This window comes from Phocaeicola intestinalis (genome assembly GCF_014837065.1).
GTDB lineage: Bacteria > Bacteroidota > Bacteroidia > Bacteroidales > Bacteroidaceae > Phocaeicola > Phocaeicola intestinalis.
The window spans coordinates 1-57671 of sequence record NZ_JACSPP010000011.1; the positions used below are offsets into that span (position 1 = coordinate 1).

48 protein-coding genes and 1 pseudogene (1 of these 49 running past the window's edge) are annotated in these 57671 nt (G+C 48.8%); 37 read left to right on the forward strand and 12 right to left on the reverse strand.

Translation table 11 applies throughout. From position 1 onward, the window contains the following. Positions 1 to 464: 464 nt before the first annotated feature. Positions 465 to 2180, forward strand: coding sequence for a GH35 family beta-galactosidase (locus tag H9625_RS05305; RefSeq protein ID WP_191763309.1), 1716 nt, complete (start codon positions 465 to 467; stop codon positions 2178 to 2180). 246 nt (positions 2181 to 2426) lie between these two features. Here the strand turns inward: H9625_RS05305 and rd are convergent, their stop codons facing one another. Then, the gene (gene rd / locus H9625_RS05310; protein WP_022038835.1) at positions 2427 to 2591 is read right to left on the reverse strand and encodes a rubredoxin; all 165 of its coding nucleotides are present in this window, start codon (positions 2589 to 2591) and stop codon (positions 2427 to 2429) included. 71 nt (positions 2592 to 2662) lie between these two features. Continuing rightward, positions 2663 to 3367 (reverse strand): SIR2 family NAD-dependent protein deacylase, encoded by a 705-nt coding sequence (locus tag H9625_RS05315; protein WP_022038836.1) that lies wholly within the window; start codon positions 3365 to 3367, stop codon positions 2663 to 2665. Between the two features lie 135 nt (positions 3368 to 3502). On the opposite strand from H9625_RS05315, the gene H9625_RS05320 reads away from it, so the two are divergent. Both H9625_RS05320 and H9625_RS05325 read left to right on the forward strand, forming a co-directional pair. Next, complete coding sequence (locus H9625_RS05320; protein ID WP_022038837.1) at positions 3503 to 4087, forward strand: FKBP-type peptidyl-prolyl cis-trans isomerase; 585 nt, start codon at positions 3503 to 3505, stop codon at positions 4085 to 4087. Positions 4088 to 4243: 156 nt separating this feature from the next. Beyond that, the gene (locus H9625_RS05325; protein WP_022038838.1) at positions 4244 to 5122 is read left to right on the forward strand and encodes an FKBP-type peptidyl-prolyl cis-trans isomerase; all 879 of its coding nucleotides are present in this window, start codon (positions 4244 to 4246) and stop codon (positions 5120 to 5122) included. Positions 5123 to 5206: 84 nt separating this feature from the next. On the opposite strand, the gene H9625_RS05330 is transcribed toward H9625_RS05325, so the two are convergent. After that, the gene (locus H9625_RS05330; RefSeq protein WP_022038839.1) at positions 5207 to 6112 is read right to left on the reverse strand and encodes a helix-turn-helix transcriptional regulator; all 906 of its coding nucleotides are present in this window, start codon (positions 6110 to 6112) and stop codon (positions 5207 to 5209) included. Between the two features lie 182 nt (positions 6113 to 6294). On the opposite strand from H9625_RS05330, the gene H9625_RS05335 reads away from it, so the two are divergent. The 5 genes from H9625_RS05335 to H9625_RS05355 all read left to right on the forward strand — a co-directional run bounded on the left by H9625_RS05335 (position 6295) and on the right by H9625_RS05355 (position 12185). Beyond that, positions 6295 to 7569: a TolC family protein gene (locus H9625_RS05335; RefSeq protein WP_022038840.1), complete on the forward strand. Its 1275-nt coding sequence runs from the start codon at positions 6295 to 6297 to the stop codon at positions 7567 to 7569. Positions 7570 to 7579: 10 nt separating this feature from the next. Beyond that, on the forward strand, positions 7580 to 8491 hold the full coding sequence (locus H9625_RS05340) for an HlyD family secretion protein (protein WP_022038841.1): 912 nt from the start codon (positions 7580 to 7582) through the stop codon (positions 8489 to 8491). Further along, positions 8478 to 9935, forward strand: coding sequence for an ATP-binding cassette domain-containing protein (locus tag H9625_RS05345; protein ID WP_191763310.1), 1458 nt, complete (start codon positions 8478 to 8480; stop codon positions 9933 to 9935). The genes H9625_RS05340 and H9625_RS05345 overlap by 14 nt, the downstream gene beginning before the upstream one ends. Before the next feature lie 75 nt (positions 9936 to 10010). Further along, positions 10011 to 11120: an ABC transporter permease gene (locus H9625_RS05350; protein ID WP_087406757.1), complete on the forward strand. Its 1110-nt coding sequence runs from the start codon at positions 10011 to 10013 to the stop codon at positions 11118 to 11120. A gap of 6 nt (positions 11121 to 11126) precedes the next feature. After that, positions 11127 to 12185, forward strand: a complete 1059-nt coding sequence (locus H9625_RS05355; protein ID WP_022038844.1) for an ABC transporter permease — start codon at positions 11127 to 11129, stop codon at positions 12183 to 12185. 134 nt (positions 12186 to 12319) lie between these two features. On the opposite strand, the gene H9625_RS05360 is transcribed toward H9625_RS05355, so the two are convergent. Next, positions 12320 to 12502, reverse strand: coding sequence for a hypothetical protein (locus H9625_RS05360; protein ID WP_191763312.1), 183 nt, complete (start codon positions 12500 to 12502; stop codon positions 12320 to 12322). Between the two features lie 113 nt (positions 12503 to 12615). On the opposite strand from H9625_RS05360, the gene H9625_RS05365 reads away from it, so the two are divergent. From H9625_RS05365 to H9625_RS05435, 15 genes are all read left to right on the forward strand, one after another. Beyond that, entirely contained in the window at positions 12616 to 13788 is a 1173-nt protein-coding gene (locus H9625_RS05365) for an iron-containing alcohol dehydrogenase (protein WP_022038845.1), read from the forward strand. A 152-nt stretch (positions 13789 to 13940) separates the two neighbouring features. Next, positions 13941 to 14483, forward strand: coding sequence for a DUF1599 domain-containing protein (locus H9625_RS05370; RefSeq protein ID WP_191763314.1), 543 nt, complete (start codon positions 13941 to 13943; stop codon positions 14481 to 14483). Then, positions 14473 to 15777: a BT_3928 family protein gene (locus H9625_RS05375; RefSeq protein WP_022038847.1), complete on the forward strand. Its 1305-nt coding sequence runs from the start codon at positions 14473 to 14475 to the stop codon at positions 15775 to 15777. Before H9625_RS05370 ends, H9625_RS05375 begins: the two co-directional genes overlap by 11 nt. Positions 15778 to 15874: 97 nt before the next feature. Further along, positions 15875 to 16630 carry a triose-phosphate isomerase gene (gene tpiA / locus H9625_RS05380; protein WP_191763316.1) on the forward strand — a complete coding sequence of 252 codons (756 nt, stop codon included), beginning with the start codon at positions 15875 to 15877 and terminating at the stop codon, positions 16628 to 16630. A gap of 119 nt (positions 16631 to 16749) precedes the next feature. Continuing rightward, a complete protein-coding gene (locus H9625_RS05385) occupies positions 16750 to 17196 on the forward strand; it encodes an SPOR domain-containing protein (protein ID WP_022038849.1) in 447 nt (148 codons plus the stop codon). After that, a complete protein-coding gene (gene folE, locus H9625_RS05390) occupies positions 17196 to 17789 on the forward strand; it encodes a GTP cyclohydrolase I FolE (RefSeq protein WP_022038850.1) in 594 nt (197 codons plus the stop codon). Before H9625_RS05385 ends, folE begins: the two co-directional genes overlap by 1 nt. A 108-nt stretch (positions 17790 to 17897) precedes the next feature. Continuing rightward, the gene (locus H9625_RS05395; protein WP_022038851.1) at positions 17898 to 19235 is read left to right on the forward strand and encodes an MATE family efflux transporter; all 1338 of its coding nucleotides are present in this window, start codon (positions 17898 to 17900) and stop codon (positions 19233 to 19235) included. A 542-nt stretch (positions 19236 to 19777) separates the two neighbouring features. Then, positions 19778 to 21520, forward strand: a complete 1743-nt coding sequence (locus H9625_RS05400; protein ID WP_191763318.1) for a tetratricopeptide repeat protein — start codon at positions 19778 to 19780, stop codon at positions 21518 to 21520. A 317-nt stretch (positions 21521 to 21837) separates the two neighbouring features. Next, a complete protein-coding gene (locus tag H9625_RS05405) occupies positions 21838 to 22728 on the forward strand; it encodes a GLPGLI family protein (RefSeq protein ID WP_191763320.1) in 891 nt (296 codons plus the stop codon). 10 nt (positions 22729 to 22738) lie between these two features. Continuing rightward, positions 22739 to 23011, forward strand: a complete 273-nt coding sequence (locus H9625_RS05410; RefSeq protein ID WP_087207647.1) for a hypothetical protein — start codon at positions 22739 to 22741, stop codon at positions 23009 to 23011. Between the two features lie 811 nt (positions 23012 to 23822). After that, positions 23823 to 24641 carry a GLPGLI family protein gene (locus tag H9625_RS05415; protein WP_191763322.1) on the forward strand — a complete coding sequence of 273 codons (819 nt, stop codon included), beginning with the start codon at positions 23823 to 23825 and terminating at the stop codon, positions 24639 to 24641. Positions 24642 to 24654: 13 nt separating this feature from the next. Next, positions 24655 to 25428, forward strand: coding sequence for a GLPGLI family protein (locus tag H9625_RS05420; protein ID WP_191763324.1), 774 nt, complete (start codon positions 24655 to 24657; stop codon positions 25426 to 25428). A gap of 13 nt (positions 25429 to 25441) precedes the next feature. Beyond that, positions 25442 to 26260 carry a GLPGLI family protein gene (locus H9625_RS05425; RefSeq protein ID WP_191763326.1) on the forward strand — a complete coding sequence of 273 codons (819 nt, stop codon included), beginning with the start codon at positions 25442 to 25444 and terminating at the stop codon, positions 26258 to 26260. Positions 26261 to 26415: 155 nt separating this feature from the next. Beyond that, the gene (locus H9625_RS05430; protein ID WP_158098027.1) at positions 26416 to 27201 is read left to right on the forward strand and encodes a GLPGLI family protein; all 786 of its coding nucleotides are present in this window, start codon (positions 26416 to 26418) and stop codon (positions 27199 to 27201) included. A gap of 37 nt (positions 27202 to 27238) precedes the next feature. Continuing rightward, entirely contained in the window at positions 27239 to 29851 is a 2613-nt protein-coding gene (locus tag H9625_RS05435) for a carboxypeptidase-like regulatory domain-containing protein (protein ID WP_191763328.1), read from the forward strand. Between the two features lie 9 nt (positions 29852 to 29860). On the opposite strand, the gene H9625_RS05440 is transcribed toward H9625_RS05435, so the two are convergent. From H9625_RS05440 to H9625_RS05455, 4 genes are all read right to left on the reverse strand, one after another. After that, on the reverse strand, positions 29861 to 30781 hold the full coding sequence (locus tag H9625_RS05440; protein ID WP_191763330.1) for a GIN domain-containing protein: 921 nt from the start codon (positions 30779 to 30781) through the stop codon (positions 29861 to 29863). A 156-nt stretch (positions 30782 to 30937) separates the two neighbouring features. Then, positions 30938 to 31912, reverse strand: a complete 975-nt coding sequence (locus H9625_RS05445) for a phosphatase PAP2 family protein (RefSeq protein ID WP_022038622.1) — start codon at positions 31910 to 31912, stop codon at positions 30938 to 30940. Beyond that, positions 31903 to 32925 carry an NAD-dependent epimerase/dehydratase family protein gene (locus H9625_RS05450; protein WP_022038623.1) on the reverse strand — a complete coding sequence of 341 codons (1023 nt, stop codon included), beginning with the start codon at positions 32923 to 32925 and terminating at the stop codon, positions 31903 to 31905. The genes H9625_RS05445 and H9625_RS05450 overlap by 10 nt, the downstream gene beginning before the upstream one ends. A gap of 10 nt (positions 32926 to 32935) precedes the next feature. Continuing rightward, positions 32936 to 33838: a cation diffusion facilitator family transporter gene (locus H9625_RS05455; protein ID WP_022038624.1), complete on the reverse strand. Its 903-nt coding sequence runs from the start codon at positions 33836 to 33838 to the stop codon at positions 32936 to 32938. A 207-nt stretch (positions 33839 to 34045) separates the two neighbouring features. Here H9625_RS05455 and pafA point away from each other — a divergent pair, with 207 nt between their 5' ends. After that, positions 34046 to 35686 (forward strand): alkaline phosphatase PafA, encoded by a 1641-nt coding sequence (gene pafA, locus H9625_RS05460; protein WP_158100013.1) that lies wholly within the window; start codon positions 34046 to 34048, stop codon positions 35684 to 35686. A gap of 161 nt (positions 35687 to 35847) precedes the next feature. Here the strand turns inward: pafA and H9625_RS05465 are convergent, their stop codons facing one another. The 4 genes from H9625_RS05465 to H9625_RS05480 form a co-directional block, all read right to left on the reverse strand. Continuing rightward, positions 35848 to 37428 carry a hypothetical protein gene (locus tag H9625_RS05465; RefSeq protein WP_087207663.1) on the reverse strand — a complete coding sequence of 527 codons (1581 nt, stop codon included), beginning with the start codon at positions 37426 to 37428 and terminating at the stop codon, positions 35848 to 35850. 1 nt (position 37429) lies between these two features. Beyond that, positions 37430 to 38461 carry an HlyD family secretion protein gene (locus H9625_RS05470; RefSeq protein ID WP_191763332.1) on the reverse strand — a complete coding sequence of 344 codons (1032 nt, stop codon included), beginning with the start codon at positions 38459 to 38461 and terminating at the stop codon, positions 37430 to 37432. A 174-nt stretch (positions 38462 to 38635) separates the two neighbouring features. After that, positions 38636 to 39946 carry a TolC family protein gene (locus H9625_RS05475; protein ID WP_191763334.1) on the reverse strand — a complete coding sequence of 437 codons (1311 nt, stop codon included), beginning with the start codon at positions 39944 to 39946 and terminating at the stop codon, positions 38636 to 38638. 802 nt (positions 39947 to 40748) lie between these two features. Continuing rightward, positions 40749 to 41267, reverse strand: coding sequence for an energy transducer TonB (locus H9625_RS05480; RefSeq protein ID WP_191763335.1), 519 nt, complete (start codon positions 41265 to 41267; stop codon positions 40749 to 40751). A gap of 148 nt (positions 41268 to 41415) precedes the next feature. On the opposite strand from H9625_RS05480, the gene metG reads away from it, so the two are divergent. From metG to H9625_RS05540, 13 genes and pseudogenes are all read left to right on the forward strand, one after another. Further along, the gene (gene metG, locus H9625_RS05485; RefSeq protein WP_022039227.1) at positions 41416 to 43458 is read left to right on the forward strand and encodes a methionine--tRNA ligase; all 2043 of its coding nucleotides are present in this window, start codon (positions 41416 to 41418) and stop codon (positions 43456 to 43458) included. A 109-nt stretch (positions 43459 to 43567) separates the two neighbouring features. Then, a complete protein-coding gene (locus tag H9625_RS05490; protein WP_191763337.1) occupies positions 43568 to 45022 on the forward strand; it encodes a lipopolysaccharide biosynthesis protein in 1455 nt (484 codons plus the stop codon). A gap of 62 nt (positions 45023 to 45084) precedes the next feature. After that, on the forward strand, positions 45085 to 45315 hold the full coding sequence (locus tag H9625_RS05495) for a DUF3791 domain-containing protein (RefSeq protein ID WP_022039229.1): 231 nt from the start codon (positions 45085 to 45087) through the stop codon (positions 45313 to 45315). Between the two features lie 31 nt (positions 45316 to 45346). Beyond that, positions 45347 to 45496 (forward strand): annotated as a pseudogene (locus H9625_RS17600) (DUF3990 domain-containing protein); the annotation flags it as partial. Further along, entirely contained in the window at positions 45493 to 45711 is a 219-nt protein-coding gene (locus H9625_RS05500) for a hypothetical protein (RefSeq protein WP_022039230.1), read from the forward strand. The pseudogene H9625_RS17600 and the gene H9625_RS05500, both read left to right, overlap by 4 nt. A 26-nt stretch (positions 45712 to 45737) precedes the next feature. Further along, on the forward strand, positions 45738 to 46652 hold the full coding sequence (locus H9625_RS05505; protein ID WP_191763338.1) for a hypothetical protein: 915 nt from the start codon (positions 45738 to 45740) through the stop codon (positions 46650 to 46652). Positions 46653 to 46848: 196 nt separating this feature from the next. Continuing rightward, on the forward strand, positions 46849 to 47844 hold the full coding sequence (locus H9625_RS05510; RefSeq protein ID WP_191763340.1) for a hypothetical protein: 996 nt from the start codon (positions 46849 to 46851) through the stop codon (positions 47842 to 47844). Positions 47845 to 48104: 260 nt separating this feature from the next. Next, positions 48105 to 49001: a glycosyltransferase family 2 protein gene (locus tag H9625_RS05515; protein WP_191763342.1), complete on the forward strand. Its 897-nt coding sequence runs from the start codon at positions 48105 to 48107 to the stop codon at positions 48999 to 49001. Between the two features lie 45 nt (positions 49002 to 49046). Continuing rightward, entirely contained in the window at positions 49047 to 49955 is a 909-nt protein-coding gene (locus H9625_RS05520) for a glycosyltransferase family protein (protein WP_191763344.1), read from the forward strand. Positions 49956 to 50319: 364 nt separating this feature from the next. Continuing rightward, complete coding sequence (gene rnr, locus H9625_RS05525) at positions 50320 to 52467, forward strand: ribonuclease R (protein WP_191763346.1); 2148 nt, start codon at positions 50320 to 50322, stop codon at positions 52465 to 52467. Between the two features lie 183 nt (positions 52468 to 52650). Further along, a complete protein-coding gene (locus H9625_RS05530; protein ID WP_022040771.1) occupies positions 52651 to 54114 on the forward strand; it encodes a DUF3375 domain-containing protein in 1464 nt (487 codons plus the stop codon). 93 nt (positions 54115 to 54207) lie between these two features. After that, positions 54208 to 54783, forward strand: a complete 576-nt coding sequence (locus H9625_RS05535) for a DUF4194 domain-containing protein (protein WP_022040772.1) — start codon at positions 54208 to 54210, stop codon at positions 54781 to 54783. Continuing rightward, positions 54767 to 57671, forward strand: partial view of an ATP-binding protein gene (locus H9625_RS05540; protein ID WP_087207687.1) — the 5' portion only. 500 nt of this gene lie beyond the right edge of the window; only the first 2905 of its 3405 coding nucleotides appear in the window; the start codon lies at positions 54767 to 54769; the stop codon falls past the right edge of the window. The genes H9625_RS05535 and H9625_RS05540 overlap by 17 nt, the downstream gene beginning before the upstream one ends.

Consider the following 57671-nt stretch of genomic DNA (forward strand, 5'->3'; position numbering starts at 1 on the left):
AAGGGAGAAGCGCACAAAACTGTTCATGGCTAACTCCCGTCAAGGCACGGAAACTTTTGCTGTTGTCTTTATGGTCGCGGTAATTCATGTTGCAAAGGTACGCGTATGCGCGATATATAACAAATCTAAATTACATAAACTCTAATCTTCAGGCTGCAAGATTATTAATCTTACAAGCGGAAGATTATTAATCTTACACCAGACGAAGATAATAACACATACAGTTTAGTAATGCACGGCGAACGGAACGGATACAGCAGACAGGAACGATGACATCAGCTAAATGCACAAATCCATACCGCTCCATAATATGTATCGCCCCTGTTACATCTACTATGTTAAATGTTACATAAACTATCAGAAACCATACATCTTATGTTGTACGACATAATTCGTGCTAATCGGCATTTGGGATTTTTTGATAATACTATTATATTTGCGACATCATCTAAACAAATCTACTTATGAAAAAACGTTCCATCCTTTCCCTACTTGCCGGAGTCCTTTTATCTACAGCTCTGGCACAACCTACTCCACACTGGCAGCAACAAGGTTCTGCCAAACAACTGATTGTCGATAATTGTCCCTACCTTATTTTAGGAGGGGAACTGGGAAACTCGTCCGCATCTTCACCGTATGACATCGACCGCATCTTTCCCAAGCTGAAACGCACCGGGCTGAATACGGTACTGGTGCCTGCTTACTGGGATCTGATAGAGGCCGAAGAGGGGACATTCGATTTCTCTTTGGTAGACCACGCCATTACACAGGCACGGGCAAACGACTTGAGAATCGTCTTTCTCTGGTTCGGCGCATGGAAAAACTCTATGAGCTGCTATGCCCCGCTATGGTTCAAGCAAGACTACAAGAAGTATCCGCGCGTACGGACCCAGACGGGTAAGCCGCTGGAGATAGCCAGTCCTTTCTCGGACAATGTATTCCAGGCGGATAGCAAAGCTTTTAAAGCGTTCATGCGGCATCTTTCCGAAACCGACGGGGACAAACATACCGTCATCATGGTACAGGTAGAAAACGAAATCGGTATGCTGGAAAGCGCACGCGACTATTCGGAAGAAGCCAACCGCCTGTTCCAATCAGCCATCCCTGAAGAGTTGGCCGATTACCTGGTAAAGAACAAAAAGACGCTCCACCCGTGGCTGGCAGAAAAATGGCAAAAAGCGGGAGGAAAGACCGAAGGAAACTGGCAGAAGGTGTTCGGCACCGACCTGTATACCGATGAAATCTTTATGGCATGGCACTATGCCACGTATGTGGAACGTATGATTCAGTGCGGACGGGAAGCGTACAACTTGCCTATGTATGTCAATGCCGCCATGAATAGTCGCGGGCGCAAACCCGGTGAATATCCGTCGGCAGGACCGCTGGCTCATCTCATCGATATCTGGCATTGTGCCGCTCCGGGCATTGACCTGCTGGCTCCCGACCTCTACGACAAAGGGTTTACCGGCTGGACCGCACAATATAAGCTGCACAACAACCCGCTTTTTATACCTGAAATCCGTCTGGAGCCTAATGATGGTGTGCGTGCCTTTTATGTATTCGGCGAGCACGACGGCATCGGTTTCAGCCCGTTCTCCATAGAAGACGCGCCCGACCGTCCCAGTTACCAGTTGACCCAAAGCTACCTCAAGCTGAAAGAACTGATGCCTCTCATCACCCGTTACCAGGGGCAGGGAGCCATGAAAGGCTTACTTTTCGACCAAACCGAGAAAGAACGCACCCTTGCATGGGATAACACATTATTAATATGTAAGCACTTCTTTACCTTGCCGTGGGATTCACGTGCCACCGATGGAAGTGTATGGCCGGAAGGAGGAGGACTGGTCATCCGGATGGCTGAAGACGAATACCTGATAGCCGGAAGCGGCATCGTGGTCGAATTTAAAAGCAAAGAAGAAGCCGCTTTGAGCACGGCGCAAGCCAAGTTAGGCGAAGACGGATTCGTATTGGAAGGCGAGGGCCGTCAAGCGTCTGCCGTCCGGTGGAAGAATGAAAAACGCATCGGCATTGGTTCGGTAGACGAAGTCAGCGTAAACGAAGACGGGAGCCTGAACTTCATCCGGCGCTATAATGGCGATCAAGATCACCAGGGACGGCACGCACGCATCGGAGTGGACAACTTCCAAATCCTGCATGTGAAGCTATACGAATACCGGTAAAAAAAAACAGGGAATGATAAGGAATGACAACACAAGGCAGTTTCTTCAGAAGTATAATAGCACTAAAACTGTAGTTTCAGTGCATTAAAACTAAAGTTTCAGTATATTAAAACTGCCTGAGACTATTATTGGCTCCGGTTGGGCATCCGGTTGCATCGGTTTCCGTAGCCCCGAAACCAGGAAAGCCGGCCTGCAAGCATTACGCTACGCAGACCGGCTTTCGGCTTTTCTAACCTCTAAAGGAATTTACTCCTCTACCGGTTGGAAATCTTCTTTTCCTACTCCACAAACCGGGCAAACCCAATCTTCGGGCAGGTCTTCGAATGCTGTGCCCGGAGCGATGCCGTTATCGGGATCACCTTTAGCGGGATCGTATTCCCAATCACATACGGTGCAAATGTACTTTTTCATACGTCCAATTGTTTTAAGTTAGCTATAATGTTCTTTTATATGATGGAACAAATATAGGGAAGATTTGTTTATCACCGTTCTTTTAATAACATATTTTTTAATTCTTCCATTCCTTCCGAAGCTCCCTTGCGGATAACATGCACCTTCCTGCCCGAAACAATGGTGACTTCTTTCGGGTCGATAAGGTACACCGGTACACGAGACGGCACATAATTGAGCAGTCCGGCCGCAGGATACACATTGAGCGAAGTGCCGATAATGACGAATATATCGGCTTGCTCGGCGTATCCGATGGCGGTTTCTATCATCGGCACCGCCTCGCCGAACCACACGATGAACGGACGGAGCTGGGAGCCGTCGGCGGCCAGGTCGCCCATCTTCACTTCCCATTCTTCGGGCTTCAACTCTTTGATGTATGCCGGATTGTTCGGGTCCCGGCTCGATGTAACCTTGGTCAGTTCCCCATGCAGATGAATGACATGGTGGCTTCCTGCCCGTTCGTGCAAGTTGTCGACGTTCTGTGTAATGACCGTCACGTCGAAGTCCTTTTCCAATTCGGCTATCAGCTCATGCCCGCGGTTGGGCTTCACGCGTTGTAGTTCCTTACGCCGCGCGTTATAGAAATCTATTACCAACTTCGGGTTCGCCCGATAGCCTTCGGGTGTAGCCACTTGTTCTACGGGATACTGCTCCCACAACCCTCCAGAGTCGCGGAAAGTACTGATTCCGCTCTCGGCACTCATGCCTGCTCCTGTCAATATAACCAACTTTTTCATACGCAAGTTCCTCCTTCATACGATTAACCATACAAAAATAAGAAAATTTAATCGCTTACAGAAGCTCTTATTCAAATAAAAAAGATACCTTTGCGCCGACTAAAGAAAAACAATATCTTTTAACTCAAAGACTTTATGGATAAATTCAGTTACGCCATTGGCTTAGGCATAGGTCAGAACTTGTGGAGTATGGGCGCCCGCAGCATCGACGTAAACGATTTTGCACAAGCAGTAAAAGACGTATTAGAAGGCAACAAGACTGCCATTACGCATAACGAAGCACGCGAAATCGTCAATAAGTTCTTTACCGAACTGGAAGAAAAAGCCAATGCGGAAAACATAGCCAAGGGAAAAACTTTCTTGGAAGAAAACAAGAAGAAACCGAACATCGTGACCCTTCCCAGCGGCCTGCAATACGAAGTAATCAAGGAAGGCAATGGCAAAAAGCCAAAAGCCACCGACCGCGTACGGTGCCACTATGAAGGCACTTTGATAGACGGAACATTATTCGACAGTTCCATCAAGCGGGGCGAACCTGCCGTATTCGGCGTGAACCAAGTAATAAAAGGTTGGGTGGAAGCACTGCAACTGATGTCGGAAGGTGCAAAATGGAAACTCTACATCCCGTCCGACCTTGCTTACGGCGCACAAGGTGCAGGCGAGATGATTCCTCCGCACAGCACGCTCATCTTCGAAGTGGAGCTGATTGAAGTATTATAATTAACGGCACACAGGCGACAAAAGCAGACGTGCACAGTTTTAATTATTTATCTGTGTCCATCAGAAGAATGGAATATACGTTACCTGTGTGTGTTACGACAGTGCTTAAACTGCTGAACAAGAATTATCAACAACAAATATAAAAACATCAAGCAAATGAAAAAGACTCCTTTTTTAATGGCATTGGCTATCGCTGGAGGCATGGCATCGTGCGCACAAGGACCGAAAGCCAACATGAAAACCGAAGTGGACACCCTCTCATACATGATGGGTGTAAGCAACACACAAGGACTGCAAGACTATGCACTTGGCCGCATGGGGATTGATTCGGCCTATTATGATGATTTCATCCGCGGTATCGAACAAGGCATAAAGACAACGGAAGATAAAGAAAGAGCTTACCTGATGGGTATGCAAATCGGACAACAAGTCAGCGGTCAGATGTTCGATGCCATCAACGGCCAAATTTTTGAAGGTGACTCTGCACAAAGCCTGACGAAAGAAAACTTCCTTGCCGGATTCATCGCTGCAGTGAAAGAACAATCTCTCTTCTCTGCCGACTCTGCCAGCCTGTACGTACGTACTCGCGTAGATGCCATCAAAGAAAAGGCACTTGCCGAGAAATATGCCGACTACAAGAAACAGAACGAAGACTTCCTTGCCACCAACAAGACCAAGGAAGGTGTGAAAGTTACTCCGAGCGGCTTACAATATAAGGTTGTGAAAGAAGGTAACGGCAAAGTACCCGAAAAGACATCGAGAGTGAAAGTACACTACAAAGGCACGTTAATCGACGGTACAGAATTCGATTCGTCTTACAAACGCAAAGAACCGACCAGCTTCCGTGCAGACCAAGTCATCAAAGGATGGACCGAAGCGCTGACCATGATGCCGGTAGGTTCGAAGTGGATTCTCTACATCCCGCAAGAATTGGGCTATGGCTCACGCAACACGGGTAAAATCAAACCCTTCTCTACACTGATTTTTGAAGTAGAACTGGTTGACATTGAAGAGCCTGCTGCCAAGAAGAAATAAAGCAGCCCTCTGTTTTTCACCACAGATTACACCGATTTTTTCATTCATTATATAATCGGTGTAATCTGTGGCATTTTATTTCACTCAGTCTTCATCCCGATAAGCATGTGGTGTCTTTCCAGTCATCCGTCGGAAAAACTTGCAGAAGAACGAAGCATTGGGAAAATTCAAGTCATCAGCTATTTGATATACCAGTTTGTCGGTATGGCGCAGTTGTAATTTGGCTTCCTGTACCACCGCAGCATTGACCCAGTCCATCACCGTCCGCCCACTGACCTGCTTGATAAGCGTACTCAGGTAACGTGGACTCAAATACAGTTCATCGGCGTAAAAAGTGATGTTCCGCTCATGTACGGCATATCTGTTAACAAGTTTCAAGAACCGGTTGAATATTTCTTCCTGCCGGGTATGCTCCTGACGCGCCACCGCAGCATCGCGATGATAAAATACTTCTATCTGACGAAACAAAGCAGAAATGAGGCTTCGGACAGTGTCACGCGGAAAAGGTTCGTCGTGCAACACTTCCCAAATCAGGTCCAAAAACACTTCCAGCCGCTTTCGTTCCTTCTCATCCAAATCGACAGCAAAAAAAAGTCCACCTTGCAGATAAGCATGCAACAAAGGCTCTTTTTGCCAACCTTCCATAAAGTCATCAGTAAAGGCCAGCATGGTCACATCCATATTCGCAGGCATTTCCTCAAACTCAAGCACAGCTCCTGGCGAAGACACAATCAGCTGCCCGCCTGAAACCGTCACTTCACGTAAATTAATACGAGCCCGGATATATCCCGACTGGATATAAACAATCCGTCCTTCTGTCAGGCGATAGGGTCTTCCCGGTATCAGAATTGACTCCGCAATCTCGTCCATCCCCTCTACCGAACGCACAAAACCCAGTTCGGGAGTGATGAAACGACTCGCATTACACCGTGTAAAAGGAAAATCGTGTATCTGTTGCAAAGCAAGCAAAAAAAAGTCTTTCTGTTCCATATCCTAAATTTTAAGATAAACCAATGTTCTCTACCTCCTGCAAAGATAATAATTCACAGCAAAAACAGGAGATAGCCAGTACAAAATCAAACAAATAGAACATTTGAAACAAGTAATGGAACTTCTGAATCTGAACAGAACAATCTATATTTGCAAAAAGAACCTTAAAAAACGACATGCTTATGATACGAACCTGTTTATTGATGCTGGTGGGATGCTTCTGCCTTTCCTCTTTCGGACAGGTGACCCTGGACGAGTGCCGGGCTGCCGCGCAACAAAACTATCCGCTGGCAAGGCAATACGACCTGCTCCGCCTGTCAGAACAATACACACTTGACAATGCAACCCGCGGCAACCTGCCCCAAGTCAGCCTCAGTGGAAAAGTATCCTACCAAAGCGAAGCCACCACTTTCCCGTTCGACATCCCCGGCATCGGCATGAAGGGATTGCCCAAAGACCAATATCAAATACAGTTGGAAGTAACACAAAACATCTGGGACGGAGGCAACATCCGAGCCAGAAAGGAACAAGTCAAAACCGAAACCGAAGAAAGCAGGAGGCAATTGAACGTCACGATGTACGCCCTGAATGAACAGGTAAACCAAGTATTCTTCGGCATCCTGCTGATAGACGAACAACTGGAACAGAACCGCCTGCTTGAAGAAGACCTGCAACGCAACCTGAAAAACATACGTGCTTATCGTGACAACGGCATAGCCAACGATGCCGATGTAGATGCCGTGCAGGTGGAAATCCTCAACACCCGTCAGCAACGGACACAGCTCACCGCCAACCGCACCGCCTACCTGCGCATGCTTTCGCTGCTCACCGGCAAGCCTTTGGACGAACAAACCCAGCTGATACGCCCTGTCTCCCCCGATGACAAGACTGCTTTCCGTATCGCCCGGCCGGAGCTGGACCTGTATAATGCACAAGTACAAAGCCTCGAAGTGGAACGTCACAACCTGCAAGCAGGCTATATGCCCCGCATCGGACTCTTCGCACAAGGCGCATACGGCAATCCTGGACTGGACTTTCTGAAAGACCAATTCCGGGCATATTACATCGTAGGAGCACGTCTCACGTGGAACTTCGGTAACTTGTATACCCTGAAAAACGACAAACGGAAGCTGGATACCCGCCGCTTGCAGATAGAAAGCAACCGCGACCTGTTCCTCTTCAATACCCGACTGCAACTGGCTGAACAAGACGGCATCCTGCTTGCACTCCAGAAACAGATGAAAGACGATGACGAAATCATCCGCTTGCGCAGCAACATCCGGCAATCTGCTGAAGCCAAAGTAGCCAACGGCACGCTAAGCGTGACTGAAATGTTACGCGAAGTAACCGCTGAAAGCCTTGCCCGACAAGCCAAAGCGTTACACGAAATCCAACTGCTGATGCACCAATACCAGCAACAGCACCTTACCAACAACCAACCGACCATAAACCCATAACCTCAAACGTATGAAAACTTATTCTTTATTTTTTGCCTCACTGACAAGCATACTGCTGGCATCCTGCCATCCGGACATCGACTTCGATGCGACAGGCACCTTTGAAGCCACTGAGATTATCGTGTCTGCCGAAAGCAACGGCAAACTGTTCCGTCTGGATGCAGAAGAAGGTGTCCGGCTGAAACAAGGAGAAGAAGTAGGGCTGACCGATACTGTCCAGCTCTATCTGAAAAAACTGCAACTTCAGGCAAATATGAAGTCGGTAGACAACCAGCGGCCCGACATCCGCAAACAGATAGCTGCCCTGCAAGAACAACTTGCCACAGCACAACGCGAACGGGCACGCGTAGAGAACCTGTTAAAAGCAAATGCAGCCAACCGCAAGCAACTGGACGACTGGGAATCGCAGATAGCCGTATTGGAAAGCCAACTCGAAGCCCAACGCTCTACCTTATATAATAGTACAGCCAGTTTGAACGAACAGAGTTCTTCAGTCGCCATCCAAATGGCGCAGATAGAAGACCAACTGCAGAAATGTCACATTGTGGCTCCTATCAACGGTACCGTCCTTGCCAAATATGCCGAACCAGGCGAACTGGCATCGGTAGGAAAGCCACTGTTCAAAATTGCCGATACCGAACACATCTTCCTGCGCGCTTACATCACATCTACACAACTTGCATCGGTCCGTATTGGAATGGAAGCAAAAGTATATGCCGATTTCGGCGACGACAACCTGAAAACTTATGCCGGTATCGTGAGCTGGATAGCCGACGAGGCAGAGTTCACCCCCAAAACTATCCTGACCGATGATGAACGTGCCAATCAGGTATATGCCGTAAAGATAGCTGTCCGCAATGACGGTATCATCAAACTGGGCATGTATGGCAAAGTAAAATTCCAAACCGATGAAAGTGATTGAAGTCAAAGGCATCAGCAAATACTACGGAAAGACAAAAGCCCTCCACGAAGTGTCTTTTGAGATAGGACAAGGTGAACTGTTCGGACTGATTGGTCCCGACGGTTCAGGGAAAAGCACGTTATTCCGCATTCTGACTACCCTTCTGAATGCGGATACAGGCACAGCATCGGTGATGGGTTACGATGTACGAAAAGAATATAAAGAGATACGGAAACGTATAGGATATATGCCTGGACGTTTCTCCTTGTATCAAGACCTGACGGTAGAAGAAAACCTGAATTTCTTCGCCACCGTTTTCCAGACTACCGTAAAAGCCCATTACGGACAAATAAAAGACATTTACGAACAAATAGCCCCCTTCGCCAACCGACGGGCAGGAGCCCTTTCGGGAGGAATGAAACAAAAACTCGCTCTCTGCTGTGCATTGGTGCATTCACCGGAAATACTTTTCCTGGACGAACCGACAACAGGAGTCGACCCCGTATCACGTAAAGAATTCTGGCAGATACTGGCTAAGCTCCGTACGCAAGGGATGACCATCGTGGTCTCGACTCCCTTTATGGACGAAGCCAGACGTTGTAACCGGATTGCCTTTTTACAAGAAGGAAATGTACGGGGCATCGATACCCCAGCAGTCATTCTCGACCGTTTCCGCAACATCTTATGCCCGCCCGGCCTGCAACGCGATATAGATAATACCGAAACCAGAACCATCATCCGCGTCAACGGACTGGTAAAACAGTTCGGCAATTTTACGGCAGTCGACCACATCTCGTTCGAAGTGAAAAGCGGAGAGATATTCGGCTTCCTAGGAGCCAACGGAGCCGGCAAGACCACTGCCATGCGCATCCTTTGCGGACTGAGCCTGCCTACCGGAGGAAATGCTGAAGTTATGGGCTTCGACGTATACACGCAGAGCGAAGAAATCAAACGGCGCATCGGATATATGAGCCAGAAATTCTCACTCTACGAAGACTTGAACGTATGGGAAAACGTGCGTCTCTTTGCCGGAATCTACGGTGTACCCGACAAGGAAATACCGCCTCGCGCCGAGGAGATGCTTCACCGCATTGGACTGTATGAAAGTCGCCACACCTTGGTACGCGAGCTTCCCTTGGGTTGGAAACAACGACTGGCATTCTCTGTAGCTATTTTCCATCGCCCCCAGCTGGTATTCCTTGACGAACCTACCGGAGGCGTAGACCCTGCCACTCGCCGCCAGTTCTGGGAACTAATTTACCAGGCTGCACACCAAGGCATCACGGTATTCGTCACCACACACTATATGGACGAAGCAGAATATTGCGACCGCATCTCGATGATGGTAGACGGACGCATCCGAGCACTCGACACACCGGCAAAATTAAAAGAGATGTTCAATGCCAAGGATATGGATGAAGTGTTCCGACTCCTGGCACGCGAAGCGAAACGAAACGGGAACTGACAGCTCATCATAGAGGAACCGAAGCACACAGAGACTTTAATTTTTCCTCTATGGTAAAAAAAGAAACATACGACTATGAAACAATTTATCGCCTTTATCCGGAAAGAGTTCTGTCACATCCTGCGCGACCGGCGCACGATGCTGATACTGATAGGAATGCCCATCGTACAGATTATCCTTTTCGGCTTTGCTATCTCTACCGAAGTACGCAATGTAGAGACCGCCGTACTGATGCCTTCTAGCGATGCAGAAGTGCAACGTATAGTCGAGCGGCTGGATGCCAGCGAATACTTCCATGTAAAATACATCGTACATTCGCCCGATGAAATAGACCGGTTGTTTAAACGGAACCGGATAGAACTGGCAGTAGTTTTCCCTTCCGACCTGAATCGCTTGCGTATGGATGCAGAAGATATCCAGCTAATAGCCGATGCCACGGATCCCAACCTTGCCGTCACACGGAGCACGTATGCCAATGGAATCCTGCATACCGCCCTAAATGCCATCAAACGGACCGGAACAAAAGCAGATGCTTCCCCCAGCCTCATCGTATCGGGCAAGCTGCTCTATAATCCACAAATGAAAAGTGCCTACAACTTCGTACCAGGCGTAATGGGGCTTATCCTGATGCTGATATGTGCGATGATGACCTCCATTTCCATTGTACGCGAAAAAGAAACCGGAACGATGGAAGTCTTGCTTGTCTCTCCCGTCAATCCGTTGTTTGTCATCCTCTCGAAAGCAGTACCCTATTTCGTCTTGTCCCTTATCAACCTGACCACCATTCTGCTGCTCTCGGTATTTGTACTCCAGGTTCCCATTGCAGGCAATCTGTTCAGCCTGCTGAGTGTATCCCTGCTGTTCATCTTCGTCTCGCTGGCATTAGGATTGCTCGTGTCGTGCCTTGTCCGGACACAGGTAGCAGCCATGCTTGTATCAGGCATGGTGATGCTGATTCCCACCATCATCCTGTCGGGCATCATCTTTCCCATCGAAAGTATGCCGGGTATTCTGCAAGCCCTCTCCTGTCTCATTCCGGCACGCTGGTACGTCGACCTGGTACGAAAACTCATGATAGAAGGTGTACCACTTGCCTACGTCTGGCACGAAGTAACCGTCCTGCTGGTAATGGCCATCGCCCTGATAGGCATCACTGCCCGCAAATTCAAGAACCGTTTAGAATGAAAGCCTATGACACTACGCTACCTGATAGAAAAAGAGTTCAAGCAACTGGCACGCAACAGTTTCCTGCCACGTCTCATTCTGCTTTTCCCATGCATGATGATGCTGATTATACCATGGGCTGCCACCCTGGAAATAGAAGACCTGCGCATTGTGATTATCGACAACGACCATAGCCCTTCTTCCGAACGTCTGGTACACCGAATCGAAGCATCGCCTTATTTTAAGCTGACCGGACTGCCCGACACGTATCGTGACGGACTGGAAGCCATCGAGAAAGACCGTGCCGACATGCTGTTGGAAATACCTCGTGGTTTTGAAAAAGAACAAGTGAACGGCAGACCTGCCTCAGCACTGGTTGCCGTCAATGCCGTCAACGGGACTAAAGGTGGATTGGGCAGTTCGTATTTAAACCAGATTCTTGCACCTGCCGGAAACACTTCCATACGCTACCTGTTCAATCCACACCTTGAATACAAGAATTACATGGTTCCGGCACTGATGACCATGTTGCTCGTACTGCTCTGCGGATTTCTTCCGGCACTGAACGTTGTAGGCGAAAAAGAAGCCGGTACCATCGAGCAAATCAATGTCACTCCCGTAAGCCGATTCACTTTCATACTCAGTAAGTTATTACCCTATTGGCTTATCGGATTCATCGTTCTCAACCTTTGTATGCTGTTGGCATGGCTGGTATACGGACTTACTCCTTCGGGGAATATCTTTTGCATCTACATTGCCACCATCGTATTTACCTTCGTGGTGTCTGGTTTAGGACTGGTCATTTCCAATTATTCAGCCACCATGCAACAAGCCATGTTTGTCATGTGGTTCTGTATGCTGATATTCATTCTGATGAGCGGATTGTTTACCCCCATCAGCAGCATGCCCCAGTGGGCACAATGCATCACCTACGCCAATCCATTGCGTTATTTTATGGAAATCATGCGCATGGTGTACCTGAAAGGAAGCAGTCTCACCGATATTCTGCCGCAGCTGGGTACACTTGCCATTTTTGCCACTGTGCTTTATCTGTGGGCCATTGTAAGTTATAAAAAGCAACAATAACCCCGAAATCAGAAACACAGAGCGGAAACAAACGCAAAAGAATCCTGATAGAATATTAATATGAATGTCCTTTAGCCGACAAGGAGTCCTCATTTTATTGGAAGATTTAAGACAGGCTCTTAACCTGAACAAAATTAAACAAGCCCTAAGAAGCTGTTTTTGAATTTCTCCAAAAAGTTTTTCTTGGCTTGATGTATCCGTTTTCGTGTGTGCTTTGGGCGATTTTTTGGTCCTTTTCGCCCCTGTTCTTCGTCAGATAGCCCGCTATCTTCCTCATCACACAAGCGAAAATGCCTCAAAAACTCATCCCAAATCATCGCACGATAAATTCAAAACAGCTTCTAAATTGAAAAAATTAACACTCTGCCGGCAACAAGCAATGGTTTTATTCGTATCTTTGAAAATGATGAACCTTTAAAAGCAAACAGATATGAACTCAAATCCAGTTTTTAGTTTGTACGTACCCACCAAGATATTGTTCGGGTGCGGTGAAATAAAGAAATTAGCTACCGAAACACTTCCCGGCAGAAAAGCCATGATAGTCATATCCGGCGGAACGTCCATGAAAAAATATGGATACCTGGATAAAGTATTGGGATACCTTACTGAAAACGATGTCAGTGCCATTGTATACGATAAGATTCTTCCTAATCCCATCAAGACACATGTTATGGAAGCCGCAGCCATCTGCCGCGAGCAGAAATGCGACTTTATCATCGGGTTGGGAGGAGGAAGCAGCATCGACTCTGCAAAAGCCATCGCCGTCATGGCATGCAATGATGGTGATTACTGGAACTACGTAAACGGAGGTACGGGCAAAGGGCGTCCGGTCACAAAAGCACTTCCCATTGTAGCCATACCGACCACAGCCGGAACCGGTACGGAAGCCGATCCATGGACAGTGATTACCAACGAAGAGAAACAGGAAAAAATCGGATTCGGATGCCCACTTACCTTTCCTGTACTCTCCATTGTCGACCCGACGCTGATGGTTACCATACCTCCCCATCTCACGGCATATCAGGGCTTCGATGCCTTCTTCCATGCAGCAGAAGGCTTCCTTGCCAATTGTGCTACTCCTATAAGCGACCTGTACGCACTGGAAGCTATCCGCCTGCTCTATAAATACCTGCCGGTAGCCGTCAATGACGGACGCGACATCAAAGCACGCGCCAAAGTAGCATGGGCCAGCACACTGGCCGGGCTGGTAGAAGCTACATCTTGTTGCATTTCCGAACATTCTATGGAACATGCCATGAGTGCCTATTATCCCGAACTGCCTCATGGAGCCGGACTGATTGCCATCAGTACAGCCTACTTCGAAACTTTCCGCAACGACTGCATGAAACGTTTTATGAAAATGGCAGATGTCATGACCCAACAAAAGAGCAACCGTCCGAGCGATTTCATTGATGCACTGGTACGCATGCAACGCGAATGTCACGTAGACAACATCAAATTGAGCGACTGGGGTATCAAAGAAGAAGACTTTCCCAAGATGGTACAAAATGCACGAGATACCATGGGCAGCCTCTTTACCCTCGATCCTCGTCCGCTGACCGACGATGAAGTACTGAATATCTATAAACAATCGTACAAATAAGTGGTTTAAGGAGTTAAGAGCCTGATAGGATATTGCTTCTTAACTCCTTCACTTTTTTAACTTCCTACATAAATCCGACAAATCTTACCGATTTATTACGCGCTTTACCAGGAAAATCGTAACTTTGCGACATAAATTCATGATACAAGCGTATGAAAGATACGAAAGAACAATTTGAGCACGTCATCACCACCTGTCGGGATTTGTTCGCCAAAAAGCTGCACGATTACGGAGCCGCATGGCGCATTATGCGTTCTTCTTCAGTAACCGACCAGCTGTTTATCAAGGCGAACCGTATCCGAAGCATCGAAATCAAAGGTGTCAATCTGGTAAACGAGGGCATACGCCCCGAATTTATGGCAATAGTCAACTATGGTATCATCGGACTGATCCAACTGGAACTGGGCTATGCAGAAAAGGAAGATATCACCGAAGCACAAGCCTTGGAACTATACGACAAATATGCCAAAGATGCCATGGAACTGATGCTGAGAAAGAATCACGATTATGACGAAGCGTGGCGCAGCATGCGCATTACGTCGTACACCGACTTGATTTTGATGAAGCTGTACCGCACCAAGCAGATTGAAGCATTGAGTGGGAACACATTGGTTTCGGAAGGCGTAGACGCCAACTACATGGATATGATTAATTATGCAGTATTCGCTTTAATCAAACTGGAATTTGGAGAATAAATGCTTACATAGAGCCCTTGTCGTCGGAGTAAACGTTTGCCGTTTCCTGCTGGCAGCCGTATTCATCTTCTCCGGATTCGTGAAAGCGAACGACCCTTTCGGCACCGCCTATAAGATACAAGATTATCTGGAAGCGTGGGGCCTGCTTCAGGTTGTTCCACAGTTCGTCCCATACGTAGGTTCCATGGCAATGGGGGCATTCGAGTTTACATTGGGTGTCTATCTGCTGTTTGGCATCCACCGCAAAGCGACCTCCACATTGCTCCTGCTGGTCATGGCATTCATGACTCCACTCACCCTATGGCTTGCCATTGACAATCCGATAGCAGATTGCGGCTGTTTCGGCGATGCTATTATCCTGACCAACTGGGAAACCTTTGGCAAGAACATCGTGCTGTTACTTGCCGCCATCACTGTATTCCGTTATCGGAAAACCTACATCAGGAAACTGGTCACCGAAAAGGTAGACTGGCTGATAGCCCTCTACACCGTGGTGTTCATCATCGTATTCTCCATCTACTGTGTCCGCGAACTGCCCGTATTCGATTTCCGTCCTTATCACATCGGCATGAACATCCGCCAAGGAATGGAAATCCCCGAAGGGGTGAAACTCACAACTTACGAGACAACATTCATCTATGCTAAAGACGGGAAAGAGCAAGAATTTACCATCGACAATTTTCCCTCCGACTCGACATGGACATTCGTCGAAGCCCAAACGCGGGTAAAAGAGAAAGGCTACGAACCGCCTACTCACGATTTTCACCTCACCTCACAAGAGGACGGCACCGACCTGACCGAAGAAATCCTGAACGATGACAATTACACGTTCTTACTTATCTCGCCCAACCTGCGGCACGCCGATGAGAGCGGGATGGATTTATTCAACGAAGTGTACGACTACTGTTCAGAATATGGATACAGCTTCTTGTGTGTCACCGCTTCATCCGACGAAGACATCGCGATGTGGCAAGACAATACCGGTGCTGAATATCCTTTTGCCATCATGGACGAAATTACCCTGAAAACCATTATCCGCTCCAATCCGGGCCTGTTGCTTCTGAAGGACGGAACCATTCTGAACAAGTGGAGCGTAAACAACATCCCCGACGAATATCAGTTGAATGCACCTTTAGACCAACTTCCCATCGGCCGGTTGGAACCTCCCAACACATGGCATAAAATCATATTGGTGTTCGGCTGGTTCTTCGGTCCACTCATCTTCCTGACCCTATGCGATTTAGGCTGGCTGGAATGGAGCAAGAAGAAAAAGAAGAAAGAGTCAAGAAGTTAAGAAGTTAAGTCAATACATACGAATCAGGCCACTGGCTTAACTTCTTAACCCCTTAACGACAAAATAGTATATTAACCCTTTTAAAACTTAAAACAAAATGAGAAAAAACATTGTAGCAGGAAACTGGAAAATGAACAAGAACCTGCAAGAAGGTATTGCTTTGGCAAAAGAACTGAATGAAGTGTTGACCGCAGACAAACCGAACTGCGACGTTATCATCTGTACTCCGTTTATCCACCTGGCTTCTGTTACTCCGATTGTCGATAAAAACATCATCGGCGTAGGTGCAGAAAACTGCGCAGACAAAGTTTCAGGTGCCTATACTGGCGAAGTTTCGGCAGAAATGGTAGCTTCTACAGGTGCCCAATACGTTATCCTGGGTCACTCTGAACGTCGTGCTTATTATCACGAAACCGTTGAAATCCTGACAGAAAAGGTGAAATTGGCACTTGCCAACAACCTGAAACCTATTTTCTGCATCGGTGAAGTGTTGGAAGAACGCGAAGCAAACAAGCAAAACGAAGTGGTAGAAGCTCAATTGGCTTCTGTATTCTCACTCTCAGCAGAAGACTTCGGCAAGGTTATCCTGGCATACGAACCGGTTTGGGCTATCGGTACCGGTAAAACCGCTACTCCCGAACAAGCAGAAGAAATCCATGCACACATCCGTTCGCTGGTAGCTGCCAAGTACGGTCAGAAAGTAGCAGAAAACACTTCTATCCTGTACGGAGGAAGCTGCAAGCCGTCGAATGCCAAAGAACTGTTCGCTAAACCCGATGTAGACGGCGGATTGATTGGTGGTGCTGCTTTGAAAGCTGCCGACTTCAAAGGCATCATCGATGCGTTCAAATAATTCTTTATAGTTGACTAGGAACCAGGTACTGGTTGACTAGGTTTTAGATAGATTTAGTAAAACTATTTAGAACGTAGTTCCCCCGTACCTGATTGTCTAGTCCCTAAAACACACACATCATGAAATACTTACTATCCCTCTTTTTACTCTTGTGGGTTTCGGCAATGCATGCCCAGCGCACCATTGTGGAAAGCCTGGAGACACACCGTGCAGGCGAAGGAGTAGTAACGGTACATGCAGAATCCTACATCACTTCGCTAATAGGTACACGTTATGCCGCTTCAGCCCCGAAAACATTGAAGGCAAGAGGTTTCCGCGTACAGGTATATGCCGGAAACAATTCGCGCGTAGCACGCAACGAAGCAAATCGGATAGCCGGGAAGATAAAAGAAACATTTCCGGAAATGCCGGTATATACGTATTTCCAACCTCCACGCTGGCTGTGCCGTGTAGGAGATTTCAAGAGCATAGAAGAGGCACACGTAGCCATGCGCCAACTAAGAGCAAGCGGCGAATTCAAAGAAGTAGCGATTGTACGTGAACAAATTAACATTCCCATTGAATAATGATTGATACAAACTTGTTGAAGTTCCCGGAAGAGAAAGTACAGAAACTGATGGCACACTACAAAGAAATACTTTCCCTGCTGGGTGAAGACCCTGAACGGGAAGGACTGGTGAAAACCCCTGAAAGAGTAGCCAAAGCCATGCTGACGCTTACACGGGGATATGAGGTAGACCCGAAAGAAATTTTGTTAGGTGCCAAGTTCAAGGAGGCATACAGCCAGATGGTAGTGGTGAAAGACATCGATTTCTTCTCCATGTGTGAACATCACATGCTTCCCTTCTACGGGAAAGCCCACGTAGCTTATATCCCCAACGGATACATCACGGGACTGAGCAAGATAGCCCGCGTAGTAGATGTATTCTCGCACCGCCTCCAGGTACAGGAGCGCATGACCCTGCAAATCAAAGAATGCATTCAGGAAACGCTGCACCCATTAGGCGTAATGGTAGTAATAGAAGCCAAACACATGTGCATGCAAATGAGAGGAGTAGAAAAACAAAACGCCATCACAACCACCTCCGATTTCACTGGAGCGTTCAACCAGGCAAAGACACGCGAGGAATTCATGAATCTTATCCGAAGAGAAAGATAGTTGACAAGGTACCAGTTGACAAGGTGACAAGGCTTTAGATAGTCTTGAGTATGCTGGACCTCGCCCCTTGTCAACGGGTCGCCTCGTTCCCTAAAATAAAAACAGACTATGACTCAACAAACAGGCATCCGCAAAGGACTGGTCAAACTCGTTATACCCATTTTTATCGAAACTTTGCTCATCATGATGCTGGGAGCAGTAGATACCATCATGCTGAGCCAATACTCCGATGAGAGCGTGGCTGCCGTAGGCGTGGTCAACCAGATTGTGACCTTTGCCTTTCTGGTATTCGAGGTCATCAACATCGGCACATCGGTACTCTGCTCGCAGTACTTGGGAGCTAAATTAGAAAAAAACATGATACAGGTAGTGGGGGTAGCCTTATTGCTCAATTTGGTAGTAGGACTGGCAGTCAGTGCCATCCTGCATTTTGGTGCCACTACACTGTTGGGCTGGATGGGACTACGCCCCGAGTTGTTACAATATGGTATCGGCTATATGGAGATTGTGGGAGCATTCGCTTTCTTCCAGGCCATCTCGCTCACCATTTCCGCCTCGTTACGCAGTGCCAACAAAGCCATTTACCCGATGCTGGTTACCGTACTGGTCAACATCATGAACATCATCGGCAATTATTCGCTGATTTTCGGCAAGTGGGGCATGCCGGCACTGGGAGCCGAAGGTGCTGCCATCTCTACCGCTTTCGCCCGTGGCGTAAGCATGGTTGTATTGTTTGTCATCCTCTTCCGCAAACACATCCCCAAGTTCCCCCTTGCCTATTTCCGCCCTTTCCCATGGATAGAGCTGAAAAACCTGTTGAAAATCGGGCTTCCTTCTGCCGGCGAAAACATCTCGTACAGTTTCTCGCAAGTGGTCATCACCTACCTTATTAATATATTAGGCAACAATGCCCTTGCCACCCGTACCTATACGGTCAACATCGTGATGTTTGTCTACCTCTTTGCCATCGCCATGGCGCAAGGAGGTGCCATCACCATCGGACACCTGGTAGGACAGAAAAAGGTCCGTGCCGCCTACCTTTTGGGCAAGTACGTAATGCGGCTTTCCATTCTGGTGTCGCTCATACTCTCGTGCATCTGGGCAGCTTCGGGGCACTTCATCTTCAGCCTCCTGACCGACAACCAGGAAATCATCCGGCTGGGTGTCACCGTGATGATTATCGATGTGATTGTGGAAATCGGACGTGCCGTGAACATCTATGCCACCAATGCCCTCCGTTCTGCGGGCGATGTCAACTTCCCCTTCTATGTAGGGCTGGTGGTGCAGTGGAGCGTGTCGGTAGGCGTCAGCTACCTGCTCGGCATCCATTGGGGCTGGGGACTGATAGGCATGTGGTGCGCCTTCCTGCTCGACGAGAATATCCGTGCCATTATCTTCGTCCGCCGCTGGAACAGCATGAAATGGGCAAAGAAAGGATTCGTTTAGTGAGTTTTTGAGTTCTTAAGTTTTTGAGTTCTTAAGTTTTTGAGTTCTTAAGTTTTTGAGTTCTTAAGTTTTTGAGTTTGTATGTTTCAACTTAAAAGTTTCAACTCAAAAACACTCATAAACTTAAAAACTTACAAACTTAAAAACTTACAAACTCAAAAACTTACAAACTCAAAAACTTACAAACTTAAAAACTTACAAACTTACAAACTTAAAAACTTACAAACTCAAAAACTTACAAACTCAAAAACTTACAAACTCAAAAACTTACAAACTCAAAAACTTACAAACTGTTTTGAATTTATCGTGCGATGATTGGGGATGTTTTTTTGCAGAGAAGGTGTATCAAAATGAAAGTTGATTCCAATTTCGGCACACCCTCCTATAGGCAATTAAGAAAAATGCAGATATAATCTGTGTAATCTGTGGTGAAAAATAGAATAATCATCCTTCAGATAGGGAAGGCATTCTTATCGTTGTAAAATTATGAGCCGATTCCATCATTTTTATTACTTTTGCACCGTTAAAAGACAGAACCGCCTATGTTAAGAAGAATCATCCTGCCGTTGCTTTGCCTGATGTTGCTTCTCCCTGCCTGTAAGGAAGAACCGAAAATCCCAGCCGAATTGAAAGCAATCAACGAAGCTATCGAAAGCGACAAACCGGGAATATACTATATGTTGCAAGACTACAAGCCTAAGGTACAAAGGCAACCCGAAGCTGTGCGGATGTATTACGACTTCCTTACTATTAAATATGAAGACCAGATTAGTTTCCGCCATCCTTCCGATAGCTTGATAAAAGGCATCGTGCACTACTACGAGGAGAAGAACGAGCGCCGGATGTTGCCCGAAGTGTATTACCTTGCCGGGCGGGTATATGCCAGTTTTGGCGATGCCCTCCGGGGACTGGACTATTACCAGCAGGCTTTGGACGCATCTGCTGCGCAAGGCAATGAAAAGCTGATGCAACGCATCTATTTCCAGATGGGGCACATCTTCTTGCATCAAGACGTGTACGATGAGGCACTGAATGCCCAGCGGAAAGCCCTTGGCCACAAACACCTGGCGGTGGACAGCGTGTCGGAAGTGTTTATCCTGAAAGACTTAGGAGCCACTTATGCGGCGCAAGGAAAAACCGACAGTGCCTTCCTTTACTACCAGGAAGCCTTGCGGAAAGCCGAAACCGCCTGCAATGCCTCCGTCCGCTTCTATGTGAAAGAAGACATGGCTGCACTCCATCTCCGCCTGGGCGAATACGACAAGGCATGGCACCTGCTCGATGCACCTCCTGCCGATATGGATGCCAGCGTGCAGGCAACGCTCTACCGCTTGAAAGCTCAGCTTTTTCACCGGACCGGACAACCTGACTCTGCCCTCTACTATTGCCGTCTTTTGACCCGTGAGGGCAGCTCGGTGTACGACTGGCAGGCAGCAAGTCTGGAAATGGCAGGCATCTTTACCGGACAAGGACGTTTTCAGGATGCCGTCAACCAATACCGCCAATACGTCATCTATACCGACTCGGTGCAAAAACTTATCCGTACCGCTGCCATCAGCAAGGCACAATCGACCTACAACTATCGGTTACGCGAGCGGGAGAACAACCAGCTGAAACTGAAAAACGCCGAGCAGCACACCCTGATACTGGTCTACCTGCTTGCTGGTGTGCTCATCGTAGGAGGTGGTACTATTTACCTGCTCTACCTGCGCACCAGCCGGCAGAAGCAAAACGAACGTATCAAAGAACTGGAGCGCCAACAGGAAGAACAATACACCCGAAGCCGTGCCTACATTGAACAGAACAATGCCATCATCCGCCAACTGGAGACCCGACTGGCTTCTACCTCGGCAGATAACACGCAGATGCGCGAACGCCTGCAGACCCAACAAGAACAGTTGCGCCAACGCAACATCCGTGCCGAAGCCGAAATGCGCCAACAGGAACTGGCACTGCATACGTTCCGCCAATCGGATATTTACATCCGTTTCCATCAGGCAGCAGACTTCAGCGAGCTATCGGAAACCGACTGGCAGGAACTGCAACGCACCATCGATGAAACCTTCAACCGTTTCACCGCACGCCTCTACGCACTCTCTCCCCTCAGCGAACGCGAACTTCGCATTTGCCTGCTGGTAAAGGCCGAAATCCAGCCTACCGGCATCGCCCAACTAACTGGTCGTGTAAAGTCCACCATCACATCCGCCCGCAAGAACCTATTCGAAAAGCTATGCGGCAAGAAAGGCTCGGCAGAAGACTTCGACCGCTTTATCCGGGCTTTCTGAAAGCATCCGCCAACTGCCCGGTTTTTCCACTACAGATAACACGGATTATACCATGCGCGGTATGAAATTGTGCCTTTTGTGGATGGGGCAATAAAAAATGTGATAATGTGACAATGTGATAATGTGACAATGTGAAAATAAATTAGCACATTGTTCTATTATTTATTGGCACATTAAAAGCCCGTCTGTGTCTTTCCGTGTTTTCTGTGTCCCATCAGAATTCGCAAATGCTTTTTCGAACAAAAACCGAACCCGTTTACAGCACCCTATTCAGCAGGTTTCCCTACTTTTGCTTCAAACCAAAAACGAAAAATGCCATGAAACCAATGTTCTATTCACTCTTCGCACTGTGCTTCCTGATGCCCACATATGCACAGACCGTCGATTTTATCAAAGAACTGGAACCTGCCATCATGCAATGCACGTACCGGTGCACCATGAAACTGGATACATTAGGGACCGATACGAAAACAGACCGGATGATACTCCGCATCGGGAAAAACATCAGCCAATTCTACTCGTACACGGCTTACCGCACCGATTCGATATGGAAAACATCCAACGGAAAACGGATTTGGGGCAATGCCATGGTACGTGCCATCCGTTCGAAAAACCATGCCCAAATGCCCAATGCCAACATGGTAACCAACGATTATATCTATAAAAACTATCCCGAAGGCAAACTCAGCACGTATGCCCAACTGGGAGTAACAAGCGTACGGATAGAAGAAGACTACACCGGACAGAATTGGACTTTGCAGGACAGCAACAAGACCCTGCTGGGCTATCCCTGTCAACTTGCCACGTGCAGTTTCCGCGGACGAGACTACCAGGCATGGTTTACCTCGGATATACCGATTGCCAACGGGCCTTGGAAGTTCAAAGAATTGCCCGGACTGATACTGGAAGTGTACGACACGCAATGCCATTATCAATTCCAGATAGAAGGAATAGAACGGACAAACATCGCTCCCGTATGTTTCTATTATACCACTCCCGACCCACGGAATGCCGAACGCATCGACCGTATCCGCTACCTGCAACTAGCCACCGAAGGAAATGCCGGCATACCTACTTTCCTGCGCGAGACAAGCTTGGGCAGCAAAAAAACGGAAGACGGCCAAAGGCAACACATCACCCACGATTACTTGGAGAGAGATTATCACAAGAATGCCTGTACATCCAGCAGCACCGGGCAACACAAATAAATACCCAGCCATGAAAAACTATATACAATATACCTTGCTTCTGCTGGCAAGTATGACAAGCTGTTTCCACATGAAAGCGCAAGGCAATGCCACACTCCCGACAAGCCTCTCGCGCCAAGCTACGGAATGTTACCTGCAAGGAGAATATGCCGAAAGGGCATTCAACCTTTACGACGCTCTCGAAACTATCAGGCATTCATCGATTCACTCGGTTGTGCCAGTGATGCCACCGAGGCACTCTACAAGCTGGCAGACCTTGCCAAGTCACGCCTGCATGAACTGAAAGAAAAAGCATTTATCAAAAACACGCTGGCACAATAAAATATGAATATCCTCAAAATGCCAGTAGATAAAAGGAGCGTGAGGAAATACATTCCAGTCCTCCCCCAATCCCATATTGCCAGGACTGCAGTCCTAGATAGTATAGGACTGCAGTACCAGTAAGGTAAAACTGCAGTCCCAGCCTATCAGGACAGGGAAAGATTATAGCTTTGTAGAAAAGGTCGTGCAGCTTTGTGGAAAAGGTTGACTACTTTAAGTCTTATTCGTAGTATGGTATTATTACTATTCATGCCTGTCATTTACCGGTGTGAGGCAATACCATATTTGCCTTGCAGAAGAATGGAGCCTTTCTGGAATAAAATACTGGCAGTGAGGAAGCTCCCATCACTTCCAGCTCTTTTCGCAAACATTCAGTAATCATCATATTTTCAGCAGTTTCATAGATATTTTCTTAATGGCGGTCATTCATCGCACGATAAATTCAAAATAGTTTCTTATACTATGCGGTATAGATTTGTGCATTTTAATGAAACATAACTATTCACCACAGAGGCCACAAAGAACCACAGAGGAAAAATTTAAAAGACTCTGTGTACCTGTGCCCTGTGGTAAGAAAATGCACACTTTCATACCGCGCAAAGTATAAAAATTTTCATCGAACAAAAACCGAATCCTAAAACCGTAGCATCGAACAAAAACCGAACTGTTTTATAGCTTTTGGTTCAAGTGGTTTCCCTACTTTTGTCGATATCGAACTTAAAACACAAATATGATTTAATGGAAACAGACCATCACCAATAATACTGTCAATTATGAAAACATTTATTTTTATCCTTATTTTCTTCTTCGGCTGCTATGTACAAGCTTCGGCTCAGAAAGAAAAAGCCATCGAACCTGCCATCATGGAATGCCAGTACGACCATACCGCTGTACGAGACACACTCGACCGCAGCCATGTGATGAAAGACCGGATGATTTTGCGGATAGGAAAAAATGTCAGCCAGTTCTATAGCTGGTACACCCTGCAAGGAGACTCCATGTGGACAGACCCGAGGGGAAGAAAGATTGCCGCAGAAAGAATTTTTGAAGCCTTACGTACACAGAATCATGAAAATATTATAGGTGAACGTACAGACGGATATATCTATCATTCATATCCTCAAAAAGGAATCACCACAACTTACACTTCCCAAGGAGGGGAAGATATGAGAACCCCTGTTACATTTCTGTATTTTTCGGAAGAAACACCCCGTCAGGAATGGAAAATTCAGGATTCCGTTAAGCAAGTGTTGAGATATACTTGCCAGCTTGCTACCGCCCAGTTCAGAGGCAGATTGTGGTACGCTTGGTTTACGCCTGATATCCCTATTGATAACGGACCGTGGAAACTCAGCGGACTGCCCGGCTTGATAGTGGAAGCTTACGACAGCCAAAACTATTACTATTATACATTAACCGGCATTCAGACAAAAAAACTGCAACCCGTTACTTTCTACAATTATTGGGAAAAAGTATTCGAAAAAACCACTCGACTTGATTACCTTAAAAAAGCGCATAAATCACAAATTAAATATGCTGACAAGTTTAGATATACAAACTACGATTTTTTAGAATTAGATTATCACCAGTAAAAAACTTATCAATATGAAACGAACAACTATTTTCTTCACCTTGCTGCTCTTCCTGCAAGCTGCACAAGCACAAATCGAAAGCATGATGCAAACCATCGAGCCAGCTCTGCTGGAATGCCGGTACCAATGGATACAGAAAACAGATACTTTAGGAACGGAAATTGCCGTGGACACCATGGTCTTACGTATCGGCAAGAAGGTAAGCCAATGCTATCCACAATCTACGTTTTCTATGGATTCATTGGTCAACACACCCAATGGAGGCGAAATATTCATGCAACAGATGATGGACTTTATGAGCAAAAAAAGACCACGACCGGGAACCAAAATCATCAACCGGTATTATTATAAGAATTATCCCGATGGGAAGTTCAACACCTTTGCACCCACACCGATACGAATAGAAGAAAACTACCAGAAACAAGCATGGACTATCGTGGCGGACAGCACGAAAACTATCTTGGGCTATTCCTGCCAGCTTGCCACCTGCCACTTCCAAGGAAGGGAATACAAGGCATGGTACACTACCGAAATCCCTTATCAGGAGGGACCGTGGAAATTCAACGGACTGCCCGGACTGATTACCGAAGTGTATGACACCAAGAACCATTATCACTTTACTTTGGTCAGCGTAAAAAAAGACCATCTCCCTCCGGTATGTTTCTATAAGCTGAAAGCCGAATCCTTACAGGAAGTGCCTAAGAAAGACCGAATTGCGTTTTTGAAGGAATCGGCAAAAAAGAACAAACATAACTTTGATTTCATGGAAACTGATTACCACGAATAACAGCATATCTTTTATGAACACACTTTATCTAATTGGAGGGTTACTCTTCACCTTCGCTTCACAAGCATTCGCAGAGAAGCGGACGGTGATAGAGCCAGCCATCATGGAATGCCAGTACGACCATACTGCTGTACGAGACACACTCGACCGCAGCCAGGTGATGAAAGACCAGATGATTTTGCGGATAGGAAAGAATGTCAGCCAGTTCTATAGCTGGTACACCCTGCAAGGAGACTCCATGTGGACAGACCCGACAGGAAGAAAGATTGCCATAGACAAAACACTCGAATCCATTCGTACACGCAACAATGATAACTTGATATGCAAACGGACAAACGGATACATTTATAAATCATATCCACAAAAAGGAATTATCACAACTTACATCACTCAAGGAGGAGAAGACATGAAAACTCCTATCGTATATCTTTATTTCTCGGAAGAAACACCCCGGCAGGCATGGGAAATGCAAGATTCCACCAAACAAGTACTGGGATATACTTGCCAGCTTGCCACCACCCGGTTCAGAGGCAGGTTATGGTACGCTTGGTTTACCCCCGATATCCCTATTGATAACGGACCGTGGAAACTCGGAGGACTTCCCGGCTTGATAGTGGAAGCATACGACAGCCAAGACTATTACCACTATACTCTGACCGGCATCCAAACCCAGAATCTGCAACCCGTTACTTTCTACAATTATTGGGAAAAGGTATTCGAAAAGACAACCCGTTTGGACTACCTAAGAAAAGACCGCCAGTCAAAAGACAAAGCAGCCGACAAACTGAAATATACACGATACGATTTTTTAGAACTGGATTACCACCAATAAAAACCTTAAATGAATGTCCGCATTTTACCCAATTTCCCATGTAGGGGCGTATCGTATACGCCCTGAAAACATCTACGTGGATTAGTTGGCGCATTCGGGCGTATGCGATACGCCCCTACATGGGATGTTTGCGGATATTCAAAAAACTTATCAGTATGAAACGAATAACTATTCCCTTCACCTTGCTGCTTGCCTTGCAAGCCGCACAAGCGCAAATCGAAACCATCACCCAAGTAATCGAACCCGCTCTGTTGGAATGCCGATACAAATGGGTACAAAAGAAAGACACATTAGGTACGGATATAGTGGTAGATACGATGGTCTTGCGCATCGGAAAAAACGTAAGCCAATGCTATCCGCAATCGACTTTCTTTGTCGATTCGTTAGTCAATACTCCTGATGGAAGGGAATTGTTCGGCAAGCTATTCGATGCAGCGATGGAAGATACCACCGGTACAATAGTTATACCTACATCGAAAATTGTAAATGAATTCTATTATAAAAATTACCCGAAAGGCAAACTCACCACATGGGCGCCCAGAGCCACGGTTTACCAGATAGAAGAAGATTACGAAAAACAAGCATGGGCATTAGTGGATGATAGCGTAAAGACCGTATGCGGATACAAATGCCATTTAGCCACCTGTTCATTCCGAGGCAGAGATTACAAGGCATGGTACACTACCCAGCTTCCTTACTCGGATGGACCGTGGAAGTTCAATGGCTTGCCTGGGCTGATTACTGAAGTGTATGATACGAAGAACCATTATCATTTTACATTGGTAAACATAAAAAAGAACAACCTTACCCCTGTATGCTTTTACAATATCAGAAGCGAACTTCAGCCTGAAGTAGAAAAGATAAGCCGTATAGATTTCCTGAAACAACTACCACGAATTGACAAATACGATTTTATGGAAACTGATTATCACCAATACTAAGAAACTGTTTTAACCCCATAACATTCCTCCTTCACTCATGCGAAACCTTATCTTCTGCCTCTTAGCGACATGCCTTGCTTCTTCCCTCTGCGCCCAGCAACGGACATTAACGGGCAAAGTGACCGATGCCGCCAAGCAAGTCTCCTTACAAGGAGTAAGTGTAACAGTCTGCCGGGCAGACGGAAAAAGCATCCTTGCCTTTGCCATTACGGACGAGGACGGGACATTCAGCCTGAACGTGGACAGCACAAAGGCAAGCCGTGCGGTGATACGCTTCTCTTGCCTGGGCTATGCAGCCGTGACCCGCCCTATCCAGCCGCAAGACCAAACCTACCGCATCGGCTTGCAACCCGAAGAAATCAGCATCCGGGAGGTCATCGTGAAAGCACCGAAGATACGGGCGCAAGGAGATACGATCATCTATAATGTAGCACGCTTCTCGAAAGAGGGCGACCGCACCATCGGGGACATCCTGAAAAAGCTGCCCGGCATACAGGTGGCAGATGACGGGAAGATTTCGTACCTAGGCACACCCATCAACAAGTTCTACATCGAAGGCAAAGACCTGCTGGGAGGAAAGTACGGCATCGCCACCAACAGCATCTCCAACCAAGACGTGAACAGCGTGGAGGTGATGGAGAACCACCAGCCCATCAAGGCACTGAACGGACTGAGCCTTTCGGACCAGGCAGCCATCAACCTGCGTCTGAAAGAGAACGTGAAGCAACGGTGGATAGGAAGCGTGAAAGGAGGAATCGGGCTTGCCGCGCCTGCATCGGCACTATGGGACGAGGAACTGATAGCCATGCAGTTCAACAAGAAATTCCAGTCGCTCAACACCTACAAGACCAACAACACGGGCAGGGACGTGACCCGCGAGTTCAAATCGTTCGACATCAACGCCACACGCTACCGGCGCGAAAAGCTGACCGACTACATCCGCATCGTGCCTCCGGCAGTACAGGCACTGAACAAAGAGCGCGAGCTGTTCAACCGCACCCATCAGGCGACTTCGAACAACCTGTTCCAACTGAAGAACGGAATGAACGTGACCGTAGGCATCGGCTACATGAACCACCGGACCGAATCGGACAAGCAGACCGTGACGCAATATTTCCAAGCGAACGCCGATACCACCATCATCCGCGAAAAAGAGAGTTCGCTCTTCGAGCAACAGCAGCTTTCCGCCGAGATACGGCTGGAAGCGAACGAAGACACCTACAACCTGACCGAACGCCTGATGGCAGACTTCGCGTGGCTGGACAAGAATGACGGCGTGAGCGGAACCATCCCCAACACCCAAGATGCCTGGTCGCCCGACAAACAGCTGACCAACGACCTCTACCTGCTGAAGCGGTTCGGCAACAAGTTCATCATCTTCACCTCGTATACCTTCGTGCAAGACCATCCGCAACGGATGGACGTGACGTACGGAGACGAAACACGCAGCCAGCGGATAGAGCAGCGAAAACTGTTCTCGGACAACAAAGTGGATTATGGATTCACCATAGGGCAAGTCACGGTAAGCCTAGGAGCCGGAGCCAAAGTGATGTGGCGCGACATGGCATCGGAACTGGAGGGCGTAACGCTGACCGATAATGACGAGGAAGGTTCGGGCATGAACTACACGCAGCTCTACCTCACCCCCAAACTGGAATATACGTGGCGCAGGCTGAAGACCCGACTTGCGCTGCCCATCAACTTCTACCATTATCTATATAAGGAAAAGGCAAACGGGCTGAAAAGCCCCTCGACCCGTGTGTTGTTCAATCCAGACCTGTACCTGTCGTATACCCTAAGCGCACGCTGGGACATCGACCTTTCGGGCGGAATTACCAGCCGTCCGCTCGGTGATGCCTCTTTCTATCCGGGTTACCTGATGGATTCTTACCGCACGCTGATGAAAGGTTATCCCGTATACGGGCTGAGCACCAGCAAATACATCGAAGGTGGCATCTACTACAAGCGTCCCTTGGACGAACTGTTTGCCGATGTGTCGGTGTCGCACAACTGGATGAGCCTGCCCTACCTGACCCATCAGCAATTCGAAGGAGATTTCATCGTCACTTCATACCAGCAGGGAGAAAACACGGCACGCCAGCTGGACGTGAACGGCAATGTATCAAAAGGATTCGATTTCCTGAACTGCTACATCTACCTGAAAGGGATGTACACCAACCGCCATGCGGTGCTGGTGCGCAACGAAGAACGGATACCGAACGTGCGCACAATGTGGAGCATCGGGCCGCGCATCGAAGCGGACCTGACGGAAAAAATTACCCTGCACTATGAGTTAAACTATGGGAAAAGCAAGTTAAGGCTGGAAGAAGAAGGAAGCGAGACGAATACCGCCTCATTAGAGCAAAGCCTCAGCCTGCGGATAACACCCGCCGCAAAGCTCAGCATCTTGCTGAAAGGCGGGCATTACCGCAACCGGGAAACAGATAGCCGCAAGCGGGATTTCTTCCTTGCCGATGCCGTGGTGTCATACAAACTCTCCAAACGGATGGACATGGAGCTTGCCGCCACCAACTTGCTGGACGAAAGAGAATACACCTATACCTCTTTCACCAATGAAGCCAGCACCGTATCACGCAGCTACCGCATCCGCCCCCGCAATCTGCTGTTCACCCTGCGGATGACGTACTGATGCCACACTTTAATCCTTCATTTTAGAAACCCCTTTTATCTTGCCTTCTACACGAGTGGGGGTACCTTTATAACGGATATCGCCGGCACTTGACACCGAAGTGGAAAGCACGCCGCTGGCGTTACACTCGATATCGCCTGCCGAAGAGGCGGTCGCCTTTACATCTTTCGCCAGCAGGTCCTTGGCATAGATGCCGCCTGCCGAACTGGCACTGAACGTAGCGTTACGGCATGTGCCGGCAAGCTTGATGTCGCTCGATGAGCTGGTAGATGCTTTCACATCACCTTCACAGGTCAGGTTCTTTACCGTGCAGTCGCCTGCCGAACTGGATTCGATAACGGCTCCACTGCATTGGGCGGTATTCACCTTGATATCGCCGCTGCTCTGCGTATCCAGACTCAGCTGCCCGCACCGGACAGCATCTACCACGATGTCGCCGCTGCTCTGCGTAATCATTTCCACATCGGCACAAGCTACAGCCCCTGCCTTGATGTCGCCGCTACTCGATGCACGGAACGATACAGCCTTTTGGGTCTTCAAGCCGTTTGCCAAGATAATGTCGGACGAACTGGATGTGGAGAACGAAGTCACTTCGGGAGCATACACACGCACTTCGCATTTATATCTTCCAGTAATGGATGTACCGCTCTTGAAACCTACCTGCAACTTACTTCCTTCCTGTTCTACTTTTATCAAAGGCACAATGTTATCAGGTGCATAGATTTCGGCATAGGGTGTACCCGAAGCCTGCGTATAGACTACATCTACCGATGAAGACGAACGAATAGCATCAATGCCGGTAAGCGATACTTTCTGGGTCACATAATTCTTGCTGGGTTTTACCACGTTTCTGCTTCCGGCGTAGCATCCGGAAACGGTAAGCATCATTGCCAAGACACATGATGCCACAATCATTGAAAAATGTTTCATAGTTTCTGTTCGTTTAATTGTTTATGTTCTACTTGTTAGACGCAAAGTCGCGAAAAAAGTTACGGAAAAATAAAGAATCTTTTTGAATGAAAAATTAAGAATGAAGAATGAAGAATTTCCATGCGGGCGAAGCAATTCTTCATTCTTCATTCTTAATTACTTAAAGTACTTGAACGCCGGCGAGATGAACCAGCGCTTATACATCAGGGTAGCAAGCTGGTAAACGAAAAAGGCGGTAAAGAAACCGGCTATGGAATCGACCAGATAATGCGCCTGAATATAAACCGTTGCACAACACAACAACACATAAAAAGGTGCCAGGAAATATGCCAGCCTCCGATTGACCCGCCACGCCATAATCATCACAATGGTAGATATACCTACGTGCGAACTGGGGAAAGCCGCCGTAGGCCGTTCGCCCACTTCTTGTGAAGCCTCCACTAAATTAAAGAAAAAGCCATGGTCGAACCCCGGTCCCGGTATCAAGTAATCATTCGTATTGAAATAATCGCCAATAGGAGGAAAATCGCACGCATTCACCCTGTCCATCCCAATAGCCGGGAAATAGAACTGCGGTCCTGCCACAGGTAACATAATATAAACCAAATAATAAATGAAGAACGAAGTGACCAGCACAAAGCAAATCTTCTCGAACCACTCGAAACGCTTCACGAAGTAATAAAGTACCACAATGAGCATCATCGGATAATAAAAAAAATAGCCCATATTAAACGGCTCGCTGAACCAGATGGATGGACAATGCTCGCTGAACTCTACCGAAGGCTGGCACCCGAACAATGCCTGCTCATTGCGTGCAAACAAATAATCAAGGTTCGGGAACAAACGATTGAATTCAAACGTATCGGGATACCAATAAGCAAGCAGACTCATCTGCACCACCATACGGACAAATGCCGTCAGCCTGCACGGAAACGCCTGATACAGGAATATCAGCACAAATGTCAGAATCACAATACCCAAACGTTCCAGTAACATTGTTCCCGGATGGTCCATACGCTGATACAGCAACAAAACCAAAAAACTGGTCAGTGCATTATAAATCAAGCTGATTGTCTCTACGGCAAACAGTTCCTTACCGCTTTCTACCCGTTCGAATAATTTTATAGCCATCCCTCTTTCTTATACCATCTGATTGTTTCTTTTACTCCTCTCTCCAGCGGATATGCAGGCTGGTAACCCAGTTCGTTTTCCAACGGAGCTATGTCGCACCGCCAATTACGCTGTTTCATAATCTTATATTTGTCGGGATTAAGCGTACTGGGTTTATGCATCAGTTTCGCCACGTTTCCTGCCACAGACGAAATAATCTTCAACAACCCAAGCGGACACGTAAAACGTACCAGCCAAGGATGTCCCAATTCGGTCCGTATCAAGTCGGAGAACGTGCGGCTACTATACACTTCGCCATCGCTTACGAAATAAGCGCGTCCCGTCACCTGCTTTTCCACAGCCAAATAAATGGCCTGCACCAAATCGGTCACATACACAAACGTAAGATCTTGCCGGCGGAAACCAGCAACGATGTCCAAATGGCGCGATATGGATTGAGCCATCAGGAAATAATCACGCTCACGAGGACCGTATACTCCCGTAGGGCGGAATATCACCCACGGCAAGTTTTCCAGTGAACGTATGTATGCTTCGGTATGAAGCTTGCTCACCCCGTATGCCGTATTGGGTTGTGGCGTGTCGCACTCACCTATGGGCAGATAGTCACGTTCGTGTATGGGACCGAACACACTCAGCGAACTAAGGTAAACGAACTGACGTGGCACCATGTCCAATCTTATCAACACTTCGATAAAATGACGCGTAGCCCAATAATTGCCTATTTCAAAGTCTGCCTGATGCAGGCATTTTGTCACACCCGCACAGTGGATAATGCAATCCCACCCGTCATGCTCTTTTTTATGTCGCTTCAGCTGTTCTTCCAAATGATCGGAATCTGTAAAATCGAGTTCGGCAAAACGGATACGCTCATCCTGCAGATATTTCCGGCTGCTACTCTGCCTTACACCTGCCCATACCTGCATGCCACGTTCCAATCCTCCTTCGACCAAAAAACTGCCGATGAATCCGCTTGCGCCTGTCACTAATATCTTCATGTTTCCTATATTCTTCATTCTTAATTCTTCATTTCATCGGCTCTACATGGATGTTGATGTATGTATCCTTCCCATATGTGTCACGCAATTTCTGCTCTACTTGCGTGGCACGGTCGTGCGCCTCACTCAAAGGCATATTGCCATCCATCCGGATATGCACATCTATCGCATAACGGTTGCCTATACGCCTCGTGCGCAAATGGTGCGGCTGTGATACACCAGGTACCGAAAGCACCAAGTCGGTGATATGACGTTCCACATCATCGGGCAACGAACGTTCCAACAGTTCGTCCAGACAAGGTCCCAATTGCTTTATCGCCACATGAATAATAAAAAAACTTACGATAACTGCCGCCAAAGGGTCGAGTACCCGCCAGTCTTCGCCCAACAAAATGGCGCCGCCGATACCTACTGCTGTCCCTATAGACGAAAACGAATCACTCCGGTGATGCCAGGCGTTAGCTATCACCGCCGGACTATCGTATTTCCTTCCTACCAGACGTGTGTAATGAAACAGAACCTCTTTCGACACAATTGAAAACAATGCTGCCCACAAGGCAATCCAACCCGGCGAAGGCAACGTTTCCCCCTGTAAAAAAGCGTAAATCTGTTCGCCTCCGCTCCATAGGATACCAATACCTACCACCAGTAATGCCACGCCAATCAGCAAGGTGGCAAAGGTTTCATATTTTCCGTGTCCATAATCGTGTCCTTTGTCTTCCGGCTTGTCTGAAATACGCACAAACACCAATACAATCACATCTGTAGCCAAATCGGATAATGAGTGTACCGCATCAGCTATCATCGCGGCACTGCGTCCCAATATGCCTGCAGCAAACTTACACAGCACCAGCACGACATTTACCACGCTGCCTGCCAGCGTCACCCCGTATATGGCACGCCGGCGGACAGCAGCATCAGTCTCATTCATATCACATTCATTTTTTACATAAGCATGGGGCAAAGATACGCAATTCTAATGAAGAATAAAGAACGAAGCATAAGGAATCTTCATATTTTTGACAGACAGGACAAGAATCCCGACAATCTGATTCGTATCACTTTTGTAATACCTGTTTCACGCCCCTGTAACACAAAAACTACACCTTTGCACCCGAATCAAAAAAGACAAGAAATTATGAAAAAGAGTTTCATCACCCTGTTATTATGCTTGTGTTGCAGCTTTGTGATAAAGGCACAAACCAATTCGCCACACGTAGAGCGTCCCCGATTAGTAATCGGCATTGTAGTCGACCAGATGCGTTGGGATTACCTCTACCGTTTCTATCCGCGTTTCGGAGAAGGAGGCTTCCGGCGCCTGATGAACGAAGGCTTCAGTTGCGACAACACTCATCTCAACTACATACCCACCGTGACCGCCATCGGGCACTCGTCTATCTATACCGGTTCCGTACCCTCTATCCATGGCATTGCAGGAAACAATTTCTACAAGAATGATACACTGGTATATTGTACCGACGATCCTACCGTAACAGGTGTGGGAAGCAACAGTCCTGCCGGCAAAATGTCACCACGCAACTTATTGGTCACCACTATCGGCGACGAACTGAAACTTGCTACCAACTTCCGTTCGCGCGTCATCGGCGTAGCCTTGAAAGACCGCGCTTCGATTCTTCCTGCCGGACATACACCCGATGCAGCCTATTGGTTCGATGACGAGACCGGACGCTTCATCACCAGCACTTATTACCGGAAATCACTTCCCCAATGGCTGAACGACTTCAACCAACGTGACCTTGCCCGACAATATCTCTTGCAAGACTGGGACACCCTCTACCCCATCGAGACCTACACTGCAAGCACAGCCGACAGCACTGCTTACGAATTACCCCTTGCCGACACTCCTATACTGCCCGTGCCCACCTCACACCTGTTCGAACAGAAAGGCTACAGTGTCATCCGCACCACTCCTTATGGCAACTCGCTCACGCTGGAACTAGCCAAGGCTGTACTGAAAGGTGAACAACTGGGTCAAGGTCCCGAAACTGATATGCTCACCGTCAGTCTTTCGTCAACCGACTACGTAGGACACCAGTTCGGAACTTATGCCATCGAAACAGAAGATACTTATCTCCGTCTTGACCGTGACCTTGCCGACTTTTTCCGTACGCTGGACGAAACGATAGGTAAGAATAACTACCTTCTCTTCCTTACTGCCGACCATGCAGCCGCCCACAATTTCCGCCTGATGCAAGACTGTGGAATTCCTGCCGGGGGCTGGTATGCGGGCACTGTCAAAGATTCGCTCAATGCTGTGCTTGACAAACAGTTCGGATCTGGCCATCCACTGGTGAAAGACATCCTTAACTATCAAGTATTCTTCGACCATGCATACATCCGCCAAGCAAACATTGATTTACGCGCCGCAAAAGCCTGCGCCATTGATTTCCTGAAAAGTTACCCACAATTTGCCTACGTGGCAGACATGGAAGACCTGAGTAACGCCACCCTACCTGCCGATGTGCGCGAACGTGCCATCAATGGTTACAACCGACTGCGCAGCGGTGACATTCAGCTCATCATGCAACCCGGCTGGTACAACATTGACCGACCTGATAAAACAGGTGGTACCGACCACGGCGTATGGAATCCTTATGATGCACATATCCCGCTGTTTTTCATGGGTTGGCACATCGAATCGGGTAATACTTTCCACCCTGTACACATGACTGACATTGCCGCCACCGTCTGTGCCCTGCTTCGCATACAGATGCCCAACGGCTGTATCGGAACACCTGTAGAAACAGTAGTGGAATAAAACAACCGGCATCCTTTAACCTGTTTAAATTTTGCTCAGCCCCTTAACTTCATAACGCATCAATGAAACACAAGACGGACACAGAATTTACATAAACACCTTATATAATAAAAGGTATCGAGAAAAATCTGTGTCCGTCTGTATGTTATCTCCAAACCCGTTTACCTGAAAGCTTTTTCCGCCTCACGCCTCAAAGCACGCCAGCCGGGCATCTGTTTCAGTTCGCGACGGATAGGAGCATCGTAAAGCAAGAAGAGAAGGAACAGCAGAAGGCAGGCGTAAATCACCCAGCCATAGATTTGCTTGATGCTCACTTCCATCATCCGTTCGATGAACCCCGGCATATATCCGCCTAAATCGAAAGGCGAGGAGCTGACTGCTACGTTATCAATAGCAGTGCCGTAACGCGCCAGATTATCCGCCATGTAGTAAGACAGACCTTCGGTATAGACGGCTGCCCCCAGTACACCGCCTACCACCATGTGCAGCATATTGAACACACTCAACGCCTGGAAGAAGTGCTGAAACGTCATAATTTCTTCCAGACAGACCATAAACGTAGCACTCAGTACGGCATAGGCGAATCCACGGCACGCTACAGGCAGATAAAGCTGAGAAATATGAATTTCTGACGAAAGCGTGAAATAAAAGCCTACAAGATAACACGCCAGCACAGCTATGCCTACCGCCAGAAGGCGCAAATAACTGAACCGTCTTACGTGCATCCACCAGTAAGCGAAAAGACAGCCTGCCACCACACCCGCCAGCACCAGCCAATCGAGCCGGACGCTGACCAACGCCTCATAATGCATCACGCTCTCGTAGAACACTTCTTCCAGCGAACGTTCGGCGGCAAGGTACATTTCGACCAGCATAATGAGCAGCAAGATGGGGAAAAGATGCCTGTATGTCCACATCTTCGGTTCGAGGAAAGGATGGCGCACATGAAGCATCCGCCCGACACACACCGCCAGCGTGGACACAATCATCACTGCCAGCACGCGAATAACAGGACTGTTCCACCAGTCGTAAAACTCTCCGTAACAGAAGAAATAAGCCACTTCCAGCAAGAGCAGCGCCCACAACAAGGCTCCCAGCCAGTCGATGCCGAAAAGCGGGAACTTTTTGACGATGCGGAAATGCCGTGTACAAAGGGTGATTATCAACAAGTCAACCATCATCACCCCCGCCATGAACCAATGCATGTACGACCAATGATAGTAATGCATCAGATAAGTGGCAAGAAGGTCGGACACCTGCATGCTCCCTAATATAATAATGTGCAGCATGGGGAAGAACACCGTGAAATCACGCTTTGGCGTCATCCAAAGCTGGATGGTGGACATACATTCGAAAGTACCCTGTATCTTGCAGATGCCCTCCACGAAACAGATTACCCAAAGCAAGGGCAGGAACGTAACGTGTGGTGCAGCCAAGTTGCACACCAACACACCCGTAGCAGATACCGCCAGCAACGTCTTGTTGGTGAAACGGAACTTCATCCGGAACAGCAGAGGGAAATAAATCGCCATTCCCGCCAGGTTGGCATAAAGACACATTAGCAAGTCCTCGCGCATCAGGGTGGTTTCACCCATCATCTCTGCCAGCGTACCCAGATAAAGCCCTCCCGAAAGCTGGAACGTGACTGCCATAAAGACATAAAGCCAGGGCTGCATGAGACGGGGCACAAAGCCGCGGACCATCGGCATCGTGAACGGTCCGTTAAGTACAGGCGCTCCCATCTCAACGCTTCACTTTACATTCCACATTCAGCCCGGCACGCAGAAGACTCAGCTTCTCCACATCGTTACCTTTCAGGCTGATACGGACAGGCACGCGCTGTTCCACCTTTACAAAGTTGCCTGTAGCATTGTCTTGTGGGATGAGCGAGAAGGCGGCTCCCGTGGCATCCGAGATAGATTCCACCGTGCCGGTATAGGTCACACCCGGAACGGCATCGGCGGTAAGCATCACTTCCGAGCCTACATGAATGTGCGGAAGTTGGGTCTCACGGTAGTTGGCAATGACCCACAAGTCCTGCCCGTCTACGATATCCACCATTGTTTGTCCGGGCTGCACCAGCTGCCCTTCATGAATATCCTTGCGCCCCGTCACGCCGTCGCAAGTGGCGACAATCACGGTGTACGACAGGTTCAGCTTTGCCAAATCCACGGCTGCTTCCGCCAGCCGGATGCCCGCTTCGTTCTGCTCCAGCCGGTGCGTCTGCTCATCACGGGTGAGGGCGGTCGATTGCTTGGCACGCAAGAGCTGTTCATAACGTGCCTTAATAGCTTCGTATGCCGTGTGCACCTGATCGTATTGCTGGGATGTCACGGCATCCTGCTCCAGCAGCTTTTCATAGCGGTGCCATTCACGCTCGGCGTTCTGCATCTGCACCCGCACTTCTTCGATGCCCGCATCGCTTACACGCAGGTTGTTTTGTGTAGTAGCGATACCGGTCGATGTGGCACGGCGTCCCGAAAGGGCATTGGCAAGGTCGGCTTCCGCTTGGGCAAGGCGCAGGCGGAATTCGGTGTCTTCTATCACGAGCAAGGTGTCTCCCTTGCGCACCGGCTGGTATTCTTCGAAACAAATCTTCTTGATAAAACCCTGCACACGGGTATTGACGGGCGTAATATGTTGGCGCACCTGCGCATTATCGGTATATTCCACGCCCAAATGAATGAAGCGCGAGCAAACGTAAACCAGTCCCACGGCAAGCAGGGCAATCACTACGGTATTATAAATCTGTTTTTTAGTCTTTCTTGTAAGCATAAGTCTATTGAGTTTGGTAGTTAAGAAATTAAAAAATTAAGAAGTTAAGAAGTTAAGAAGTTAAGAAGTTAAGGAGTTAAGGAGTTAAGAAGTTAAGGAGTAAAAACTATTGGCTTAACTCCTAACGAAGCGAAGCGGAGTGATAACTCCTCAAACTCCTTTAACTCCTTAAAATTACAACGTATGTGTCACATATCTCATCTGATAATAATGGTAAACCAAGTCGATGCGGGCGTTCACCAGTGCAAGATCGGCGCTCAGTTTGGTGTTGCCGGCATCCAACATGTCGGTCAGCAGGGCAAGCTCGTTGCGATAACGGTTGCTGGTCACGCTGTAGTTCTCATTAGCAAGCTGCACGTTCTTCTCCTGAGTCCGCAGTTCGGTAAAAGCAGTCAGCAGAGAAGTATAGCTTGCCTGCACGGCATTTTCCACCTGCTCTTGTGCCAGCCCGTGTGTCTCTTGCGCCCGGCGCACGTTCAGCCGTGCCTGCTTCAGCTTGCGGGTATTCTTGAAGAGCGACGAGAAGTTATAACTCACACTTACGCCCACGTACCAGTAGTTGAAGTTGTTGTCCAAAACGGGTACTTCGATAGTGATAGGTCCATCCAGATGTTCGGCGGCAAAGAGCGACACCTTAGGCAAGCGTTCCGAGCGTTCGCGTTTCACCAGTTGCTTGCTCGTCTCGATGCCCGTCGCCGCCTTCCGCAAGTCGATGTTGGTCTGTGTGGCAAGCTCCTGCCAGTCATTTTCGCTTAGTGTCTGCACTTCGGTGGCAAGCAGGGTTGTGTCAGGCACGACGACCGTCTCTTCGGGCAAGTGCAGGATAGTCACCAACCGGTGGTTTACTATCTTGCACGCATCGTTCACCTTCGCCAATTGCAGTTTCAGATTTTCTTTCTGAAACTCATAGCGGGTGATGTCGTTTTGCAAAGCGGTGCCCTGCTCGCGCCGTGCCTGCATGTCGGCTATCACCTGCAGGGCGAGGGCGAGGTTTTTTTCCAGTACCTGCGCCTGGTTGTTCAGCTTGTACAAGTCGAGGTAATATCCCACGAGCTGGAAGCGGACATCCTGCCGGTTCTTCTCCCAGTCCAGTTCCGCCTTTTGCTTATCAAGCCTTGCCAACTCGATACCGCTGTTCACCGCCCCTCCGGCATAGATAACCTGTTGGGCTTCGAGGGCGAAATTGTTCCCCCAGTGGGGCATGTCAATGTGGGTGGCATTGCCAAAATCGCGGTTCCACAGCTTCCCGTCGCCCCAATAGCTGCCCGAAAGCGAGGCGCTGATGTCAGGCAGACGTTGCGCTTTTGCCGCCTTCAGCGCTTCGGCGGCAGCTTCTTTTCCTGTCGCATACGCCTGTATGCTTGTACTGTTCGCATCGGCAAGGCGGAACAGTTCATCGATGCCCATCACTCGCGGTTGGGCACAAAGGTGCAGGCTGCATAGTGCCACCAAGCAAGGCACTATGAGCCTAAAGTTTTTGCTCATAATGTAACTGATTAAAAAATGGTTGAATGAAAAAATGGAAATCCTCCGTTATCGTGTACCAAAGCCAGCCATCAAATCAAAGCCGCCACGCCCCATGCGTGGAAATCATGAATTTTGTTACTAAAACGGACGATGTAAGTTTTCTTCTGTGTCATATTCGTAGGGCGGACTCTTTCTAAATCCGGCGCGAAGTTAGAAAAACAATCCGCAAGTTGTAACCTTACAAGCGCTGCATTTTGCATTTCTTTAACAAAAAAGCTACATATATCACACAAGCGAATATACATCAAAAACTCATTCCAAATCAGCACACGATAAATTCAAAACAGTTCACCATGTTTCTTTCCAGATTTCAAAAGAAAACACAAAAACACCGCTTAAAAAAGAGCCGTACTGAAAACAGAGGTTGTCATCCCTTAATTCTTGTTATAAAACATTTTATTTTAGTCAAAACATTTGCATATTTCCCAGAAGTCCGTACCTTTGCAACGTGTTTTTCATAGTATTAGATTTAAGGTTAACAAAGGTTGGAGTACAGCGGTACTCCTTTTTTTATGTCCATAGGTTTGGACATTACGCTTTTGCCTATAGTTTCATGCCTTTACAGCCCTAAAGAGTTTGCAGGAATGGTATTCATAGCTTTCAACGCATATAGGTCTATCCGCTGTAAGATTATTAATCTTCAGGCTGCAAGATTATTAATCTTACAAGCGGAAGATTATTAATCTTACACCAGACGAAGTTATCTGCGCTGAGAAAAGAAGATAATAACAACCTTTTAAATAATCTGAATACTACCCATTTATTTAAACCTTACCGCTACTCCTATCAGATGGTTGACCGGCTCCCCGTTAAGGCTGGCAGGGATGAAGTAAGGCAGGTTGCGGACCACCTCGCAAGCAATGGAATCCATTTGGCGGTATGAACGGGCATCAGGCGCAAATACCTTTGCCGACCTTGCGAGGGTGACGTGACAAGGTAATCCCATTTTATTAACCACAAAAGAAACCACAGAGATGCCTTCACCGATGTGGATGTCCTTCACGGCTTCCTGTATGTAGTGTTCCAAGCCCGTATTATATTCCGATCCGTGGGGCTTAGGAATGGAAAACTCCGGCCCGCTGTCCGCATATCTGTAGACCGTATCCCCGTCTATCATGTCATAAACCGGCTTTCCGGTCTCACGCTCCAAGGTTATCGGTTCTTTGTCCGGTTCCTTTACCTGTATCGTATCGGTTTCAGCCGCAAGCGGAGTCCCTGTCTTCTGCTGTCCTCCGCAGGCTCCTAAGGCAAGCAATAAGAAACATATCATCGGTTTCATACGCACATAAGGTTTTGGTCTCTGCAAATTTAGGGAAAAGAAGGGAAAAGCGCAACCGCAAGATTCTTCATTCTTCGTTCTTCATTCTTCATTTAAATTCGCTATCTTTGCAAAAGTTATTTAGTATCAAAGAAAAAACATACGCTATATGGAAAAGAAATTCAAACGGACTACAGTCACCTCGGCACTGCCTTACGCCAACGGACCGGTCCACATCGGACACCTGGCGGGCGTATATGTGCCTGCCGACATCTATGTGCGCTACCTGCGCCTGAAGAAAGAAGAAGTATTATTTATCGGAGGCTCGGACGAGCACGGCGTGCCCATCACCATCCGCGCCAAGAAGGAAGGATGCACGCCGCAGGACATCGTGGACCGCTATCACACGCTCATCCGCGACTCGTTCAAGGAGTTCGGCATCTCGTTCGATGTGTACGGGCGTACCACTTCGAAGGTGCACCACGACACGGCATCGGCATTCTTCCGTACCCTTTACGACAAAGGCGAGTTCGTAGAAAAGACCTCGATGCAATACTACGACGAGGAAGCAAAGACTTTCCTTGCCGACCGCTACATCACGGGCGAATGTCCGCGTTGCCACGCCGAAGGTGCTTACGGCGACCAGTGCGAGAAGTGCGGTTCTACGCTCTCGCCTACCGAACTTATCAACCCGAAGAGTGCCATCAGCGGAAGCCAGCCGGTGATGAAGGAAACCAAGCACTGGTACCTGCCGCTCGACAAGCACGAGGCATGGCTGCGCCAGTGGATTCTGGAAGACCACAAGGAATGGCGCCCCAACGTGTACGGCCAGTGCAAGTCGTGGCTCGACATGGGACTTCAGCCGCGTGCCGTAAGCCGTGACCTCGACTGGGGTATCCCCGTTCCGGTAGAGGGAGCCGAAGGCAAGGTGCTCTACGTATGGTTTGACGCACCTATCGGCTACATCTCGAACACCAAGGAATTGTTGCCCGACTCGTGGGAGAAATGGTGGAAAGACCCCGAAACACGCCTCGTACACTTTATCGGAAAGGACAACATCGTGTTCCACTGCATCGTGTTCCCCGCCATGCTGAAGGCGGAAGGCAGCTATATCCTGCCCGACAACGTGCCGGCAAACGAGTTCCTGAATCTGGAAGGAGACAAGATTTCCACCTCACGCAACTGGGCGGTATGGCTGCACGAATACCTGCAAGACTTCCCCGGCAAACAGGACGTATTGCGCTACGTACTCACCGCCAACGCTCCGGAAACAAAGGACAATGACTTTACATGGAAAGACTTCCAGGCACGTAATAATAATGAACTGGTAGCCGTATACGGAAACTTCGTGAACCGTGCCCTCGTGCTGACCCACAAATATTTTGAAGGCAAAGTGCCCGCCTGCGGCGAACTGAACGATTACGACCGGGCAACCCTGCAGGAATTTGCAGACGTAAAAGCCCAGGTAGAAAAACTGCTTGACGTATTCAAGTTCCGCGATGCACAGAAGGAGGCAATGAACCTTGCCCGCATCGGCAACAAATACCTTGCCGACACCGAACCGTGGAAGCTGGCAAAGACGGATATGGACCGTGTGGCAACCATCCTCAACATCGCCCTGCAACTGGTAGCAAACCTTTCTATCGCCTTCGAACCGTTCTTGCCTTTCAGTTCGGAAAAGCTCCGCAAGATGCTGAACATGGAAACCTTCAGCTGGGAACAACTGGGACGCACCGACCTGCTGGAAGCCGGACACGCCCTGAACAAGGCGGAACTGCTCTTCGAAAAGATAGAAGACGACGTCATCCAGGCACAAGTGGACAAGTTGCTTGCCACCAAGAAGGCAAACGAAGCTGCCGCCTACAAGGCAAACCCTGTGAAGCCGACCGTCAGCATCGAGGACTTCGACAAGCTGGACATCCGCGTAGGCACGGTGCTGGAATGCGAGAACGTGCCCAAGATGAAGAAACTCTTGAAATTCAAGATAGCCGACGGGCTGGAAAACCGCACCATCGTGAGCGGCATCGCCCAGCACTACAAGCCCGAAGAATTGGTGGGCAAGCAGGTATTGTTCATCGCCAACCTCGCCCCGCGCCAGTTCAAGAACGGCTTAGTGAGCGAAGGCATGATATTGAGTGCCGAAAACTTCGACGGCTCGCTGGCGGTCACTTCGGTCTTGCGTGAAGTGAAGCCGGGAAGCGAAGTGAAGTAGCTTTTTATTTTCACCACAGATTACACAGATTAAGTAATTAAAATAAAAACACAGAGGCAATCCTAATAAATAAATCTGTGTAATCTGTGGTGAAAAAAACACCAACCCTATGCCCGAACAATCATTAAAGGAAAAGACCGCGAAAGGACTATTTTGGGGAGCCGTTAACAACGGTGCCCAGCAATTGCTCGTGCTCGTATTCGGCATCATCCTGGGGCGGATGCTCGGACCGGCGGAGTACGGCATGGTGGGGATGCTCACCGTCTTTACACTTATCGGGAACTCATTGCAGGAAAGCGGCTTCCGAGCCGCACTGGCAAATGTAAAGCACATCCGGCACGAAGACTATAACGCCGTATTCTGGTGCAGTCTCGGCATCGGCGTGTGTGCCTACCTCGTATTGTTCTTCTGCGCCCCGCTGATAGCCCGTTTCTATCATGAACCTGCCCTTATCCCGTTGGCGCGTTATTGCTTTCTTGCCATTCCCATTGCCAGCCTGGGCACGGCGCAAGGAGCTTATCTTTTCCGCAATCTGAAAGTACGCCAGCAGGCACTTTCGGGCATCATCGCCCACATCCTATCGGGATGCCTGGGCATCACGCTTGCCTACCACGGATTTTCCTACTGGGGCATCGCCACACAAAGCCTTACATACCTGATTGTCGTGACAATATGCAGCTGGTATTTCTCGCCGTGGCGCCCTACGTTCCGAATTGATTTCCGCCCGCTGAAGCCGCTCTTCGCTTTCAGCAGCAAGTTGCTCATCACCAATATCGCCAACCAGCTGAACAACAACCTGCTTTCGGTCATACTGGGAAAATACTTCAACCCACAAGCGGTGGGCAATTATAACCAAGCCAATAAATGGAACGCCACGGGGCATCAATTTATTACAGGAATGATGGGCAGCGTGGCACAACCTGTACTGGCAAGCATCAGCGACGACCGCGAACGCTCCCTGCGCGTATTCCGCAAGATACTCCGCTTCTGTGCCTTCCTTGCTTTTCCGGTGATGTTCGGACTCTCTATCGTGACACACGAGCTGATTCTCCTGACCGTAGGCGAAAAGTGGACAGGCAGTATCCCCTTGATGCAATTGCTCTGCATCGGAGGTGCCTTCGTTCCCCTCAACACCCTCTTCTCCAGCCTCATCATCAGCCAGGGGAAATCGGACATCTATATGGGAAATATCATCGCACAGGTCGGGCTCCAGCTCCTCACCGTCTTAGTATTAATACAACTGGGCGGAAGCATCTACGCAATGGTGGTCGTGAACGTGTGCCTCAACATCGTATGGCTGTTCGTGTGGCAAGGCTTTGCCCGGCGGTTCATCGGACTAAAAGTAAAAGCCTTACTACTCGACCTGCTTCCTTTTCTCTGTTCCGCATTGCTTGCCTGCTCGGCAGGGTGGCTGAGTGCCTATATGGCAGGAGGCCCGCTCGCCGTCACTTTTCTTACGAAAGTCATTGTAGCGGCAGGGTGCTATTTCCTCGTCATGAGGATCGCTCGTGCCGAAATCATGCAAGAATGCATCGATTACCTCTTCAAGAAGAAACGGGCGTAAACCGTTTGCAAACTAACGGAACTTTGCTACATTTGCGGAAACAATCAAAATACCAACCCATTATGAAAACAGAACCTAACATCAAAGATAAAGTGGCTTATATCATCGCCGTAATCAGCGAATTTGCCACAGCCCATTCGCTTACCCCATCACAAGCCTATCGCTATTTAGACAGGTTTAAAGGCATCGACTTTGTGACTCGTTTTTATGATGTCGAACACACCTTTTCCTTTGAGGATGTGATAGCAGACCTCACTTCTTATTGCCACCGGAAAGGAGGAGCGTTAGTATGATACTTTATCACGGTTCAAATATTGACATCACGTCGGTCTTCAAATACGGCGATTCACGGCAGGACTGATAAACAAAAACCAGTTCATCGAAGAACTGAAATATATGAAAGGAGTCACCATCCAATATTTTTTCGGCACAGAAAAAGCAATCCGTTATCTGAAAAAACTCGAAACCCTATGACCAAAGAAACATTTATGATAGAAGAACTATCCAAGGAAATCGTGCTCCTCTTAATGGAAGAGCACGGAATGGATTTGAAAGAAGCCCTCCGCACACTCTATACTTCGGACACCTATGCCAAGCTGACAAACCTCCGCACGGGGCTGTTTTCGCAAAGCACCGCATACGTGTACGAATACCTTGAGCACGAACTGGCAACAGGGAAAATGGCATAAAAACAATCTGCGTTTCAAGAATTAGCATGCCCACCCTCTACGTCATCAGCCCGCCACGGGAGATATTCGAAGGCATTCGTCCCGAAGTGAGGCAGCACATCGTGATGCTGCCCGACTTCCTGCGCTATCCCTCCGGACGATTCAAAGGAATCACCCGAAGCCTGCTGGCGGGACGCATCCCCTTGCCCAAGCGAATCTTATATTATTGGTTCCCGAAGAAATACTTCGACCGGATTATCCATGCTGAGGCAGGCGATGCCATCTTGATTTACGAAGCGTGCAACGTGCGGGTGCTCCGCGCCATCCGCCCTTACCTGCCCGAGGGAGTGCCCTGCTACATTTACTATTGCAACCCCGTCGGCACCACCTTCCGCCGTCCTGCCGAAGAACTGCAAGCCATCCGAGTCCTCGGATACCGCCTGACGAGCTTCGACCCCTGCGAGGCGGAACGCTACGGAATGGCATATACTGGACAATACTTCCGTTATCCCGAACATCAGCCCGACAACATCGACTCCGATTGCTTCTTCTGCGGCCTGCCCAAAGATCGCGCCGGCACGCTGCAACGCCTCCGCACACGCCTTGAAGCCGAAGGCCTCACGTGCGATTTCGTTATCCCCCACACGCCGGCGGAGAAGCTCACCTATCCCCAGTACCTCGACCGCCTTGCCCGCACGCGCTGCGTTATTGACATCAGCCAGAAGGGACAGACCGGCCTGACGCGCCGCCCCCTCGAAGCCCTCTTCTACGGCAAAAAGCTCTTGACCGATAATCCGGAGATAGCACGCTATGACTTCTACCGTCCGCAAAACGTCTTTATCCTTGGCAAGGATCCGGAAGAACAGCTCCGCGCCTTCATCGAAAGCCCCCTTGCCGAAGTGCCCGAAACCGTCCGCGCCGCCTACGACGTAAACGAGTGGATAAGGCATTACCTGCCGTGATTTTTACAATCATAAAAAAGAATACCGCAAACATCCCATGTAGAGGCATATTGCATACGTCCGAATGTGCCAACTTATCCACACGGATGTTTTCGGGACACGGTTTTTGGGGACCGGAAGACACTTTCCTCTGCTTCGAAGGTGGATTATCGGAAAATAAAACTAACTTTGGACGTGAATTTAAGACAACTCAATTATGACCGATTACATAGCTACTTGGTTCTACCGCGAATCGGCGGACGAGGCGAGCTTCTACCCGCAGATGGGGCAGAAGGGCGACTCAGCACTGGTGCACTCGGTGTATATGCAGATACAGGTGCCTTTCTTCCGCACCTTCCGGCACTATAACCCTGCGGCACGGCTGCTGTTCTTCACGAATCTGAAGCGTGAAGGATTGCCCCGTTTCCTGCTGGAATTGTTCGATGAATTAAGCGTGGAGACCGTCACACTTCCTTATACACGGCGTCCGCCGAAGGGATGGTACGAAGCATGGCAGAACCAATTCTATCTATACGATATTCTTAGCGGGATGGACGGACGGATGCAGGCGGATGATACGTTGCTGGTGTGCGATGCTGATTGTTTGTGCCGTATGCCGCTTGACCCACTTTTCGATGAAATCCGCAACAATGGGAGTGCACTCTATGAGTTTATCACCGACCGTTCCGCTACTATTAACGGCATCACCCTGCCGCAGATGGAAGCGTTCTACGAAGCCTGCTACAACAAACCTCCCCGTTTGCCACTTGCTTACTACGGAGGGGAATTCATCGGGCTGAGAGGCGACAACGTACGCCGTATCAATGAGGCATATCCTGAACTTTGGGCGTTCAACCTTGCCCAAGCCGGCCTCCAAGCTCCCAAACTGAACGAAGAAGCGCACGTGCTCAGCATGCTTGCCGAGCGGCTGGACTTACGCAATGCCATAGCAAACCGTTATGTAAAGCGGATGTGGACTTCTCCGCAATTCAACAACGTCCGTCCCGGAGACGAGCATCTTGCCGTATGGCATCTGCCTTACGAGAAAAAGCGGGGGCTGTACCGCCTCTTCCGGCTCCTCGAAAAGCAAAAAGGCCTGGGCGATGAGGCCCGCTTTTGGGAAAAGGCAAAAGCGTGGACGGGCGTGCCTGCCGTGAGCCTCGTCAAGCGTCTGCGCGACCGGTGGACAACCTTGCGGATGCGATTCGATTGATTTACGATTTTACTATTTACTATTTATGCGAATCAGAAGTTAAACGTAGTTATGTTTCACAGGAGTTATCACTTCGTTCAGGAGTTAAAAGCCAATAGCTTTACTTCTGAAAGCGGTGCAAAAGGTATTGGCATCTAACTCCCAGCCCGCATTGGCGGGCGATAACTACCTATAACTCCCTTTTAACTCCTGATTGGCATTATTTACAATGCCGCATGGAGAAATAGTAAATCTAAATTGTAAAATATAAAAATAAAACCATGAAAATACTGACTATCATTGTATCTTATAACTTCACCCGATGGATAAAACCTTGTCTGGAGAGCCTGTCCCGCTCGGATTATCCCACCGATGTGCTGGTTATCGACAACGGGTCGCAAGACGATACCATGCAAACCATCCGAAACGCTTACCCGCATGTGCGCCTCATCGCCAACGGAGAGAACTTAGGTTTCGGACAGGCGAACAACATCGGCATGCGCCTTGCGCTGGAAGAAGGCTATGATGCCGTATTCCTGCTGAACCAAGACGCATGGGTGGCGCCGGACAGCATCGGATTCCTGGCTGCCCAGGCAGAGAAACACCCCGAATACGGCATCCTCTCGCCTGTACACTTGAACGGAACGGGCAACCGGCTGGACCATGGATTCGCCAGCTATGTGCATCAGACCGACCCTGCACGCATTCCGCACGACCAGGACGTGATAGAAGCCCCTTTCATCAACGCGGCATTCTGGTTCATCCCCGTCCGCACGCTGAAGAGACTGGGCGGATTTTCGCCCCTCTTCTACCATTATGGCGAAGACAAGGACTACGTGAACCGCCTGCACCGCCACGGATTGAAAGTGGGCTATGTGCCGGAAGCATACGGGAACCACGACCGCCAGTCGCGCCCCATGACCCGTGAGGTGTTTTTCCGCACCGAGTACGTGTATCTGCTCTCCGAGTACACCAACCTGAACCGCACCTTCGGAAACGCTTTCGCCTATAGCGTCCTTGCCTGCGTGAAGAAAAGCCTGCTCGCCTTCATGCATCATAAGTGGAAAGACGGATGCACCTATCTGCATCTTGCCTTGAAGCTAAGTGGAAAGACGCACGAAGTTATATGCATCCGCCGGCGAACCCGCATGGAAGCGCCGCACTTCTTACTTGAATGAAACAACCCGCTATTAATTATTAACTATTAATTATTCATTAAAGCCATGTACGCTCCGATTCTCCTTTTCGTCTACAACCGCCCCGAACATACACGCCGGGTTATCGAATCTTTGCAAACCAATGTTGAGGCAATAGAGAGCCGCCTCTTTATCTATGCCGACCAAGCCCGAAACGAGGCAGACCGTCCGAATGTGGACGAAGTGCGCCGGTACATCCGGAGCATCGGAGGCTTTAAACAGGTTACACTTATCGAACGCTCCGAGAACTGGGGTCTTGCCCGCAACATCATCGATGGCGTAAGCACGCAGGTCAATGCCTACGGACGGGTGATTGTGCTGGAAGACGACCTGGTGGTGTCGCCCTACTTCCTGCGCTTTATGAACGATGCGCTGGAGACGTACAAAGACGAAGAGCGGGTAGGACATATCCAGGCGTGCGACTTCACGAAAGACCCTTCGCTGCCCGACACCTTCCTTATCAAGTGGACCGGAAGCTGGGGCTGGGCAACGTGGGCACGTGCATGGCGGCATTTCAATCCCGACGGGAAAGCCTTGCTCGCCCAGCTGGAAGAACGCCGCCTGACCCACACCTTTGATTTCAACGGGAATTATCCCTTCACCCGCATGCTGCGCCACCAGATAGCCGGCAAGAACAATTCGTGGGCAATACGCTGGAACGCCAGCCTGTTCCTCGCCGGTATCCTTTCGCTGAACGTGGGCAAATCGCTGGTGCAGAACACCGGATTCGACGGCACGGGCACGAATTGCGGAGGCGGAGGCCTCTATGCTTCCGACCTGTGGATGCATCCGCTCCCCGTCGTCCCTATTTCCCCCATCGCGGAGAACCAAGAAGCCCGCCGTGCCTTCGCCCGCTATTATCACCGCACCAACGGCTTTTGGGCGAAAGCCATCCGGCGCATCAAGCGGACGTTGCGGGGAGACTTCGGAGCTTAGTTCTCACCACAGATTACACAAAAGGCGTTACAATTGTTACAATTACAATTATTTTTTAGCGATTTCAATGGGAGGAGAAAAGTGAACATAAAATTTATATTATATATATTATATTATAATATATATAATATACTATAATAATCAATACACTCTTCCTTTTTATGCCACACACAGAAAAAGCCGTTTTCAATTAATTGTAATTGTAACAATTGTAACGCTTCTGCCTCCGTTACAATCATTACAATTACAATTAGCCTTCATGAATATCTGCCACGATTGAAGACTATCTAAATAAAAATGCCTCAAAACAAACAAGATTCCATTTATTTTCTTTACTTTGTAGGAAGAAAAAAAACTACCGACTATGGCTAAGAAGAAGAAAGAAAAAAAAGGCGGGAAACGCATGAAGAAAAAAGAACTCGCCGAACTGCTCATCAGTTATTTCCAACTGCGGGCAGGACAGGCCTTCGGGCTGAAACAATTGTTCAGGGGGTTGAAACTCACTACACACCCCTTGAAAATGCTCTGCACGGATATCCTGCAAGAAATGGCTGAGGACGGATTCCTCATCAAAACCGAAGACGGACAATATAAACTGAACGATAAAGGACAAGTGCTGACCGGTATCTTCCAGCGCAAAAGCAACGGTAAGAACTCGTTTACGCCCGATGACGGAGGAGAACCCATCTTCATCGCCGAACGCAACGCGGCACACGCCATGAACGGTGACAGGGTAAAAGTGAGCCTTTGTGCACGCCGCAAGCGCAAAGAACCCGAAGGGCAGGTCATCGAAATCCTGGAACACGCCAAGACCACCTTCGTAGGCACGCTGAAAGTGACCAAGAACTACGCTTTCCTGCTCACCGAATCGAGCACGCTGGCAAACGACATCTTCATCCCGAAGGAAAAGCTGAAAGGCGGAAAGGACGGCGACAAGGCGGTGGTGCGCATCACCGAGTGGCCCGACGAGGCGAAGAATCCTTTCGGCGAAGTAGTGGACGTGCTGGGCAAGGCAGGCGACAACAATACCGAGATGCATGCCATCCTGGCGGAATACGGGCTGCCCTATACCTATCCGGCATCGGTGGAAGCCGCGGCGGAGAAACTCTCGGCGGAAATCACCCCCGAGGACTATGCCGAGCGTGAGGACTTCCGCACCGTGACCACCTTCACCATCGACCCCAAGGACGCGAAAGACTTCGACGACGCCCTCTCCATCCGCCCGCTGAAGCCGGGGCTGTGGGAAGTGGGCGTGCATATCGCCGACGTGTCGCACTACGTGAAGGAAGGCGGCGCCATCGACAAGGAGGCCGTGAAGCGCGCCACCTCGGTATACCTGGTCGACCGCACCATCCCGATGCTTCCCGAACGCCTGTGCAACTTCATCTGCTCGCTCCGCCCCAATGAAGAAAAGCTCGCCTACTCGGTCATCTTCACCCTCAACGACAACGCCGAAGTGAAGGATTACCGCATCCGCCACACGGTCATCAAGTCGGACCGCCGCTTCACCTACGAAGAGGCGCAAGCCATCATCGAGACCGGAACGGGCGACTATACCTACGAAATACTGGAACTGAACCGCCTCGCCCAACAGCTCCGCGCACGGCGCATGGCAGCAGGCTCCATCGACTTCGACCGCGTGGAAGTGAAATTCGAAATCGACGAAAAAGGCAAGCCGCTGAGCGTGTACTTCAAACAATCGAAAGAAGCCAACAAGCTGATAGAGGAATTCATGCTGCTGGCAAACCGCACCGTGGCGGAACACATCGGCAAAGTGCCCAAAAACAAGAAGCCGAAAGTATTCCCCTACCGTATCCACGACCTGCCCGACCCGATGAAGCTGGAAAACCTGAACCAGTTCATCGCCCGCTTCGGCTACAAGATACGCACGGGGGGAAGCAAGACCGAAGTGTCGCGCTCGCTCAACCGCCTGCTCAGCGACGTGTCGGGCAAGAAAGAGCAGAACCTCATCGAGACGGTATCGCTCCGCGCCATGCAGAAAGCCCGCTACTCCATTCATAACATCGGGCACTACGGGCTGGCGTTCGACTATTACACCCACTTCACCTCGCCCATCCGCCGCTATCCCGACCTGATGGTGCACCGCCTCCTCACCCGCTACGAAGCCGGAGGGCGCACCGCCCAAGCCGACAAGTACGAGGAATTGTGCGAGCACAGCTCTGCCATGGAGCAGACCGCGGCAAGCGCCGAACGCGCCTCCGTGAAGTACAAGCAAGTAGAGTTTATGGGCGAACGCATCGGCAACGTGTACGACGGTGTCATCTCGGGCGTCACCGAATGGGGCATCTACGTGGAAATCAACGAGAACAAGTGCGAAGGCATGGTGCCGATGCGCGACCTGGGCGATGATTACTACGAGTTCGACGAGAAAAACTACTGCCTCATCGGACGCCGCCATCACCGCAAGTTCAGCCTGGGCGACCCGGTGAAAATCAAGGTGGCACGCGCCAACCTGGAGAAGAAGCAGCTCGACTTCACGCTGGCGGAATAACCCTGCCTCAACTGTATCTGATACACCGATTCACCACAGAGGACACACTGAAATCATTTTACCCATGGCCTCTGTGGTGATATATGAATAGGATATTCTCCGGAAGTCCTTAAAATTTTCCACTAGCACTGCTATTGATTTCCACAAGAAGTTTGTAATTTTGCACACTAATTGAAAATAAGAATGGCGTTACAAACTGAAGTGTTATCCGAAATCCTGCGAACTTCGCCTTGCGTGGAACTGCTCCGCTTGCGCAACCGGCAACTGATTATCCTATTTCTTTTCAAAATGTTCTATCATAGGCAGACCGCCGTGCCTTTCGAATCCTTACGCATGCAACTGGCCGACTACCTGAGCGCTGTACGACTAGAACAGGACGAAGAAAGCGGCATCACAGAATTCGATTCATTCGAGGAAAAGGCAGGCAAATACATCCAACGGTGGACCGACAAAGGATTCTTGCGCAACTATCAGGAAGAAACAGGCGAAGTATTTTACGAGCTATCACTCTATACCAGCAAAACCATCGACTGGCTGCTGAGCCTGAAACGTGAGGAATTCGTGGGCACGGAATCGAAATTCATGAATCTCTTCGGACAACTGAAGGAACTGGTAGAGTTTACCAACGAAGACAAGGAAGAGCGCATACGGATGCTGGAAGAGAAAAAGCGCGAGATAGAACACCAAATTCAGTCCATCCGTGCAGGAGGTGACGCACAGATATTCGAGGAATACCAGATATTGCCTCGCTTCAAGCAAATCAGCCAGTCGGCAAAAGAATTGCTTTCCGACTTCAAAGAGGTAGAAGAAAACTTTAAAAGCATTACCAAGGACATCTACCGCCGACATGCCGACGGAGCATATTCAAAAGGTGACATCCTGGGCTTTACCTTCGATGCCTTGGCAAACCTACAACAGAGTCCGCAAGGCAAAAGCTTTTATGCCTTTTGGGATTTCCTGCTGACCCCTTCATTACAACACACATGGGATGAACTGGTGGAACACCTCTACGACACGCTGGACGACAAGCGGTTGGAGGTGAACGACACCTTCCTGAAAAATATGAAGCAATACCTCTATTCCGCCGGGAAAAAAGTATATCAGGCAAATGACAAGATGGCAGAGAAACTAAGCCGCATCATCTGCGAAAACGGAACGATACCTACCATTGCCACCCAACGGGTGATAACCGACATCCAGTCGTCCCTGTTAGCATTGGCACAAAAAGGCATCACGCCCGATGTATCGCTGGAAGTAGAAACACTACCTGATATCAATATGCCTCTGGAACGGAAACTCACCTTGGAACGAAACGTAGAAGTCATCTATCGACAAGCATTGGAAATGGCAAGTTCGGACATCAGCGAAGCCCATTCGGCAGAGAACCTGTTCGTGCAAAACCGTATAGACCGACGCACATTGAAACAACACATTCAGCATGCCTTGCGACACAAGCGTCAGACTACATTAGGCGATGTCATCCAGGAAAACGGTGGCTTGCAGCAGGGTTTGTCGGAATTATTCGGCTACATCAGTGTAATACGCGATTTCCGGCATATCATCCATGCCGAGCGGACACAGACCGTAACGTTCGACGAAACACAGCACAAAGCAATTGTTATTCCAGAAATCATTGTCGTGCGATGAAGTGCATGTTTACAGAGGACACTGAGTATTTCAATTATTTCCTCTGTGGTAAGCCCAAACTCCAAAACCCAAGAACTTAAAACTCAAAAACGAATGAACTTAGAATCTTACATCTCCCCATACGCACGGGCAGTGGTCTGCCTGTTGAAAGGTCCGGTAAATACCACCGACCGATGTTGGAACGACCTGTTACATTACCAGACAGAAATCCAGAAATATATTTCACAAATCGGGCTGGAACTGATTGTAAAACGCGACGAAGGATTCGCTTACCTGAAACAGATGACCGACGAGAGTGGCAATACCCTGGGACTGGTGCCCCGCAAGCCGCTGGGGTTCGAATGTTCAGTGCTCGCCATCATCCTCCGCGAGGTGCTCGAAGAATTCGACAGCAACCTTGACGAGCTATATACCACCGCATGCTACATCACCGGCAAGGAACTGAAAGAACGCATCGAACTATTCCTCCCCGAACGCTTCAACCGTGTCAAGCTCTTAAACGAACTTGACTCGTACATCGCCCGTATGGTGCAACTGGGATTCCTGATAGAAAGAGAGCAAGAAGGGCGTACCTTTTATCAAATCCACCGCATTATCAAAGAAAAGGTCACACTCGACCAATTGGTAGAATTTAAAAAGAAACTCGAAAGCTATGTTGAATCTGTTTAGTACATCTTCGGATACGGCGGGGTTCCGCCTCGACTATATGGAAATCTATAACTGGGGCACATTCCACGAACGCATCTTCCGACTTGCCCCACAAGGCAACAATGCCTTGCTTACCGGAGCCAATGCTTCGGGCAAAAGCACCATCATCGATGCGTTGCTCACTTTACTGGTGCCAGCTAAGAAAGACCGTTTCTATAATCAGTCTTCGGGCGTGGAAAAGAAAGGGAACCGTACCGAAGAAACCTATGTACTGGGACATTACGGTAATATACAGAAGGAAGGCGAACGGGGAGTCACCACGCAAGCCTTGCGTGACAAAAGTGCCTACTCGGTGCTGCTCGCCTCGTTTTCGAATACAGACCAGCGGGTAGTTACCATCTTCCAGGTGCGCTGGTTCTCGGGTGGAGAACTGAGACGTAGTTTCGGGCTTGCCCATGTCCCCCTGGAAATACAAAAAGACTTTCAGCCCTTCGATGGCAAAGGTGTATGGCGGCGCAGGCTGGAGGCATCCTACAAAGGAGCACGCACGCTGGTTGAGTTCTTCGACGGACCAGTAGGCTATGCCGAGCGCATCACCCAACTGTTCGGTATGCGTTCGGTCAAGGCACTGAGCCTGTTCAACCAGATTGTGGGCGTGAAAGTGCTTGACGACCTCGATGAATTTATCCGCATCAATATGCTGGAAGAACACGATGCCGAATCCCAGTACCTACAACTGAAAGATAGTTTTACTACCCTGATAGACGCCAAAGTCAACATTGAGAAAGCACGCACCCAAATAGAGATGCTCCAGCCGATAGCCAGCCTGGCATCCCAAATAGAAAGTGCCGACGAACGGCTTCACCAGCTGATGACCGACAAAGACACAGCTGTCTATTGGTTTGCCAAACAACTGATAGACCTTGCCAAGGAGAAACTCGATGTGGCAATGAAGGAAAAAGAAAAACTGGAAACCGAAATCGCACACCTGCGCCAGCGTGAAGAAAAACTGAAGCAGGAAGAACGCACACTCTCGCTTGCCATCGAGAAAGACGAAGTCGGACGTAAACTGAAAGAATTGGAAACCGACATCGAACGCCTCTCAAAAGTGCGCAACGAGCGAATGGCATCAATGGACACTTACAACGAACTTGCCAGCAAATCCGGATTCTCACCCAACCCCGACGAAAAGACCTTCAATGCCCAGCGGGCCCAGGCTGCACAACAGATTGAAGAATGGACGGAAACCAAGGAAACATGTATCCGAAAACAAGTCCAGACAGAAAATGAACAAAAAAAACTGGCACAGCAGGTAGAAGAGCTGGTACACACAGTAGAAATGCTCCAGAAAAACAAGAACAACATTCCCTTACGCGAAACCGAAATCCGTGACGCCATTTTAGCGCATACAGGAGCTTCGAAAGAAGAAATTCCTTTCGTTGGCGAATTATGCCGGGTGGCTGAAGACGAAAAAGAATGGGAAATAGCACTGGAAAAAATCCTGCACCACTTCGCACTCCACCTTATTGTGCCCGACAAATATTACCATCAGGTCAACGAATACGTAAATACCACCAACTTGAAAGGACGGGTGATGTTCTACCGCTATACGCCCTCAGGTTCGCTTGCCGGTATGCAGACGTACCAGCTTTCCGCTGGCGAAGAAGGACAAGTCATCGACAAAATTGAAATCCGTCCCGATAGCGAATACGAAGAATGGGTGCGCGACATGATTCTGGAAAAATACAACTACACATGTGCCGATACACTGTCCGCATTCGAGCGTTACCGAGAAAAAGTGGTTACCCGCGAAGGACTGGTCAAATTTGCCGGCGAACGCCACGAGAAAGACGATCGTCCACACATCTTGCGCCGTGAGAATTTTGTTCTGGGCTGGGAGAATAAAGAAAAGATACGTCTCTTGCAACAAGAATTGCTCCAACTTCAGGAACAGGACGCCACGCTTGCACGAGAGATAGACCGCATCCGGCAAGAAGCTGCAGAAGGAGAAGCCCGGTGTGCCTTGCACCGCCGATTGGTAGACTTATTCCCTGACTTCAAGAAAATAGACTGGCAAAGCTTCGTAGGCGAAATCCAACGCAAACAGGAAGAAAAAGAAGCCTTGGAAAAAGGGAATGACCATCTGCACACCCTCCAGACACAACTGGAAAATGTACACGAAGAACAGCACCGCCTCTCGGTGACTGACATTCCGGAACACACCCGGAAAATGATTCATGCCGAATACCGCATCGAACAGTTGCAACGGGAAATAGACGAAAACCAACGGGTAATTTCGTCCATCCGGTCATTACTCTTCACTGATTTCGAAAAGAATTATGCCTACTTGTGCGAACTTTCTTACGACCAATTGAAACAAGAGCGCGGCAAGTTCCAGGCAAAGAACGAGCGTGAGCGCAAAAAACTGGAAACGGAAAAACGCGGATACGAAGACGAGGCAAAAGTGAAAATTACCGCCTTCAAGCATCCCGATGAGGATATCCTCACCCGTTTCAAAGACTGGCGTGCCGATGTAGACACTTTGCCTGATGCCACTCATATCGAACTGATAGACGCCTACCGGCAAATGCTGGAAAGGCTGGAAAAAGAAAACCTGCCCAAGTACGAAAAGCAATTCGACGGCTATCTGCAAAAGACACTCACCGATAAAGTGGGCGAGTTCCGGATGTTCTTCATCAACTGGATGCATACCATCAAGAGCAACATCGATATGCTCAATGACTCATTGAAAGCCATCGATTACCGGATGCGTCCCGTTACCTACATCCAGCTCACCGCCCTTACACAAATCAGTGAAGAAGCCAGCGAGTTCAGACGGCTTATGGACGAGGCGGTTCCGAATGTACAGAAAATCAATGCCACATCCGACGGCAGGCGAATACACTTCT

Excerpts from the sequence above, each read along its gene's own strand:
- H9625_RS05305 (WP_191763309.1), top strand. The coding sequence starts at position 465 with ATGAAAAAACGTTCCATCCTTTCCCTACTTGCCGGAGTCCTTTTATCT.
- rd (WP_022038835.1), bottom strand. The coding sequence starts at position 2,591 with ATGAAAAAGTACATTTGCACCGTATGTGATTGGGAATACGATCCCGCT.
- H9625_RS05315 (WP_022038836.1), bottom strand. The coding sequence starts at position 3,367 with ATGAAAAAGTTGGTTATATTGACAGGAGCAGGCATGAGTGCCGAGAGC.
- H9625_RS05320 (WP_022038837.1), top strand. The coding sequence starts at position 3,503 with ATGGATAAATTCAGTTACGCCATTGGCTTAGGCATAGGTCAGAACTTG.
- H9625_RS05325 (WP_022038838.1), top strand. The coding sequence starts at position 4,244 with ATGAAAAAGACTCCTTTTTTAATGGCATTGGCTATCGCTGGAGGCATG.
- H9625_RS05330 (WP_022038839.1), bottom strand. The coding sequence starts at position 6,112 with ATGGAACAGAAAGACTTTTTTTTGCTTGCTTTGCAACAGATACACGAT.
- H9625_RS05335 (WP_022038840.1), top strand. The coding sequence starts at position 6,295 with ATGATACGAACCTGTTTATTGATGCTGGTGGGATGCTTCTGCCTTTCC.
- H9625_RS05340 (WP_022038841.1), top strand. The coding sequence starts at position 7,580 with ATGAAAACTTATTCTTTATTTTTTGCCTCACTGACAAGCATACTGCTG.
- H9625_RS05345 (WP_191763310.1), top strand. The coding sequence starts at position 8,478 with ATGAAAGTGATTGAAGTCAAAGGCATCAGCAAATACTACGGAAAGACA.
- H9625_RS05350 (WP_087406757.1), top strand. The coding sequence starts at position 10,011 with ATGAAACAATTTATCGCCTTTATCCGGAAAGAGTTCTGTCACATCCTG.
- H9625_RS05355 (WP_022038844.1), top strand. The coding sequence starts at position 11,127 with ATGACACTACGCTACCTGATAGAAAAAGAGTTCAAGCAACTGGCACGC.
- H9625_RS05360 (WP_191763312.1), bottom strand. The coding sequence starts at position 12,502 with ATGATTTGGGATGAGTTTTTGAGGCATTTTCGCTTGTGTGATGAGGAA.
- H9625_RS05365 (WP_022038845.1), top strand. The coding sequence starts at position 12,616 with ATGAACTCAAATCCAGTTTTTAGTTTGTACGTACCCACCAAGATATTG.
- H9625_RS05370 (WP_191763314.1), top strand. The coding sequence starts at position 13,941 with ATGAAAGATACGAAAGAACAATTTGAGCACGTCATCACCACCTGTCGG.
- tpiA (WP_191763316.1), top strand. The coding sequence starts at position 15,875 with ATGAGAAAAAACATTGTAGCAGGAAACTGGAAAATGAACAAGAACCTG.
- H9625_RS05385 (WP_022038849.1), top strand. The coding sequence starts at position 16,750 with ATGAAATACTTACTATCCCTCTTTTTACTCTTGTGGGTTTCGGCAATG.
- folE (WP_022038850.1), top strand. The coding sequence starts at position 17,196 with ATGATTGATACAAACTTGTTGAAGTTCCCGGAAGAGAAAGTACAGAAA.
- H9625_RS05395 (WP_022038851.1), top strand. The coding sequence starts at position 17,898 with ATGACTCAACAAACAGGCATCCGCAAAGGACTGGTCAAACTCGTTATA.
- H9625_RS05400 (WP_191763318.1), top strand. The coding sequence starts at position 19,778 with ATGTTAAGAAGAATCATCCTGCCGTTGCTTTGCCTGATGTTGCTTCTC.
- H9625_RS05405 (WP_191763320.1), top strand. The coding sequence starts at position 21,838 with ATGAAACCAATGTTCTATTCACTCTTCGCACTGTGCTTCCTGATGCCC.
- H9625_RS05410 (WP_087207647.1), top strand. The coding sequence starts at position 22,739 with ATGAAAAACTATATACAATATACCTTGCTTCTGCTGGCAAGTATGACA.
- H9625_RS05415 (WP_191763322.1), top strand. The coding sequence starts at position 23,823 with ATGAAAACATTTATTTTTATCCTTATTTTCTTCTTCGGCTGCTATGTA.
- H9625_RS05420 (WP_191763324.1), top strand. The coding sequence starts at position 24,655 with ATGAAACGAACAACTATTTTCTTCACCTTGCTGCTCTTCCTGCAAGCT.
- H9625_RS05425 (WP_191763326.1), top strand. The coding sequence starts at position 25,442 with ATGAACACACTTTATCTAATTGGAGGGTTACTCTTCACCTTCGCTTCA.
- H9625_RS05430 (WP_158098027.1), top strand. The coding sequence starts at position 26,416 with ATGAAACGAATAACTATTCCCTTCACCTTGCTGCTTGCCTTGCAAGCC.
- H9625_RS05435 (WP_191763328.1), top strand. The coding sequence starts at position 27,239 with ATGCGAAACCTTATCTTCTGCCTCTTAGCGACATGCCTTGCTTCTTCC.
- H9625_RS05440 (WP_191763330.1), bottom strand. The coding sequence starts at position 30,781 with ATGAAACATTTTTCAATGATTGTGGCATCATGTGTCTTGGCAATGATG.
- H9625_RS05445 (WP_022038622.1), bottom strand. The coding sequence starts at position 31,912 with ATGGCTATAAAATTATTCGAACGGGTAGAAAGCGGTAAGGAACTGTTT.
- H9625_RS05450 (WP_022038623.1), bottom strand. The coding sequence starts at position 32,925 with ATGAAGAATATAGGAAACATGAAGATATTAGTGACAGGCGCAAGCGGA.
- H9625_RS05455 (WP_022038624.1), bottom strand. The coding sequence starts at position 33,838 with ATGAATGAGACTGATGCTGCTGTCCGCCGGCGTGCCATATACGGGGTG.
- pafA (WP_158100013.1), top strand. The coding sequence starts at position 34,046 with ATGAAAAAGAGTTTCATCACCCTGTTATTATGCTTGTGTTGCAGCTTT.
- H9625_RS05465 (WP_087207663.1), bottom strand. The coding sequence starts at position 37,428 with ATGGGAGCGCCTGTACTTAACGGACCGTTCACGATGCCGATGGTCCGC.
- H9625_RS05470 (WP_191763332.1), bottom strand. The coding sequence starts at position 38,461 with ATGCTTACAAGAAAGACTAAAAAACAGATTTATAATACCGTAGTGATT.
- H9625_RS05475 (WP_191763334.1), bottom strand. The coding sequence starts at position 39,946 with ATGAGCAAAAACTTTAGGCTCATAGTGCCTTGCTTGGTGGCACTATGC.
- H9625_RS05480 (WP_191763335.1), bottom strand. The coding sequence starts at position 41,267 with ATGAAACCGATGATATGTTTCTTATTGCTTGCCTTAGGAGCCTGCGGA.
- metG (WP_022039227.1), top strand. The coding sequence starts at position 41,416 with ATGGAAAAGAAATTCAAACGGACTACAGTCACCTCGGCACTGCCTTAC.
- H9625_RS05490 (WP_191763337.1), top strand. The coding sequence starts at position 43,568 with ATGCCCGAACAATCATTAAAGGAAAAGACCGCGAAAGGACTATTTTGG.
- H9625_RS05495 (WP_022039229.1), top strand. The coding sequence starts at position 45,085 with ATGAAAACAGAACCTAACATCAAAGATAAAGTGGCTTATATCATCGCC.
- H9625_RS05500 (WP_022039230.1), top strand. The coding sequence starts at position 45,493 with ATGACCAAAGAAACATTTATGATAGAAGAACTATCCAAGGAAATCGTG.
- H9625_RS05505 (WP_191763338.1), top strand. The coding sequence starts at position 45,738 with ATGCCCACCCTCTACGTCATCAGCCCGCCACGGGAGATATTCGAAGGC.
- H9625_RS05510 (WP_191763340.1), top strand. The coding sequence starts at position 46,849 with ATGACCGATTACATAGCTACTTGGTTCTACCGCGAATCGGCGGACGAG.
- H9625_RS05515 (WP_191763342.1), top strand. The coding sequence starts at position 48,105 with ATGAAAATACTGACTATCATTGTATCTTATAACTTCACCCGATGGATA.
- H9625_RS05520 (WP_191763344.1), top strand. The coding sequence starts at position 49,047 with ATGTACGCTCCGATTCTCCTTTTCGTCTACAACCGCCCCGAACATACA.
- rnr (WP_191763346.1), top strand. The coding sequence starts at position 50,320 with ATGGCTAAGAAGAAGAAAGAAAAAAAAGGCGGGAAACGCATGAAGAAA.
- H9625_RS05530 (WP_022040771.1), top strand. The coding sequence starts at position 52,651 with ATGGCGTTACAAACTGAAGTGTTATCCGAAATCCTGCGAACTTCGCCT.
- H9625_RS05535 (WP_022040772.1), top strand. The coding sequence starts at position 54,208 with ATGAACTTAGAATCTTACATCTCCCCATACGCACGGGCAGTGGTCTGC.